The sequence below is a fragment of the Pseudomonas sp. AF32 genome, assembly GCF_022342325.2.
Classification (GTDB): Bacteria; Pseudomonadota; Gammaproteobacteria; order Pseudomonadales; family Pseudomonadaceae; genus Aquipseudomonas; species Aquipseudomonas uvaldensis.
Genome location: NZ_RQJK02000009.1, coordinates 57,672 through 115,342, shown reverse-complemented (window position 1 = coordinate 115,342; position 57,671 = coordinate 57,672). Strand labels below are relative to the sequence as shown.

General features: G+C 61.8%; 36 protein-coding genes and 2 pseudogenes (2 of these 38 cut by a window edge). 9 read left to right on the top strand and 29 right to left on the bottom strand.

Annotated elements, in window-relative coordinates; translation table 11 throughout:
• The 6 genes and pseudogenes from EGM97_RS10875 to EGM97_RS10850 form a co-directional block, all read right to left on the bottom strand.
• Positions 1-258, bottom strand: partial view of a MetQ/NlpA family ABC transporter substrate-binding protein gene (locus EGM97_RS10875; protein WP_238962452.1) — the 5' portion only. It extends 525 nt beyond the left edge of the window; 258 of the gene's 783 nt are visible here — the first part of the coding sequence; it begins with the start codon at positions 256-258; the stop codon falls past the left edge of the window.
• A 175-nt stretch (positions 259-433) separates the two neighbouring features.
• A complete protein-coding gene (locus EGM97_RS10870; protein WP_238962451.1) occupies positions 434-5,179 on the bottom strand; it encodes an RHS repeat domain-containing protein in 4,746 nt (1,581 codons plus the stop codon).
• A 25-nt stretch (positions 5,180-5,204) separates the two neighbouring features.
• Positions 5,205-6,158, bottom strand: a complete 954-nt coding sequence (locus tag EGM97_RS10865; protein ID WP_238962450.1) for a hypothetical protein — start codon at positions 6,156-6,158, stop codon at positions 5,205-5,207.
• 289 nt (positions 6,159-6,447) lie between these two features.
• Positions 6,448-7,263 (bottom strand): annotated as a pseudogene (locus tag EGM97_RS10860) (sigma 54-interacting transcriptional regulator); the annotation flags it as partial.
• Between the two features lie 59 nt (positions 7,264-7,322).
• Positions 7,323-7,904: an alpha/beta hydrolase gene (locus EGM97_RS10855; protein WP_238962449.1), complete on the bottom strand. Its 582-nt coding sequence runs from the start codon at positions 7,902-7,904 to the stop codon at positions 7,323-7,325.
• Positions 7,905-8,020: 116 nt separating this feature from the next.
• Positions 8,021-8,266, bottom strand: a complete 246-nt coding sequence (locus EGM97_RS10850) for a DUF2789 domain-containing protein (RefSeq protein ID WP_238962448.1) — start codon at positions 8,264-8,266, stop codon at positions 8,021-8,023.
• A 150-nt stretch (positions 8,267-8,416) separates the two neighbouring features.
• Between EGM97_RS10850 and EGM97_RS10845 the strand changes: the two genes are divergently transcribed.
• Positions 8,417-8,941, top strand: a complete 525-nt coding sequence (locus EGM97_RS10845; protein ID WP_238962447.1) for an NfeD family protein — start codon at positions 8,417-8,419, stop codon at positions 8,939-8,941.
• A 1-nt stretch (position 8,942) separates the two neighbouring features.
• Positions 8,943-9,704 (top strand): slipin family protein, encoded by a 762-nt coding sequence (locus EGM97_RS10840; protein ID WP_238962446.1) that lies wholly within the window; start codon positions 8,943-8,945, stop codon positions 9,702-9,704.
• A gap of 21 nt (positions 9,705-9,725) precedes the next feature.
• On the opposite strand, the gene EGM97_RS10835 is transcribed toward EGM97_RS10840, so the two are convergent.
• Genes EGM97_RS10835 through EGM97_RS10815 form a run of 5 tightly spaced genes read right to left on the bottom strand, consistent with a single transcriptional unit; the run spans position 9,726 to position 20,230 of the window.
• On the bottom strand, positions 9,726-10,670 hold the full coding sequence (locus EGM97_RS10835) for a sulfotransferase family protein (protein ID WP_238962445.1): 945 nt from the start codon (positions 10,668-10,670) through the stop codon (positions 9,726-9,728).
• Complete coding sequence (locus EGM97_RS10830) at positions 10,658-11,443, bottom strand: aspartyl/asparaginyl beta-hydroxylase domain-containing protein (RefSeq protein ID WP_238962444.1); 786 nt, start codon at positions 11,441-11,443, stop codon at positions 10,658-10,660. Before EGM97_RS10830 ends, EGM97_RS10835 begins: the two co-directional genes overlap by 13 nt.
• A gap of 12 nt (positions 11,444-11,455) precedes the next feature.
• Positions 11,456-12,967: a TolC family protein gene (locus EGM97_RS10825; RefSeq protein ID WP_238962443.1), complete on the bottom strand. Its 1,512-nt coding sequence runs from the start codon at positions 12,965-12,967 to the stop codon at positions 11,456-11,458.
• A 44-nt stretch (positions 12,968-13,011) separates the two neighbouring features.
• Complete coding sequence (locus EGM97_RS10820; protein WP_238962442.1) at positions 13,012-19,332, bottom strand: Ig-like domain-containing protein; 6,321 nt, start codon at positions 19,330-19,332, stop codon at positions 13,012-13,014.
• Positions 19,333-19,384: 52 nt separating this feature from the next.
• Complete coding sequence (locus tag EGM97_RS10815) at positions 19,385-20,230, bottom strand: sulfotransferase family protein (protein ID WP_238962441.1); 846 nt, start codon at positions 20,228-20,230, stop codon at positions 19,385-19,387.
• A 303-nt stretch (positions 20,231-20,533) separates the two neighbouring features.
• Here EGM97_RS10815 and EGM97_RS10810 point away from each other — a divergent pair, with 303 nt between their 5' ends.
• From EGM97_RS10810 to EGM97_RS10800, 3 genes are all read left to right on the top strand, one after another.
• On the top strand, positions 20,534-21,121 hold the full coding sequence (locus EGM97_RS10810; RefSeq protein WP_238962440.1) for a phage tail protein: 588 nt from the start codon (positions 20,534-20,536) through the stop codon (positions 21,119-21,121).
• A 44-nt stretch (positions 21,122-21,165) separates the two neighbouring features.
• Complete coding sequence (locus EGM97_RS10805; protein ID WP_238962439.1) at positions 21,166-21,477, top strand: DUF6916 family protein; 312 nt, start codon at positions 21,166-21,168, stop codon at positions 21,475-21,477.
• A gap of 257 nt (positions 21,478-21,734) precedes the next feature.
• Entirely contained in the window at positions 21,735-22,322 is a 588-nt protein-coding gene (locus tag EGM97_RS10800) for a phage tail protein (protein ID WP_238962438.1), read from the top strand.
• Positions 22,323-22,373: 51 nt separating this feature from the next.
• On the opposite strand, the gene EGM97_RS10795 is transcribed toward EGM97_RS10800, so the two are convergent.
• From EGM97_RS10795 to EGM97_RS10780, 4 genes are read right to left on the bottom strand one after another with little or no spacing between them, the layout of a single operon-like run.
• A complete protein-coding gene (locus tag EGM97_RS10795; protein WP_238962437.1) occupies positions 22,374-22,865 on the bottom strand; it encodes a GNAT family N-acetyltransferase in 492 nt (163 codons plus the stop codon).
• A 10-nt stretch (positions 22,866-22,875) separates the two neighbouring features.
• A complete protein-coding gene (locus EGM97_RS10790; RefSeq protein ID WP_477788800.1) occupies positions 22,876-24,972 on the bottom strand; it encodes a site-2 protease family protein in 2,097 nt (698 codons plus the stop codon).
• A gap of 1 nt (position 24,973) precedes the next feature.
• Positions 24,974-26,293, bottom strand: a complete 1,320-nt coding sequence (locus tag EGM97_RS10785) for an efflux RND transporter periplasmic adaptor subunit (protein WP_238962436.1) — start codon at positions 26,291-26,293, stop codon at positions 24,974-24,976.
• On the bottom strand, positions 26,290-27,069 hold the full coding sequence (locus EGM97_RS10780; RefSeq protein ID WP_238962435.1) for an efflux RND transporter periplasmic adaptor subunit: 780 nt from the start codon (positions 27,067-27,069) through the stop codon (positions 26,290-26,292). Before EGM97_RS10780 ends, EGM97_RS10785 begins: the two co-directional genes overlap by 4 nt.
• Positions 27,070-27,546: 477 nt before the next feature.
• Between EGM97_RS10780 and EGM97_RS10775 the strand changes: the two genes are divergently transcribed.
• Complete coding sequence (locus EGM97_RS10775) at positions 27,547-28,236, top strand: NYN domain-containing protein (protein WP_238962434.1); 690 nt, start codon at positions 27,547-27,549, stop codon at positions 28,234-28,236.
• Here the strand turns inward: EGM97_RS10775 and EGM97_RS10770 are convergent.
• The 7 genes from EGM97_RS10770 to EGM97_RS10740 form a co-directional block, all read right to left on the bottom strand.
• Positions 28,217-29,803: an efflux transporter outer membrane subunit gene (locus EGM97_RS10770; protein WP_238962433.1), complete on the bottom strand. Its 1,587-nt coding sequence runs from the start codon at positions 29,801-29,803 to the stop codon at positions 28,217-28,219. The two genes, EGM97_RS10775 and EGM97_RS10770, sit on opposite strands and share 20 nt — an antisense overlap.
• Positions 29,800-30,858, bottom strand: a complete 1,059-nt coding sequence (locus EGM97_RS10765) for an HlyD family secretion protein (protein ID WP_238962432.1) — start codon at positions 30,856-30,858, stop codon at positions 29,800-29,802. The genes EGM97_RS10770 and EGM97_RS10765 overlap by 4 nt, the downstream gene beginning before the upstream one ends.
• Before the next feature lie 14 nt (positions 30,859-30,872).
• The gene (locus tag EGM97_RS10760) at positions 30,873-32,396 is read right to left on the bottom strand and encodes an MFS transporter (protein WP_238962431.1); all 1,524 of its coding nucleotides are present in this window, start codon (positions 32,394-32,396) and stop codon (positions 30,873-30,875) included.
• Positions 32,397-32,601: 205 nt separating this feature from the next.
• A complete protein-coding gene (locus tag EGM97_RS10755) occupies positions 32,602-33,537 on the bottom strand; it encodes a LysR family transcriptional regulator (RefSeq protein ID WP_238962430.1) in 936 nt (311 codons plus the stop codon).
• 67 nt (positions 33,538-33,604) lie between these two features.
• Complete coding sequence (locus EGM97_RS10750) at positions 33,605-36,040, bottom strand: PEP-utilizing enzyme (protein ID WP_238962429.1); 2,436 nt, start codon at positions 36,038-36,040, stop codon at positions 33,605-33,607.
• Between the two features lie 9 nt (positions 36,041-36,049).
• Entirely contained in the window at positions 36,050-37,492 is a 1,443-nt protein-coding gene (locus EGM97_RS10745) for a TIGR01777 family oxidoreductase (RefSeq protein WP_238962428.1), read from the bottom strand.
• Positions 37,485-37,985, bottom strand: a complete 501-nt coding sequence (locus EGM97_RS10740; protein WP_238962427.1) for a cell division protein — start codon at positions 37,983-37,985, stop codon at positions 37,485-37,487. Before EGM97_RS10740 ends, EGM97_RS10745 begins: the two co-directional genes overlap by 8 nt.
• Before the next feature lie 398 nt (positions 37,986-38,383).
• Here EGM97_RS10740 and EGM97_RS10735 point away from each other — a divergent pair, with 398 nt between their 5' ends.
• Positions 38,384-38,749, top strand: a complete 366-nt coding sequence (locus tag EGM97_RS10735; protein WP_238962426.1) for a DUF6124 family protein — start codon at positions 38,384-38,386, stop codon at positions 38,747-38,749.
• Positions 38,750-38,903: 154 nt separating this feature from the next.
• Here EGM97_RS10735 and EGM97_RS10730 read toward each other — a convergent pair whose 3' ends face one another.
• The 7 genes from EGM97_RS10730 to EGM97_RS10700 all read right to left on the bottom strand — a co-directional run bounded on the left by EGM97_RS10730 (position 38,904) and on the right by EGM97_RS10700 (position 47,738).
• A complete protein-coding gene (locus EGM97_RS10730; RefSeq protein ID WP_238962425.1) occupies positions 38,904-39,770 on the bottom strand; it encodes an ABC transporter permease in 867 nt (288 codons plus the stop codon).
• A gap of 11 nt (positions 39,771-39,781) precedes the next feature.
• Entirely contained in the window at positions 39,782-40,642 is an 861-nt protein-coding gene (locus EGM97_RS10725) for an ABC transporter ATP-binding protein (protein ID WP_238962424.1), read from the bottom strand.
• Positions 40,643-40,647: 5 nt separating this feature from the next.
• The gene (locus tag EGM97_RS10720; RefSeq protein ID WP_238962423.1) at positions 40,648-41,673 is read right to left on the bottom strand and encodes an ABC transporter substrate-binding protein; all 1,026 of its coding nucleotides are present in this window, start codon (positions 41,671-41,673) and stop codon (positions 40,648-40,650) included.
• 37 nt (positions 41,674-41,710) lie between these two features.
• Positions 41,711-42,613 (bottom strand): TauD/TfdA dioxygenase family protein, encoded by a 903-nt coding sequence (locus EGM97_RS10715; RefSeq protein ID WP_238962422.1) that lies wholly within the window; start codon positions 42,611-42,613, stop codon positions 41,711-41,713.
• 224 nt (positions 42,614-42,837) lie between these two features.
• The gene (locus EGM97_RS10710) at positions 42,838-44,205 is read right to left on the bottom strand and encodes an HlyD family type I secretion periplasmic adaptor subunit (RefSeq protein ID WP_238962421.1); all 1,368 of its coding nucleotides are present in this window, start codon (positions 44,203-44,205) and stop codon (positions 42,838-42,840) included.
• The gene (locus EGM97_RS10705; protein WP_238962420.1) at positions 44,195-46,351 is read right to left on the bottom strand and encodes a type I secretion system permease/ATPase; all 2,157 of its coding nucleotides are present in this window, start codon (positions 46,349-46,351) and stop codon (positions 44,195-44,197) included. The genes EGM97_RS10710 and EGM97_RS10705 overlap by 11 nt, the downstream gene beginning before the upstream one ends.
• A 37-nt stretch (positions 46,352-46,388) precedes the next feature.
• A complete protein-coding gene (locus EGM97_RS10700) occupies positions 46,389-47,738 on the bottom strand; it encodes a TolC family outer membrane protein (RefSeq protein ID WP_238962419.1) in 1,350 nt (449 codons plus the stop codon).
• A gap of 361 nt (positions 47,739-48,099) precedes the next feature.
• Between EGM97_RS10700 and EGM97_RS10695 the strand changes: the two are divergent.
• Both EGM97_RS10695 and EGM97_RS10690 read left to right on the top strand, forming a co-directional pair.
• Positions 48,100-57,438: pseudogene (locus tag EGM97_RS10695) on the top strand (retention module-containing protein); the annotation flags it as partial.
• Between the two features lie 121 nt (positions 57,439-57,559).
• Positions 57,560-57,671, top strand: the start of a protein-coding gene (locus EGM97_RS10690) for a hypothetical protein (protein WP_053151984.1). Its footprint extends 227 nt past the window's final position; only the first 112 of its 339 coding nucleotides appear in the window; it begins with the start codon at positions 57,560-57,562; its stop codon lies beyond the right edge, outside the window.

The following is a 57,671-nucleotide window of genomic DNA, read 5'->3' as shown; positions in this document are numbered from 1 at the left end:
GAAGTTCTTCAGGTACGGCAGGGTCTGGAAGTAGTTGGCGTCCAGGCGCTTCTGGTCTACCTGTACGTTGGGCTGGACGTAGTCGGTGAAAACCTTGACCTGCAGGTCGACGCCTTCCTTGGCCAGAGCCGGCTTGATCAGTTCGAGGATTTCAGCGTGTGGCACCGGTGTTGCCGCTACCACCAATTTATCCGCCGCCTGGGTCAGGCCCGAGGTCAGGGCTGCCGCCAATGCGGTGAACAACAGAACCTTTTTCATGCAGTGTCCTTATCGAATATCACTGTCGTCATCGACGACGGCCTATGTGAGGTGCCAGCGAAGTGCTATCGCTGGCGTGGTACGGAAGATACCGACATTTTTTATGCCTTAACAATATCTTTTATCGATTCACATATATCAATAATTTATATACGACGCACGTTGCGCGGTATCTTCATGGGAATCGGATATCCGAGCTTCGCTCTCTGATGTCACCGTAGATATCGTGAGGGGCCTCGCCACGCTGAGGGTTACTGGAACCTTCCTCGGTCAGCCCCAGAAACCCTCGGGCTTTTTCAATGTACTTGTCCCTGTCGATTGTGTAGGTGACCCCCTTGATCGGGTAGTGGGCATAACTGACCACATCCTTGGCGGTCAGCACATCTTTGAGATCGTTTTGCACAGCCATGAGGTTGCGCCGTCCCCCACCCCGGATCAAAGGACTCGTCGCCTTGGCATAGCCACCGATGCGCGTCCCGCGCAAGGCATTGCGACGGCCCAATGTCACGGTGTCACCCAGCGAATCGACCGTATTGCGCAAGGCAACCGATGTCCCCCTGCCCAGCAACTTCCCCGTCAGGGACGCGCCGCCGGAGACAGCGCCCAAGGCAAGGCTGGCGTAGCTCAGGACCTGAGTGGCAACGGCATCCGGAGCCGCCTCTTCCAGCACGATCGAGGCTATCGACGCCGCCCCCGACACCACCTCCAGCGTCAAGGCCGCTGCGGCGGAAAACGACATCCCTATCAAGGGTGCGGAAGCACCCAGGGTAACGAGGGTGAACGCAACGGACGCAATCGCGAAAGCCGCGGTCATACCGATCTTGATCCAGCCCCAGGTGGAAATATGGCCGGTCGGATCCCTCAGATTGATCGGGTCCCCAAGACAATAAGCATAGGCATTGAGACCACCGCCATCGAAAGGGCTCCAGCTATCTGGCCGGTGAAATCGCATCAGCATCGGATCGTAGGCCCGATAGCCGTTGCCAAGCAGATAACAGCCGGTCACCGGATCCAGCGGTTCGCCGCCGAGACCGAACAGACGGCCCAACCCATTTGACGCCGAGCGTTGTCCATAGGGCGGATAGGCATGCCGGGTGGTATCGCCATCGGCGAGCACTTGCAGGACGTTACCGCAACCATCGGTCCCGAAGAGCACCGTCTCCCGACCCTCGGACAACGCCAGCAACTGCTGCTCCTCGTGCAGGATGCTTCGGCTGACCTCGCCCGTGACTTCGCTGCTTAACCGCTCCTCATGGTAGAAACGCCGACACGGTTTTTGCCCCGCCCAGTCAACGGCATGCAGTCGGTCTGAGGCGTCGTACCGATAGCGTGCCAATGTCACCCCCGAGTCAGCCGCCCTCACAGTCTCCAGGCGACCCAATTCGTCATAGGCCAACTGGCGTCCCTGGGAATCGTTGAGCAGGTTGCCGTCATCGTCGTACCGGAACGTCGAGTTGGCAGAGGCATAGTCAGGATGGCTGTGGGTTACACCGCTGAGCTGCGTCTTATCCGTCTGCTCATATCGATACGTTGCGGTGTTCTCGCCACCAGGGAAATGCGTGACCACCTGGCGGATGTTATCGAGAAAGTCGTAGGTGTAATCCTGCGCAACGATGACGTTGCCTTGGGCATCCACCGGTGCTTGCTGGCCTTGGCAGGCGTAGCGCGTCAACCGGCCCCGCGGGTCATAGGCAAACGTTTCGACACGCAAGACTGCGCTGGACGTGAGCGTACGCTGGCTGAGCTTGTCGCCCGGACCGAACGACTGGGCCAGTTCGACGACGTCATTTCCCTGGGACGAGGATCGTCGAAGGATTTCCCGGCCAAATTCGTCGTGTACCAGGTCAGCCACCATCGTAAGCCCCGATCGCGGATCGGTGACGGTCATGCATTTGACCTGCTCTTGAGCGTCGTACGCGTACGTGGCGGTGACGCGCTCCTGAGCCGGGACATCGGCGGGGCCCTGGGTGACGCTCGTCAGGCGCCCCGTCCGATCATATAGCCAGGCGCGGACCGTACCGTTGACGTCCGTGTGGAGAATCGGCTTGCCCATCAACGAATAGATTTGTCCGCTTTCGAACCGGTCGAGCGCCGTAACCCACGATTCCTGGCTGAGCCGGCCGGAGGGCCAATACTCCACCCGTCGCTGCACCAGCGCATTGGCCGACTCCTGAAGCAAGCCCGTACGCGGGTCGAACCGATGCCTTGCCGCAACGGGCGCCTGGCTGCCGGAGCGGCTGATGACGCCATCCTCGAGCAAGGGATCGAGGGTGAAGCACAACGTTTTTCCAGCCGCAGTGATCTTCTGCGAAGCGTTCCTGCCGGACCCTTCATAGATCATCCGTTCGGTACGACCGCCACACTGATTGCTGATAATGCGCATCAGCCCGTCATAGGTACGGTTCCCCACCACATAGCCGTTTGCGCTGATCTGGGTGGGATAGTCTCCCTGGCTCTGTGGGGCGTATGTTTTCTGGATCACGGTACCGTCGGGCAGTGTCGTGTCCAGCACACGACCGGCCAAGTCGTAGCTGTAGAGGGTGACCCCACCATCGGACGCCGTTTGCTTGATGCACCGTCCCAGACCATCGTATTCGTAGATGCTCACCTCTTGCACAACGCCCTTCAGGTCCACGCGTTCGACCCGCGATGGTTTCTTCAGCGAGTTGATGACGGTACGGGTCTTGCCGCCGCCCTCCCTCCACTCGGTACGCGTGCGTGCTACCGGGTCGATCTCATCGTGAACGATCACATCCCCACGTCGGCTGGTGCGGTTCCGATGCCCCCACTCGTCGTAACCGTAATGGGTCTGCAGGGTTTTCGGCTCACCGTTGAACCAGTCGGTTTCCTTATCTGATTGCAGACGCCCGAGGCCATCGTATGTCGCCTCATAGATCACGCGCATTGGCGCGCCGGGCATATCGACGTCTTGTTTCTCGACCCTGACGGTGCGACCCAGTCCATCGCAGTGGGTGACCGTCAAGGCGCCGCGGGCATCCTTGACGGCAACGCTGCCCAAACCCTCATCGGACGTGGCGTCCGCCCGATAGAAGAACTGACGGGACGCCGAGCGATCCGTGTCAGGCATTACCGTTTCACGGATCAGTTGCCCCAGCGAGTCATATTCCATGCTGACGGTGTTACCACCGGTTTCACAGGTCTTGATCAACCAGCCACACACGTCATGCCAGTCTTGTCTGCGATGACTCAAGCCTTGTGCGCTAAAGGTCAGGTCGGTGCGAACGTTATCGTTTTCATGCCGATACGCATAACGGTGCTCGCTGCGCACGCCGCCTACGGTTTCGATCTTGCTTTGCAACCGACCATGGAAAACGTCACGAACGTTGTTGATGTATCCCAATCTGCAAGCCACACGCGGCTCGCTGACACCTTCCTCGTACAGGGTTTCGCTGGCGAGCCGGACACAACGGCGGCCAGCCAGTAGCGAGGGCAGTGCACTGTAGGTGTAACGCACCACAGTGGTCGGCGCGGCGGCAAAATCGGCCGAGGCGATAATTGACTTCTGCTTGAGAAAACAGGGAACGCCCAGAGGGCTGGCAGGACACTCCGCACTGCCCTGTGCCGGAAAATACTCATAGACTTCCCGTACCCCGCCCGGACTGGTTTTTTCCAGCAGATTCCCATGTTCGTCATAGGCCGTCAGGGTGACCTCGCTTCGGGTACGGCTGCGGCCCGCGTCTTCGGCCACGCGGGTGTCTACGAAGCTATCGCGCACGACACGCTGCAGCTGGAACTGTGGGGGCTGATCCCTGAACGCTCGATTGGGCACATCGTAGTATTCGATTTCCCGCAGTTGCACCTTGCTGCCGCTGATGGTTCGTTGCGAAATCATCGAGTGGAAGCGATTGTAGGTACGTATGACCCGGGAAGCCTCACGCAGGCCACTTGAACCCGGCTCCATCTGAATCTGCGTGCAGGCGTATTCATAATTGCCGCTGACGTCATAAAGCACATCACGCTCAGCGGACCAACGCATCCCCGAACCATGCCCGAGAAAATTCCTCGTGGAGTATTCGTATCTGTCGATCATCATCGGCTGTCCCCCGCCAGGAATCATGATCGACTCAGTCACAACGGGCAGATAAGGCACCGGCGCCCCGTCCGGCAGCCTATGGCCCTCAGCCTTGTACCTGAGCGCTTGCCGAGCCCCGCCTGGCTGGCGGATTTCAGTCATCAGCAAAAAACCATGGCTGCGCGAATAGTCGAAGGACCAGGTCAACGGGACATTTTCAGCGGTGATCAACCTGATCTGTTCGAGCCTTCCGTTACGCAGTGCAAACAGGTACTGGAGTTTTCTCGTAGGGATATCTGGCCACACGGTAATCGTCGTCGACCTGGACTGGCCATAGTCGACCTGCAGCATCCTCCGATGCTGCCGGTAGACCGCTACCAGCTGCCGTCGACCCACGACGAGACGGTACTCATAACGGGTTTCCTTGCCCTCGGGACTGTATTCCCGGGCGAGCAGCCATTCGTCGTGTGCGCTACCGGGACGGGAAAGCATCTGGATCCGCCCATCGATGTGCTCAATGACCAGCTCACTGCCTTGCACAGTGACGCTCAGGTTATCGAGTTTCTTGTCCTGGAAAGCCGTCTGATTTCCATCGATAAAAAGTTGGTAGGTTTCTCCGTTGGTCAGGGTCAACTTTCGCCTGCGCTGGTCATAGCTGCAGGTGCGCAGCGCCCAACCGGCGCCAAACCCCAGGTCCTGGTCATTGAAGGAATCGTACGCCAGGGTCGCTGATACTTTCGGGCCGACGGCCGCGTCAGCCGGTGCCGCGTCCAGCGCCACGCTGCAACTGCAACTGCCGGTGCGTGGATCGACGCCCGAGCGGACAAAACTGTCGAATTTGAAGGCCGCCGAAGTCAACTGGCCTAGCAGGGATGGAGAAGTACTCATCGGTTCTTCCTTGAACGAATGGTTTTTATAGCCTGGTCACGCGGACCGTCAGCGGATCGTCAGACAGCTCCACGCGCAGCTCATGGAGATTTCCATACATGTCGATCATCTCCAGTGCAGTACTCGTCATAGGGTCTCTCACCCAGACCGGCCCTACTTTCCCGTAGGCCAAAATCAATACAACTCGCCCGTTTTCGCTCCGATGCCTGCCCAGTACATCCGGCCGCTCCCAACGCACCGGACTGCCCGTTCGCATAGATTGACCATTCCCGTATCCAACCAGGTAGTAACCCGAATAACGTTTGTCTGAACTACCGATCCTCAGATGAGCGCCCATGCTGAAATCCGCTACGAATCCCATTCGCTGCTGGTCGACCAGCAGATCCAGCATAAAAAGCTCGACCTTTTCGATATCACCCGTTGAACTGGAGTAGGGAGCCGAAGTGCGATTTAACGAATATTGCTCAGACCGGTAAATTGCCGGCGGAAGAGAGACAAGGGTGAGTGAGCCAAATTCATTCTGACTATCCGATGAAAACGTTTCGCCGCCTGCCCGTGTGATGCGTAACTGCAATTCGATCGGCTTATCGGAGCTGGAGGTTACATAAAAATCCTTGCTATAGACGAACTCCCCCGAGGGCACTGATCCCCGGGCAGGCAGATTTGGAGGGAGTTGACGAAAACGAGTATCTTGTACATCAGTGTATTTCCATACACCGACATCACCGCGATTCCTGTCTTTAATGAGCTCTGCACCCGTATGACCATCGATCAGAACAATGGAATCGATTTCAGCCTGGGTCAGAGGGAGACTACTTCCCATCCAGCTCTGCACCTGGACAAATACCCTTACCATCAACTGCTGGTTGCCGTTGCTGTATAACTGATTACCTCCCGTCACGGAAAAAACCCCAAAATCCTTCAGGCTGTACCACCCCGATGGTTGCAGTGCAACGGAGCTATTATTTTCATAGTTCATTGAAAGTTCTCGACAAGCTGTTAATTGAATCCGGATCAGTTTTTATTCGATCCGCGCATTTGCTTTCGCCATTCAATTAACAACTTCACAGCCCCCACAATCAAGCTCCAAAACCACACAAATTATTTGCAGAACAACTAAAAATCATGCAAACAAAAAGCACTTGCCGAACCAAAACATTAATCCTCACATAATAAAAAACCCTGACAACCTAAAAACCGTCAGGGTTAAATACTCGAAAACCTCAATACACCAATTATTTGCCCGCTGCCGAGAACTCCGTTAAACGCGGCAAATTAAGATGCTCCGGCAATATGTAATCCCCAACGCTCACCAACAACGCAAAATGAATGACGTTCTCCAACTCACGGGTATTGCCGGGCCAACTATGCCGTTCCAGCGCACGTTGCGCCGCTTCGCTGATCAGCGGCACGGCCAGGCCAAGGCGCTGGCTGTAGATGCCCAAAAAATACTCGGCCAGGGACAGGATATCGCCGACCCGTTCGCGCAGGGGCGGCAACTCGAGCCGGCCTTCGCTCAGGTAGTGATACAGCCGGTCATGAAATTTCCCGGCGGCCACTGCTTGCGCCAGGTCGATGCTGGTGGCGGCGACCAGCCGCACATCCACGGGGCTGGGTTGGTGGGCGCCGACGCGGGTGACTTCGTGATTTTCCAGGGCGGCCAGCAATTTGACCTGAATCGGCAGTGGCAGATCGCCGATCTCATCCAGGTACAGCGTGCCGCCATTGGCCGAGCCGAACCACCCGGCCCGGCTGCTGGCTGAGCCGCTATGGCTGCCGGCGGCATAACCGAACAATTCGGCGTCGGCATAGGTCGGGCTGATGGCGCCGCAATTGACTGACACAAACAACCCACCGCGATTGCTCTCGCGATGGATGTGACGGGCCAGCAATTCCTTGCCGGTACCGGTTTCACCGCGGATCAATACCGAGACCGAGCGCGGTGCCAATGTTTCCAGTTCCTGGCGCAACTGCCGCGAACGCGGGTCGACAAACACCAGCGCCTTGGCGCGGATGCTCAGCGGGCTTTTTTCCGAATCGGGAAAGGTCAGCAATGACTGACCGAAATGTTCATGCGAACTCATGGCAGACTCCCGCCCTGCACCGTCGGCGAGACGGGAGGGCATTCACATTCAAGGGCAATTCACGCGCGACGCAGGGCGTGATGCTCCAGGCGGTTTTGCAGACGATAGAGATACGCGAAACCCTGCTCCCAACGCTGGTGACCAGACTTCACATTGATGTGTCCCGCCCCTGACAGAATCCCGGCCTCGGCTCCCCAGTGGCGCGCCAGTTCCAGCGCACGGGGGGCGCTGATGGCAGGGTCGTTGTCGGAACTGACCACTTGGCTTGGGAATGGCAACAGGTCGCAGGGAATCGGCGCGAAATTGCGCAACGCCGGAGCGCAGGCCGGGCGCTCGACATCGGCGGGCGCCACCAGCAACGCCCCACGCACCTGCCCAAGCAGTTGCAACGGCGCAGTGGCGGCCCAGTGGGCAACCGTGATGCAACCCAGGCTATGGGCAATGAGGATCACCGGTGTGCTGTCGGCAGCGATGGCTTCGGCCAGTGCGGCGACCCAGTCTTCGCGCCGGGGCGTCAACCAATCGGCCTGCTCGACCCGGGCGCTGTTGGGCAGGCTGTTCTGCCAGTGGGTTTGCCAATGATTTTCCGGCGATCCTTGCCAGCCCGGCACAATCAGGTAGCGAATCGATTCGTTGCGCATGGGTGCTCTCCTGCGTGTCAGTTCAGGCACGAGTATAGGCAGGAGAGTTATATTCTTTAAGGAATAAGAAGCTATTTATTAATAACCAAAGCCTTAATTGACCCACACCAGGCTGATTATCCGTCACGCCCCTTCCTCAGCAACACATCCAACTGATCCACCACCATCGCCCAATCCGCATCTTCGAGGATTTCATCTTGAAGCAACTGCCGCTGACCCTCGCTCCAGAAAAAGGCATCGGCCAGGTGCAGCCCAGGCTTGAGGGGCGAATGACTGGCGATAAATTGATCGATGCTCTGGGCGTCGTCGGGCAAACCCAATTGTTTGAACAGCGCGGGCAGGCTGTGGACCGGCGTTTCCATGGGGACTCCTGAACTTCAAGGATGGCTGGACGCGTTTCTCTCTTGGCAGTCTAGCCCTTGAATGACCGCCAGACTGTTCGAAATTCGATCAATCCGTGACTCGACTAGACTGTAAGTGAAGTCACCCGCGCAGGTGCTGTGGAGGGTCCGGTGAACATTCGCTGCGTCTTGGTTGCCTTGCTGGTCTTGAGCACACCTGCGTTCGCCACCGACGGCCTCGGGCTGGCGGCCGCCAACCCGGTGGGCTTTTGGTTGATTGCCCTGGGCGCGGCACTGCTGGTGGTTGAAGTGGCCTTGCCCAATTACGGCGTAGCCGGGCTGGGAGGCATTGTCTCGTGTGTCATCGGCGCGATCATCCTGACCAACGCCGACGTGCCTGTGCCCTTGATGATCGGGTTGGGGCTGGTCAGCGCCTTGTTGCTGATCGTCCTGTTGGGTCGTGCATTGAAGACCCGCCCGCGCCAACCTGTCAGCGGCGATGCCGCCCTGTTGGGCAGCGTCGCCACCGTGACCGAGCTGCAGGCCGGTAATCACCACCATGGCTGGGTCCGGTTGGAAGGCGAGCGCTGGCAGGTGGCTTGTGCGACGTCGCTGCGAACCGGGCAAGCGGTACGCGTCATCGCTCGAAAGGGGCTGTTGCTGGAAGTGGCCCCCGCCGATTCACAAGGAGCATGAGATGGGTATGCAAATCGGTTTTACGCTGCTGCTGATACTGTTGATCGCGCTGGCGGCGTCCACCTTCCGGATTCTGCGCGAATACGAACGCGCGGTGGTGTTTCAATTGGGACGGTTCTGGCAGGTCAAGGGGCCAGGGCTGATCCTGCTGATTCCGGTGGTCCAGCAAATGATCCGGGTCGATCTGCGCACCATTGTGCTCGACGTACCGCCCCAGGACGTGATCACCCGCGACAACGTCTCGGTGAAGGTCAACGCGGTGCTGTATTTCCGGGTGCTCGACCCGCAGAAGGCAATCATTCAGGTGGAAAATTTCCTCATGGCCACCAGCCAACTGGCCCAGACCACCCTGCGCGCCGTCCTCGGCAAACACGACCTGGATCAATTACTGGCCGAACGCGAGCAATTGAACGGCGACATCCAGCAGGTACTGGACGCCCAAACCGATGCCTGGGGTATCAAGGTGGCGAACGTCGAAATCAAACATGTGGACCTCAACGAATCGATGATCCGCGCCATCGCCCGGCAAGCCGAAGCCGAACGGGAGCGACGGGCCAAAGTGATCCACGCCGAAGGCGAGCTGCAAGCCTCGGAAAAACTCATGCAGGCCGCGGAAATGCTCGGGCGCCAACCGGGTGCCATGCAACTGCGCTACATGCAGACGCTGGGGTCCATTGCCGGGGACAAGAGCTCTACCATCGTGTTTCCACTGCCGATCGAGTTGCTCAAGGGCATGGCAGAGTTGTCGCCGAACAAGTCGTGAAGGACGCCCATCCCTGTGGCCTCAGGATTTTCTCAGGCACTCAAGCGCTTCGTAGGGCTCCTTGGCCCAATGCATCACCCGTTCGCGCAGTAAAGGCGAAGCCTCCCGACGCTTGTCTTCGCTATCACCGGCAAACGCCTGCAACGGTTGTTTGGCGTGTTGTCCGACTGCCGTGAAAGCCTGTTTGAGTTGTGCATCATCCAGCCGGAAAAAATCCGCCAGCCGCCCCGCCATCGCCCCGGGTAATTCGCCGTAATTGACCGCCATTCCGGCAAATGCCCGGCAGTGCTCCACGCCTGTTTGCAGCAGACGCCCCAGTCGTCGCGGGATGAAATCCTCCTGCCCGGAGAATGGCAATTCATCGTCCAGCACACTTGCTCCGATCATACCGGGCACCATGTGCATGCCGGGACGGCGCACGTGAGAAACGGCGATCTCCACGGGGTCGCGATAGACAAACAGCCAGGGCGTATCGGGAAAGCACTCGCGCAACAGTGGCAGTTCACCGATATTCCAGGCGTCGAGTTTGACTACCAGCCGCTGCTCGATACCTCGTCGGCGTTGCCCGTAGGCCGACAACAACCCCTTGAGCGCCAGGCACCGCTCAGCGTGCGACAAGTCGCAACGCAGCAGGGTATCCAGCGGCGCGGGCTCGGAGATGACGATGTGGTCTTCCAGTTGTGCAAGCATCTGGCTGACCAATGTCGAACCGCATCGGGAGGCGTGGAAAATGAACCCATCGGGCTCAAGGCCAGGACTTTGCCGCTGCCATTGCTCCAGGCTGCTCAAAGGCGTCTGGCGACGAAACACCTGGTTGAACGGCAAGCGCAGGGCCGCTTCCACCGCGTCGCCGAAAAACGGCTGCGACAATCGTCGATCCCCGAACCAGCACCAATCGACCTGCCACTGCCCGCTCTCCTGCCATACGCGGATCGGCAGCCAGCCGTCCAGGTTCAGGCCTTCCATGGCTCACGCCCCTGCCGACGGCCGTTGCCCATGGCCGCGCGCAGTTCTTCGCGAGTGACATGCAGCCCGTACCGGGCAGCCGACTCGATAACGCGTTCGGCGAAAGCCTCTACGTCATGCAACGCCTGCAGGGTCCGGGCAAGTTGGGGATCGGTTTGCACCTGCTGCTGAAAACGCATCAAGTCGCTCTGACCGGCACCAGCGGCCGGTGTGGCAGGCCGCCCTTGGACGATCTGCTGTTCCAGCCATGGGTCAGGACGGCAATCGAGTACCAGGTGGACCCTTGGCAACGTATCCCGATTGTCCACGCGATGGGGTCGCGACAAGTCGAGAAACCAGCACTCGCCGGCCTTCATCGGAATGCGCTGTCCATCCAGCCAGAAATCCACTTCAGGCGGACTGAGCAAGGGGATGTGCAGGCGCAGGTCACCGTCCGGCCCGCCCAAGTCATAGTCACGGTGCTCGTGAATCCGTCCGCCGGGCCCAAGTCGCAGCAATCGGGCCGAGATGATATCCAGAGGCCAATCACGCAACGCTTCCTGCCAACGACCGTCAGCTGTCCAGGGCGCCCGGAACAAGGGCTGTCCGCGTCCGGGTGACAATTCGGTCAACGCATCGGCTGCCGAAACCAGCGCCACGCCACTCCAGTCGCCGGTGTGGTAGGCATGGTTGAAATGCCCCCGCCAGCTCTCGTCTTCAATGGCCGCCAGCGCTTGCAACAGCAAGGGCAGGTTCACCGTCACCGGCAGCCGTGAGAACGCAGGACGCGTCATGGCAGTGCCCTGTCAGGGCGTCACCGCTGCCTTGGGTATCGTGATGTCGCCCTGTGCCCAGGCGGCTTCACGATTGGCCAGTGCCGTGGCAATCGACTGCACCTCGGTGGATTTCACTTCGTCGGGCAACGGGTCGAGGCCGGCGCTGGCGAAGATCTGGCCATAGGCGTTGCGCAGATCCGCATAGGACAGGTCCCGTCGCAGATCGGCCTGCAGGGTATTGAGCTCGCCCTGGATCAGGTCCAGTTCGCCGATGCCGGCGGCCTGATGACGGCTGCGCAATTGACCGACGATTTGCCCGTCGATGTCCGACAGTTGCTGGTTGGTCTTGAACTGGCGCAGCGCATCACGGTAATTGGCATTGGCGACATACAGTTGCGCCAGCACCGCAATCGACATCGCCTGGCGACGCGCCGCCGCCACTTCTTCACCGGCCTTGGCCACGTCGATGGCCGCCGGCGCGGAGATCACATTGAACAGGTTCCAGGTGACTTTCACGCCATAGTCGGCCCAGCCCTGCTCCACCAGGAACGAGTTGCTGTCGTAATGCCCGCCGGCAGAAAACTCCAGCCCCGGCAACAGGCGCAGCATGGCCTTGCGGGTCTCGGCGGCAGTGATACGTGTCTGGTAGTCCTGCTCGCGCAGTTCAGGGCGGCTGGTCAGGGCCTCCTGTTCCAGACGAGCCATGTCGACCTTCAGTTCCGGGATCTCGTATTCATCCGGCGTCGCCAAGGTCAATTCGGTGCCCAGCGGCAAGTTGATCAGGGTCGCCAGTTCGGTCTTGGCCAGGGACAACGCGCGCCGTTGCTCTTCGAGCTGGCGGGTCGCCTGGATCAGCGAACGCTGATAACCCAAGGCTTGCACCGGGTCACCGATGCGCTGCTCGCTCATGCTCTGGCTGTTGTTGCGCGCCGCCTCGACACGGGCCATCAGGCTGTCGATCTGCTTGAGCAACCGCTCGGCGGCCATGGCTCGCCAGTAGGCCGAGCGCACGTCCTGGACAATGGTGTTGATCACCTTGCGCCGGCGCTCCTGAACGATCAGGCGCTGGTCGCCGGCCTGCTTGGCGCTGATGTAGCTGACGCCGAAGTCGAGCACGTTCCAGACCATGGTCAGGTCCGCCACTTCACGGTCGCGGTCCTGGGAGGTCGACGGTTCCAGGGACTGGGTACCGGTCTCGACGCTCTGGCTACTGGAGGCGTTGACGTTGTTACGACCGACATAACCCGCGTCCAGCGCCATGCGCGGCAGCATGTCGAAACTGGCCAGGTCCAGTTGTCGCTTGGCCAGGGCCTCCTCCATGACCTTCAGGCGGCCTTCCAGGTTGTACTTCACTGCCCGGGCCATGGCCTGGTGCAGGGTCAGCGGACCACTGAGGGGTTCCTGATCCTTGTACATGTTCTGCAAGTCGGTCCTGGCGCGTTGTTCACTGGCGCTGCGATCGATCGGCTCACTGGTAACTGCACAGCCGCTGACCACCAACGCCAGCAGACTCATACCGAATAACTTCTGACTTCTATTCATTCCCTGGATTGCCCCTGGCTGCCGCACAATTTTTTTTGAATTCTTCAGGCCAGTACCCGACTGATACCCACCTGTTGTAGAGCCGTTGCCAGGCTGTCGACCTGACGCTGTTCAGTGTCCTTGAGGTACTGCAATTGCTGGCCCAGAGTCGGTGCTCCGAACATTCCCCGCACCCCCTGGGACACATCCCCGCCCTGCATCGACGGGTTGTCGAAGGCGTCCAACGACTCGCTTTCGGAACCGGAATCCTGGTTGAACAGGCTCGAGATCGTGCTGATGCCAAACACACCGCCATCGCCGCCCCCAAAGCCCAGGAACCCATGCCCCGAGCCATCGCCGCCGGCGTCGTTGCTGAAGACCTGGGCGATATAGCTCGGTGCCAGTTCGCCACGGTTGATGAAGATGTCGCCTATCGGCCGCAGGCCGCCGCCCACATCCCGCTGCTCAAACAACGGAGGGAAGCCCAACGGCGATCCCAGGTCGCCTGTCGGCGGGTTAAAGATGATCGGCTGCAACGGCACGTCGGACGGCGGAACGACCGTCACCGGGTCCGTTGTCAAAAACTCCGGTGGTGGCTTCACGTCGTTAGGCACCACGGTGTCGATCGCATAATTGTTGGACACCGCCACACTGGCCCCGGCATTGCCCGACAGATCGCTGACATTACTGGTGTCCAAGGCGATGAAGTTGCTCGGGTCGGTGAGATTCACCGTCGGCGTGAACGTCGCGGTCCAGGTCCTGCCGCCATCGCTGGTGGTCAGGTTGGTCAGTTCACCGTTGGTGACGCTGAGGTCCGACAGGTCGAAATCAGTCACCGCCTCGCTGAAGGTGAACGTCACCTGGGTCGTCTGGCCGACGCCCAGGTTCGGATTGGCGACGACAATGGTCGCAGTCGGCCGGGTGGCGTCGAGCGCATAGTTGCCGGAGATGGCGATGCCCACACCGGCATTGCCGGCGACGTCCTGCACCGTACTGGCATCGAGCAGGATCAGGTTGGTGGTGTCGCTGACGCCTGCTGTCGGCGTCAGGGTCGCGGTCCAGGTCAGGCCGCCGTCACTGCTGGACAGATTGGACAACACGCCATTGGCAACGCTGAGGTCCGACAGGTCGAACCCGGTCACCGCTTCGGTGAAGCTGATGGTCACGGTAGTGGTCTGGCCGATGCCCAGGGTGCTGTCGCCCACCACGATGGTGGCGCCTGGACGTACTGTGTCGACTACGTAGTTGTTGGAATCCACCACGCCGATACCGCTGTTGCCCGACACGTTGGTCACGCCGCTGGTGTCCAGGCTGATCAGGTTGCTGGTGTCGCTGACACTGGTTGCCGGCGTGAAGGTGGCGGTCCAGGTCACTCCGCCATCGGACGACGAAACGTTGCTCAACGTGCCGTTGGCAACGCTCAGGTCCGAATTGTCGAAACCGCTGACCGCTTCCGAGAAGGTGATAGTCACCAGGGAGGTTTCGCCCACTGTGAGCGAGCTGTCCGCAACCACGACAGTGGCCGTCGGCACTCGGGTCTCGACCGCGTAGTTGGCCGAATTGGTAGTACCGGTCCCGGCATTGCCGGCCGCGTCGCTCACGCCGGTATTGTCCAGCGTGATGAGGTTGGTGGCGTCACTCACGCCCACGGTCGGCGTGAAGGTGGCGGTCCAGGTGATGCCACCGTCACTGCTGCTGACCGCACTCAGGGTGCCGTTGGCGACACTGAGGTCATCGTTGGTAAAACCGGTCACCGCTTCGCTGAAGGTGATGGTCACCTGTGCGGTTTCACCCGGCCTCAACGTCGAATCGCTCACCACAATCGTGGCAACCGGCCGTTGGCTGTCGAGGCTGTAATTATTGGAAGTGGTCGTGCCGCTACCCACGTTGCCCGCCAGGTCGGCGACACCGCCATTGGCGAGGGTGATGACGTTGCTGGTGTCTGTGATACCAGCGGTCGGCGTGAAAGTGGCCGTCCACGTGATGCCGCCATCGCTGCTGCTCAGTCCGGAGATCGAACCGTTGGCGACCGTCAGGTCGGCGCTGGTGAAACCGGTCACCGCCTCGCTGAAGGTAATGGTCACCAGCGAGGTTTCGCCAGCGGCAATGGCCGTGTCGGCGACGACGATAGTCGCGGTAGGACGCACGGTATCGACGGCGTAATTGTTGGAGTCGGTCGTGCCGACGCCGGCGTTGTTCGCACCGTTGCGCACCCCGGTATTGTCCAGGGTAATCACGTTGCTGGTATCGGAAATACCGACGCTCGGGGTGAAGGTCGCCGTCCAGGTGACGCCGCCATCGGAAGACGAAACGTTGCTCAGCGTCCCGTTGCTGATCGTCAGGTCACTGTTATCGAAACCGTTCACCGCTTCGTTGAAGGTGATGGTCACCAGCGACGTCTCGCCAATACGCAACGACGAGTCGCTCACCACGATGGTCGCCGTCGGCACGTTGGTGTCGACCTGGTAGTTGTTGGAGCTGGTCGTGCCGGTACCGGTGTTGCCCGCCGCGTCGTTGATGCCGGCGTTGTTCAGCACGATGACGTTGGTGGTGTCGACGACGCCCAGGGCGGGGGTAAAGGTAGCGGTCCAGGTGATGCCGCCATCGCTGCTGCTGACTGCACTCAGCGTGCCGTTGGCGACGGTCAGGTCAGAATTGTCGAAACCGCTGACCGCCTCACTGAAGGTGATGGTCACCAACGAAGTTTCACCGACACTCAACGCCGTATCGGCGACGACGATGGTGGCGGTCGGACGCTGGGTATCGACCGCGTAATTGTTGGAGTCCGTGGTGCCGCTTCCGGCGTTGCCCGCCCCGTCCGTGACGCCTGTGTTGTCCAGTGTGATCAGGTTAGTGGTATCGGAGACGCCGACCGATGGGGTGAACGTCGCGGTGTAGGTGATGTTGTCGCTGGTGCTCAACCCGCTCAGCACGCCGTTGGCAGCGGTCAGGTCGGCCAGGGAGAAACCGGTGACGGCTTCGCTGAAGGTAATGGTGACCACCGACGTTTCGCCCAAGCTCAGCGTGCTGTCGGCGACCACGATGGTGGCGGTCGGACGCACGTTGTCGATGGCGTAGTTGTTGGAATCGGTGGTCCCGCTGCCGGCGTTGCCCGCGGCGTCAGTCACCCCGGTGTTGTCCAGGGTGATCAGGTTCGTGGTGTCGCTGATGCCAGCCGTCGGCGTTAAGGTTCCCGTCCAGGTAATGCCGCCGTCGGCGCTGCTCAGACCGGTGACCGTGCCGTTGGCGACCGTCAGGTCGGCGGTGGTCAGGCCCGTTACGGCTTCGTTGAACGTGATGGTCACCAGTGAAGTTTCACCCACGCTCAGCGCCGCATCGGCGACCACGATGGTTGCAGTCGGGCGCTGGGTGTCGATCGCGTAATTGTTCGAGTTGGTGGTGCCGGTGCCGGCGTTGCCGGCCGCGTCCACCACACCGGTATTGGCCAGGATGATCAGATTGGTCGCATCAGTGACGCTGGCGCTCGGCGTCAGGGTCGCGGTCCAGGTGATGCCGCCGTCGCTGCTGCTCAATCCGCTCAAGGAGCCATTGGCCACGATCAGGTCGGCCAGCGTAAAGCCTGTTACGGCTTCGCTGAAGGTGATCGTCACCAAGGAGGTTTCACCGGCATTCAGCGCAGTATCGGCCACCACGATGGTGGCGGTGGGGCGCAGGGTGTCGATGGCGTAGTTGTTCGAATCGGTGGTGCCGGTGCCGGCGTTGCCCGACAGATCGGCGATGCCGCTGTTGGTCAGTGTGATCAGGTTGGTGGTGTCGCTGATGCTGGCGGTCGGGGTCAGTGTCCCGGTCCAGGTAATACCGCCGTCGGCACTGCTCAACCCGGTGATCGTGCCGTTGGCGACCGCCAGGTCGGCGGTGGTAAAACCGCTGATCGCCTCGCTGAAGGTGATGGTCACCAGCGAGGTTTCGCCCACGCTCAGCGCCGTATCGGCGACCACGATGGTGGCCGTTGGACGTGCGGTGTCGATGGCATAGTTGTTCGAGTTGGTCGTACCCACACCGGCATTGCCCGACAGGTCGGCGACACCGGCGATGTTCAAGACCACCAGATTGGTCGTGTCGGTGACGCTGGCGTCCGGCGTCAGGGTCGCCGTCCAGGTAATACCGCCGTCGGCGCTGCTCAGGCCGCTGAGGGTACCGTTGGCAACCGTCAGGTCGGCCGTGGTGAAGCCAGTCACCGCCTCGCTGAAGGTAATGGTCACCAGGGACGTTTCGCCCGCGCTCAGCGCCGTATCGGCGACTACGATGGTGGCGGTAGGCGCCACGGTGTCGTTGACCACGTAATTGTTCGAGTCGGTGGTGCCCACGCCGGCGTTGCCGGCCAGGTCCGCGACACCGGTGTTGTTCAAGGTGATGATGTTGGTGGTGTCGGCGATGTTGCTGGCGGCGGTCAGCGTACCGGTCCAGGTGACGCCGCCATCGCTGCTGGTCAAGACGCCGACGGTACCGTTCTGCACCGTCAGGTCGGACGCGGTGAGACCCGTCACGGCCTCGGAGAAGGTGATGGTCACCAACGAGGTGCCGCCGGAATTCAGGTTGGTGTTGGCCACCACGACGGTCGCGGTGGGCGGGGTCTCGTCCGGTACATAGTTGGTGTTGATGGTGCCACCGTCTCCGTAGACATTGGCCACCGACGCCGGAGAAGTGCCTGCAGTGCCGGCGCTGGTGCCACCGACGCCACTGCCGCCGACGTTGCCGGACAGCGCCGCGAAGTTGGCGGCCGTGATCAGGATCGCGCCTTTGTTCCAGATGGCGCCGACACCGACACCGCCGGCGCCGCCCGTGTGGGTATAGCCACCACCGGCACCACCGCCACCGCCGCCGCCACCGGCACCGACGTTGTTGGAAATCACCGAGTTGCCGATAATCCGCAAGGTCGCACCGGTGTCATTGTAGATACCACCCACGGCGCCACCACCGGCGCCGCCGATATTGTTATAACCGTCACCGCCACCACCGCCACCGATGGACAAACCGGCGCTGGCCGCCGTCCCGCCGGCCGAGCCGGTGCTGTAGCCCGGATACGCGGCACCGCCCGCGCCGCCGGTGGAGGAGCCGCCACGCCCGCCCATATTGAAGAATCCGCCACCGGCACCGCCCTGGCCGGTCGATCCCACCGATCCCGTGGCATTGAGCGTATCGCCGCCCCGCCCTCCCGTACCGCTACCGATCGCGCCACCGCCACCGCCGCCGCCACCGGCGTATTGCGGCGTCACACCGCCGCCGCCACCGCCACCCGACGCGGCGTTCGCGGTTACCGTGACGTTCCTGAGGGTCAAGGTACCCGCGTTGTAGATACCACCGCCCTTGGCGACTGCCGCATCGACGCCGCCATTGCCACCGTCGCCCGCCACCAGGCCGCGGGTGATCACCAGGCCATCGAGGGTCGCGGTCGTACCGGACGTCACACTGAGCACCTGGGTGCGAAATTGCCCATCGAGGGTGACATCGGCCACGTTGTCGTTATTGAGGTCGCCATCGATGGTCACGTTCCTGTTGACCACCAGCACCTGGGTCAGCGCGACGGTCATGCCGCTGCTGAAGGTGACAATGTCACCGTTCTGCGCCGAAGCCAGGGCCGCACGCAGGGAGCCGACACCGGTATTGGCGTTGTTGGTGGCGGTCCAGGTAGCGAGACCCCATTGGTAATCGCCCATCGCATCGGCCGAGAGCGTATTGGCGCTTTCGATGTTGCCGGTGGCGATTTCCAGGTCCCAGTCGCCGCCCAGACCAGTACGGTCGTTGGATGCCGCCACGTCACGTCCGGTCAGCTGCGCCAATGAATCCACGAAGCTCAACCCACGGTCGCCCTCGGCGGTGTAGCAGCCGTAGATCAGGATATCGCCCCCAGCGTTCATGTCCTGGCCGATTTGCGCCAGTACTTCGCTGCGGGCCTGGACATTGTCAGCCGACAGGTAGCTGTTGCCCAACCACAAGTCCCCGGCATTGCCGTGGGCGATGATCTGCACCGAGCTCACACCCTGGTGAGTATCCAGGTAGTCGGCGATCTGCTGCAGGCCGTCCTTGGTGGCATCCAGTTGCACCACCTCGGTACCGGGCGCCACGCCTTCGAGCAGGTTGGCGGCGTCCTTGACCCGGGAATCGACAAACACCACGGACTTGCCGGGCACGGCAGTCTGGGTGGCGTCGACCTGCCCCTGGGGTGCGTGGCTGTCGGCCGGCTGGTCGGCGGTGGGTGTCTTGGCTGCGTCGGCGGTGGGAGTGGCGTCCGGCTGCGCGGCATCGGCCACGGTAGCGGCCACCGCCCCGTCGAACAGCATCCGCGGTTCCAGGGACATGATCATTGGCGATGCCAGGGCCTGAGTGCCCTCGGTTACCCGCGATTTGCCTTTGCTCCACCACATGACGATCACCTGGACTCGAACTTTTTGAACACGCAAATGAAAAAAACCGCGATCAGCTGACCGCGGCGTCGGTTTTCATACGAATGACGTTGGCGGCGCTGGCAGACCCATCGCGCCAGAACGACAACTCGGCATACTTTTCAAACAGATCCGGCGGCAACAGGGTCCGCCGGGCCTGCGGCGCGACCCTGGGCTTGACCTTGTGCAGGCCGGCAACGCCCAGTGCCTGGTCGAAGGCCGGCGCGTCGTAGGTCAAATGATTGAAATCATGTTCGAACCAGGGTTCGCCGATGAACTCATAGACCAGACGCATCACCCGCTCGGGCGCCTGACTCAACAGGTCGTAATCGACGATCAACAGCGACTCGGCGTTTTCCCCGTAATAGGCTTCCTTGAGCGCCGTCCAGGCAAACCCCACCAGGCGATTGCGCTGGGCCAGGGTCTCGCAGCGGCTGTAGACGGTGTTGCGCTCGTCATCGTCGTTGAACAGCTTGGTGTTCTCGAACGGGTTGGCACGGTAGAGCCGCTCCAGGCTGTCGAGGACCCAGGCGACGTTGCGCACGCAGGCGATGGTCTTGGCCTTGGGAAACAGATCCTGCAGGGCAGGCAGGCGGGCGCACCATTGGCGGTTGGTATCGAAGATGACGGGTTTGTCGGCCTTGTCGGCATAGTAGGAATCGAACAGCCCACGCAGCAGACGACGACGCAGGTCGGTATCGATCACCGAACCGAACTCACTGCCGGCGCTGCACTGTTGCAAGACGCTGCTGAACAGCGTCCCGACGGGACTGGTCATGCCGGCATGGAAGCGCGGATTCTGCAGCAGAATCGCGGAGAGAAGGGTAGACCCTGAGCGCGGCAAGCCGGAGATAAAGTGAAACTGCGACAATCCCTTCACCGTATGTAGTCCATTTGTAGCGCAAAGCGTAGCCGAGGAAACAAACCTCGCCTAGTAGTACTTTGATATCAAATACGCTTCGGCGTGTAAAAAAGATGGACGGTACGGGTTGCCGGAACAAGTGAATCGATTAAGCGCGACAGCAATCATTTTCAGCCACTCGCGCCCGGCAAATTGAAACATCCTTGTCTACGCTCAGCCGTGCGTGACCAGGCCAGGGAATGATGGAGTCGGGCTGATCGCACCGTTGCTCGTTGTATCCGCCAGGTACGCCATACCAATAACCTGAGGGATGAGGATTTTATGGAAGTATTCATCGGGACTATTCAACCGTTCGCCTTTAACTTCGCCCCCAGGGACTGGGCGCTGTGTAACGGGCAGACGCTCAGTATTTCCCAATACCAGACCCTGTTCGTCCTGATCGGCGTGATCTATGGAGGCGACGGCCAGACCACCTTCCTGCTGCCCAACCTGCAAGGGCGCATGCCCTTGGGCATGGGCAACGGGCTGGGCCTGACGCCGAGGACCATCGGCACCGTCTCCGGTGCCGAAAACGTCACGCCCACTATCAACAACCTCCCCACCCACACCCACACCCTCGCAGGCGTTACCGCTTCGACGACCCTGCAACTGGCGAATCCGGCCAGCAACCCGGCGAATACGCCTACCGCCACCAACTCGTTTATTGGCACCTCGGGCACCGGACCAGGCGCGGCGAATATCTATTCAGACCAGCTCGGTGCCTCGCCTGTACCGCTCAAAGGTGTAAGCACCACGGTCAGTGGCACGATTTCGCCGGCGGGCAATGGTCTGCCGCTGGCAATCATGAACCCGTTCCTGGCGATCAACTTCAGCATCGCCCTGCAAGGCTACTTCCCGTCCCGTAACTGAGGCCGCCGGAGGGCACCGGTCCTCCGGCCTTTTGGAGTATCAACATGTTGCACGAGGTCCATAGCCACCATTTCCAACCGCTGCTGGGCAAGACCAGCAACCTGACCCTGCCCGACGGCAGCCGCCTGCCCGTGCGGATCGAGACCCTTGAAGAAACCCCACGGGCGAAGATGCCGAACGCGCAACGCATGCCGTTCAGCGTGGAATTCAACAGCCTGGAAACCACGGAGTTCGTGGACGGACTCTGCACGCTGGACGTGCCTGAACTGGGGCGACTCGAAGGCGTGTTCGTGTCGCGCGTACCGCCCATGGGCCGGGATCCGACAGTGGGGTATTTCTACATTGCGTTTAACTGAGGGCGGGCAGGTGCCTTGTGGGGGCGGGCTTGCACGGTTTTATCGCAGTACAACCGCCAGAAATGGAACGACTGCCAGGCCGTCTTGCGAGCAAGCTTTGCCACAGGATGAACAGCCCTTTCGAGCCTCTCACCCGGCAAAAGGCCATAACCGCGTCTACGCTCAGCCATGCGTAATCAGGCCGGGGAAAAGGCGTTCGATGGAACGCCATTTTCTCCAGGCAGCACCAGACCAATAACCCGAAGGACGAGGAATCTATGGAAGTATTCATGGGCACTATCCAACCGTTTGCCTTTAACTTCGCACCCAGCGGTTGGGCGCAGTGTTACGGGCAGACGCTCGGCATCGCGCAATACCAGGCACTGTTCTCACTGCTTGGTACCTACTACGGAGGCAACGGCCAGACCAACTTCATGCTCCCTAACCTGCAAGGCCGACTGCCCTTGGGCATAGGCAACGGCCTGGGCCTGACCCCACGTGTCATCGGCGAAATCTCCGGCACCGAAAACGTCACGGCGACCCTCAACAACCTTCCCACCCACACCCACACCCTCGCGGGCATTACCGCGTCGACCACCCTGCAATTGGCGAACCCGGCCAGCAACCCGGTGAACACGCCAACGGCCACCAATTCGTTTATCGGCACCTCCGGAACCGGGCCGGGCGCCGCGAATATCTATTCCGACCAGATCGGCGCCTCGCCGGTGCAGTTGCAAGGCGTGAGTACGAGCATCAGTGGCACCATCTCCCCTGCGGGTAACGGTCTGCCGATGTCGATCATGAACCCGTTCCTGGCGATCAACTTCAGCATCGCCCTCAATGGCCTCTTCCCGTCCCGGAACTGAATCGCGGGGTCTGTGGGAGCGAGCCTGCTCCCACAGAGGCACGTGCGTTGGTCAGTTGCCTTTCGGATACCAGACCAATCGCTCCGCCGCCGGGCTGCTCTCCTGGACTTCGAAGCCCAGCGCCAGGTAATGCCGGCGTGCGTGGGGGTTGCTGGCCCAGACCACAGTCGCCACCGGACAGCGGACCTGTTGCGCGGCCTTCTGCACCCCTTGCAGCACCGCACGGCCGTAACCCTTCCCGCGTGCCTGAGGGATGAACGCCAGGTACAGCACCCGGATTTCGTTCGGGCCGAAATCGGTGCTCAGGGCGCCGATCGCAGTGCCAAGTTTTTCCACGACGTAATGCAAGGCATTGGGAAAGTTCTCCCCCAGGCCCTGTTCCTGCACCTGGAATTGCTGGGCAATCACCTGCTGAACCTGCTCGTGTTCGCCATCGATCCATTGCAGGTCCGGTCGCGCCGCCTGGTAAAGACTTTGCAAAAATGGCCCATCGCTGACTCGCGATGGCCGCACCACCAGTCCCTCTGCCGCGACTGACTCCATGGGCTGCTCCTTAAAATCCGCTTTCCCTGACCCCCAGCGCCGCCAACCGGCGCCAGGTCGCTCCCAGCACCGACTCGCCTTGCCCCTGCAACACCGCCACTCCGCGCAAGGGTTGTACCGGTGCGCTCGTATCCTCGATGGCACTCATGCGTACGCCGTATTGCGCCTGCACCGGCTCGGCCCGCTGTTGCGAGTCCCGGCGCACGGCGATCGGTCCGTGATGATCGGACGTCAATGCCTGCTGTTCGACCCAAGCCGCACCGTTGGTGTCGATTTCATCCAGGCGCACGGCAATCGACCCATGCATTGGATCGTCGGCGATGAACCGCCCCGTGGCGCCACTCTCAACCCGCCAGAGCTCGGCTTCGGTCAGGTATCCGCGCAATCGCGAATCGGTCTGCACCACTCGCGCCAGCGCCTGGGTGGGCGCCAGCCAGCGGCCCACCGTCAATTGCGGCAGTAGATCGCGGACCTGTCCGGCATGGGGCGCCCGCAACGACAGGCGCTCACGCTGAGCGACCAGGCCCCGGTATTCGGCCACCGCCTCGGCCAGTTGCTGTTCGACGATGCCGGCATCGGCGGCGGTTTCGCTGCGCCCGGCCTGGCGGCGCATCTGCAACTGCTGGATCTCGATTTCCCGACGCACGATGGTCAGGCGCGAGGCCATGTCCGGCGACTCCAGCTCAATCAATACATCGCCTTGGGCAACGGTCTGGCCGTCGTGCACATTCACTTGCTTGACCCGCGCCGCCACCGGGGCATGCAAGGCACTGGTGCGACCGGCCTCCAGCATGGCCGGCACTTCCACGGCGCTGCGCCACGGCAGCAGCAGGGCCAGGACCAATGCCAGCAAGACCAGGCCACTGAGCAGCACCCGAGGACCGTGGGCCTGTTCACGGCGGCTCCACCATTGCCGCCATTCATTGACGATGGGCATAAAAATGAACCACACCAGCTCCACCAACATCAGGAAAATGCCCAGCACCTTGAAGAACAAGTGATAGACCGCCAGGGCAATACCGAAAAACAACGCCGCGCGCCACAACCAGGCACCGTACCCCCACACCAGCAAGCGGCGGCGCATCCTGGGTGACCAGGGTTCCGGCGCCGCCGCCCCATAACCGAACAAGGCTTCGCGCAGGCGCCAGCGACACAGGGCGAACGCACGGCCCTGAAGGTTATCCACCGCCCAGAAATCACTGAGCAGGAAATAACCGTCGAAACGCATGAACGGGTTCAGGTTGATGATCAGCGTCGTGATCCAGGTGGCGCTGGCCAGCATGAAGGCCGCCGTGCGCGCCGGTCCGTCGCCCAGCAACGACCAGACCAGCAACGCGATGCATGCCAGTAGCAACTCTGCCAGGACCCCGCCGGCACCGATCAACAAACGGGCCCGGCGGTCGTTGATTCGCCAGGCATCGCTGACGTCGGTATAGAACATCGGCAACAGCACCATGAACGCCACGCCCATGCTTTGCACACGACACCCGGCCCGCTTGGCCATGAAGGCATGGCCGAACTCGTGGCACAACTTGGCGAACAACAACGCCACGCCGAACGCCAGCGCGCCGCCGAGGCTGAACAAATGCGGAAACGTCGCAATGAACCGCTGCCAATCCCGCGATACCAGGAATATGCCCAGGCCCAGGGTCAGTGGCAGGCCGTAGCGCAGGATGCCGGGGCCGAATCGAGCGAGCCAGGGCCAGGCCCGATTGAGGAACGCATCCGGACGCCACAGGGGAATGCGAAAAAAAAGGTATTGATGCAGCAGGATCTGCCAGAAGCTCTGGCGCTGGGCGGCCATTTTGAATAGATAGCTGTCGCGTTGTTGCGGATCCATCGCGCTGATCAGGTCATGCCCACGCAGAAACCCCAGCAACTGCTCCAACGAATCCGACGTCAGCGGCAAACCCGGCTCACGATTTGCCGCTTGCAGCACCTGCTCCGGGTCGCCCAGGGACCAGTGCCGCAGCATACGCATCGCGGCGGCACCGAGCTTGAAATAACGTCCGCGCACCGGGTCGGCCAGTGTCCACTGGGGGGAACCGTCCGGGTCCGGAGCCGCCGAAGACAATTGCAGGTCCGGTCGCAGGCTCGGCAGGCTCATGCTACAGGCCTACGCTCTGGCGCAGGCCGGCCAATGGCCGCCGCAACAGATACAGCGCCAGCGGAGCGCGGTCACCGAAGATCTTCGCCGTGCCCCGCAAGCCGATACGCGGTGCCGTCGCATCGAAACGCGCATCCAGCCGATACGCCAGTTGCCCGGCGGCGGTGGGCTGCGCTTCGTAGGCCGAGCGTTCCAGCCAGGCCAGGTGTCGCTGCAACGGATCGCTGTCGAGAAACAGCGCCACTTGTGCGCCGGGGGTCAGGGCAATCGCATCGCCTACCGCCAGCTCAATACGTAGCTCGGCCTGGTTCGGGTCGGCAATTTCCATCAAACGTTCGCCGGTCTGCACGGGCTTGCCGAGCCAGCGTTCGGCATCGGGAAAGACCGCGATGCCGTCTCGCTCGGCACGCACTTCGCTACGCTTGAGCAGCTCGATGGCATAGTTGCGTTCAGCGCGTTTCTGTTCGACGCGAGCGGCCAGCAGATCGATCTTCGAACTCGACTCCGCATCGGCGAACGAACGCTGGGAGTTGGCCTTGAGCTCCGCCTCGGCCACGCCTAGCGCACGCTCGGCCACATCGGCCTGAGCCTTGAGGCTGGTACTTTCAAAGCGCAACAGCAGTTCGCCGTTCCTTACGGTCTGGTTGGGCTTGACCAGGAATTCGGCGATCACCCCGTCCAAGGGCGCCGCCACCACTTGTCCGCCCAACGGCACCACCTCGGCCGGGGCCAATACCGACTGGCGTACGGGAATCAGCAACCCCAACAGCAGCACCGCCAGCACGACGGCCTGGCGTTTGCGTGTCCAGCGCAGGCGCCAGGGCTTGCGCGGTTGCAATGCCAGCCAGGCATGGCTGTAGGTGTCGCCCAGTTGCGACAGCAAAACTTGCTCGGGCGCCGTCCATGGCAGGTCGCGGGCCAGCCACAAACCGCCAAACACCTGGCCCTGGTGGTCGATCAACGGCAACCAGAAGACCTGCCCTGCCGACAGGCTCGCCCAGTCCGCCCGAACCGCTTCACTCACGCCATCGGCAGTGATCACCCGAGCCTGATCCAACAGTCGCTGCTTGAACAGCTGCGCCACTGCCTGTTCGACAAACGCCACGAACGGCGCATTGGGCTCCACGGCGCTAACGCCCGTCACGGCCTGCACCTTGCCAGCGATCAATAACGCAGCGTGGCGAAACCCGAACAATGCCTGCCCATCATTGACCAGGCTGTAGCTCAGTTGCGCCGGGGTACGCGCGGCGCGCGTCTGGCGTTCCAGGTCGAGGAAGCGGGCGAAGACCTGTTCGGCGCTGCCCGTCAGCGGCGCGTTCACTTGGGCTCCGCGAAACGTGCCGTGCCGCTCATGCCGGACAACAGACCACCGGCGTCGGGCAGGCTGGCCACCAACAGCAGGGTCTGGCTGCCCTCGTCAATACGTGCGCCCAGCCGCTTGACCGTCGCTTGCAGCGGCTTGCCGGTTTCATCGGGAATGAACGTAAAAGATTGACCCGGCTTGAGCCTGCCCATCCAGCGGGACGGCACCAGCAGATGGATTTCCAGGGTGCGGTTATCGACCACATCCAGCAACGGCGCGCCGGCCGCCACGCTTTCATAACGCTGGACCTTGCGCGATACGACCTGCCCGTCGAACGGTGCAACGACACTGCAGCGCTTGACCTGGACCTGGTAAACCTGGGATTGCGCCTGCGCCTCGCTGACCCGGGCCTCGGCCCGCGACACTTCAAAACGCCCGACCGATTTCAACGCCGCCAACTGGCGGTTATGGGCCAACTCTTCACCGGCTCCCCGGGCCGCCGCCTGGGCCGCATTGAGCTGGGCCTGATAGGCCGAACAATCGAAGCGTGCCAGCGTATCGCCCTTTTTGAACGACTCGCCTTCACTGAACGGCAACTCGACGATCCGCCCGGCCAATTCGCTGGCCAGCACCGCCTGGTCTCTTGCTCGAAGCACTCCTCGCGCCTCATTGCCGCCCGACGCGCTGGCCGTGCCGCTGCTCTCCAATAACGGATCGTCCGCCACAGGCGTTTGCGCCTGGGCTGCACACGTTACAAAGGTTAATCCCACCACCCAACTGCAAAAACGCCGCATGACCGTTTACTCCCTGACGGATGGGCGGAGTCTACGACAGCGGTGGGGGGCGTCAAGGGAGTCGGGAAAAGGGAGTGGAAAACTCTTGTTTCAAAAAGCCAAGAGTGGACTCAAACACCGCTTGGTTTTTTCTGACAGAGGCTGGGATCAAATCCCACAAATATTTCGGTAGATCCGCTCGTCTTGATCAACCATGGACGATGGACAATCCAAGCCCCTCAGCAACCACCAACGCTATGGAAGGCCATCGAAATACGTTCTCACACATTGGTTCCAGAACAGCTTGACCATCAGTTGTGAAGACGCACAAAACTCGTCTTGCCGGTGCCAGAGCCAGATCGTCCACGGTTGACGCGAAATCTTTCCAGGATTAGGATTCTCTCACTGCTCAACCTCGTACGCAGAGATTCAGTTCTCTGGCCGTTGGGGTGAAAACACCGGCTTCGGCCGGTTTTTTCGTTTCTGGGGATTGAGTTTGTGCGCACTGCTTTTTTCGTTGACGGGTATAACGTTTTTTATGGACTGCTCGCCGGCACACCCTACAAGTGGCTCAACCTGACGCAGTTATTGACGCACATCGCCCGGGTCGAGAATCCCAAGAGTTCGCTCGTGTCCGTCGATTACTTCACGTCCTCCGTCAAGCCGGAGCTGGCAACGCGAGGAGTCGCATCCAAGGAAGCCCAAGACGCCTACGTCCGCGCATTGAAGGCCAACAAGGTCAACGTTCACTATGGACGTCATCAGCTCGAACGCGCAAACGCCCCCCGTTTTGTAAGCAGAAAGGTCGGCGCTTCACGTCAGGATACGGTTCCTATCTGGAAGCTCGAAGAAAAGGAAACCGACGTCCACATTGCAATCAGCATGTATCGAACTGCTTCCAGACAAGAAGCAAGGTCGCGGGAAGAACGTATCGAGCAGCTCGTGCTAGTCTCCGGCGACACCGATATGGCTCCAGCATTGAGGGCGATTCGAGAGGATTTTCCTCATTTGAAAATCGGCGTAGTACTCCCTTATCGAACCGACTCCAGACGACTGGCGCCAGGCTCTTTAAAAGAGTGCGCCCACTGGATGCGCCGCGTCGTCACCTGCGACGAACTGCAATCCCACCAGTTCCCAAATCGAGTCCCCACCCACAAGGCCCCTGCCATCAAGCCGGATTATTGGTAGCCACTGCCGCCACCGGATACACCGACGCCCAACCGCCACCCAACGCCTTGTACAACCCGACCATGGCCAACGACACGCCGGTAGAGCTTTCGACCAGTTGCTCCTGGGTTGCCAGTAAAGCGCTCTGCACGGTGAGGACGGTGACGAAGTCCACCACACCTTCCACGTATTGCTGCTGTGCGGTGCGCAAGGCGATCTGGTTCTGGCGCACGGCTTCGGCGAGGCTGTCGCGGCGCAGTTGGCTCGCGTTGTAGGCGCTCAATTGATCGTCGATTTCATGCCACGCCTTGAGCACGGTCTGCCGATAGGCAATCGCCGCTTCCTGTTGCTGGGCCTCGCGCAGGTGCAGTACCCCCCGCAGACGCCCGCCATCGAACAGCGGCAGGCTGAACTGCGGGCCGATACCGAACGTCCGCGAACCCCAAGAACCAAAATTACCGAGCTGCAAGGCCTGGGAGCCGACGTTACCCGACAAGGTGATGCGCGGGTAAAAATCCCCCTTGGCCACGCCGATGCTGGCGGTGGCGGCGTGCAGCCGGGCCTCGGCCTGACGAATGTCCGGTCGGCGCTCGGCCAATTGTGACGGTAGGCCGATGGCGACCTGTCGAGGGGCCTGTGGGACGGGAGCATCACCTGACAGTTCGGTTTGCAACGCCTGCGGTGGCTGGCCCAGCAACAAGCTCAGCGCGTTGATCAGCTGCGACTGGCGCTGTTGCAAAGCCGGCAATCGGGCTTCGATGGCCGCAACCTGCGCAGCCGCTTCGGCCACGTCCAGGTCCGTGGCGACACCATCGGCCAGACGCAGTTGCGTAAGCTTCAGACTGTGACGCGCCACGTCCAGGTTCTGCTCGGTGACGGCACGGGTGCTTTGTACACCGCGCAGTTGCAGATAGTCCTGGGCGGTTTCGGCGAGCACCGCCACCAGCACACCGCGACGGTCGTTGCGGGCGACTTCCAGATTGGCATCCGCGGCTTCGGCTTCGCGCCGCACCCGTCCCCACATGTCCAGTTCCCACGACGCGGAAATGCCTGCCTCCCACAAGTTGTAAGCCGCGTCCCCACTGTTCCCAGAAGGGTCATTCAGCCCCTCGCCGCTGTTGCGCTTGCGGCCATAACCACCGGTGGCAGTGCTGTTCGGATACTGCGCCGAGGTGATGACCTGCCGAGCGGCACGGCTTTGTTGCAGGCGGCTGCCGGCGAGCTTCAGGTCGAGATTATCGGCCACGGCGCGACGGGTCAGGGCGGTCAAGGTCGGATCATTGAAAACCTCCCACCAGCGGTCGCTCATGTCGGCGGGGATCACCTGGCTGGCGGCCGCGTTGGCGGGCTTGGACCATCGGGTCACTTGCAGCGGCTCGGGCCGCTGGAAGTCCGGGCCGAGGGTGCAGGCTGACAGGGTGGTCATGAGCAAGGCGCCGATAGCGAGGCAAGGCCACTGGCCTCTTCGCGAGCAAGCCCGCTCCCACACACGCCCTGCGTCACGCAGGAAGTCCCGAGCCAAGTCCAGATCCCCTGTGGGAGCGGGCTTGCTCGCGAAAGCGTCAGTCGGATCAACGCAAGTGCTCATCGCTGCGTCACCTCACTACCGCCCCCCCTGATGCCCGTGTCGATCCGCGCCTCCACCGACATCCCCACCCGCAACCGCTCGGCCAAGGGCTGGCCCGGATCCAGGACAATCTTCACCGGTATGCGCTGCACGACCTTGGTGAAGTTGCCCGTGGCGTTGTCCGGCTTGACCGAGGCGAAGGTCACGCCCGTCGCCGGGGCGATGCTCTGCACGCGACCGTGCAGCGTTTCACCGCCGAACGTGTCGACGCGTACATCCACCCGCTGGCCCGGTTGCACGTCGGTGAGTTGGGTTTCCTGGAAATTGCCGACCACATAGGCCTGGGCCAACGGCACCACCGCCAGCAACTTGCTGCCCGGCGTCACGTAGGCGCCGACCCGCACCGCCCGCTCGCCGACCATGCCATCCTGGGGCGCGACGATGCGGGTGTACGACAGTTCGTAACTGGCGATTTCCAGCGCGGCCTGAGCCTTCTTCAATCCGCCTTCGGCAGCGTCACGCTGGGCCGTCAGGATCTCCACTTGCTTACGTTCGGCGGCCAACACCGCCGTGGCGTTGGCCAGCCGCGCAGTGGCCTGGTCGATCCGGGTCTGGGCTTGCTGGGCGTTCTGCACCGTCCCGGCACCCACGCCAGCCAGGTGCTGATAGCGATTGCGCTCATGCTCGGCAAAAGCCATCTCCGCCTTGGCGGCGACCACCGTGGCCTGGGCCTGGGCGATCACCGAAGCCTGGCGCTCCAGGGTTGCCCGGGCGTTTTCCAGCTGGGCACGCGCCACCAGGGTCTGGGCATCGGCGGCCTGGGCCGCGGCGCGCAGGTCTCGGTCGTCGATCAGCGCGAGCAATTGCCCGGCCTTCACCTGCTGGTGATCCTCCACCAGCACCTCCTTGATGAAACCCGCCACACGCGGTACCACCAGGGTGAAGTCGGCTGAAACGAACGCATCATTGGTGCTCTGCTGCACACGTTTACCAGGGGCCAGCAGGTAAACCAACGCACCGAGCGCGATCACCGCGGCAACGGCGAGCACAACAGGTTTTTTCACTTGAGTCTTCATGGGAGCTCCCGGATTCAACGTGGCGCGCCAGGCGGGTAGATCCGCGTCGGCAGCCAGAAAATGAGCAGGATCAGGACGAGCGCAACGCCTGCCATGCACAGGTAAAGATCGGAGGACGTCAGCACCACGGCCTGCTCGTGGAGGCGGTGGGCGAGCGCGGCGGAGTCGGAGTCGACCAACGGCGAGTTACCGACGCTGTCCACCAGCATCGTGGAGTGGAAATGCAGGCGCGATGTGGTCAGCGCATCCAGCACACCGGTAGCGATCACGGCGGCAAGACCCTTAACCGTGTTGAACCAGGCCGAAGCGAACGGGCCGTCCATCGGCGAGATGCTGCCGGTGGAAAGCATCAGCAACGGCAGCACCGCCATTGGCTGGCCAAAGATCTGCAGCAGTTGCCAACCGTAGAAATCATCGCGAATCCACGCCGAGGTCAACTGCGAACTGCCGATGCAAGACAATGCCAGCATGCCCAGGCCGATCCCCAGCACCCAGCGACAATCGACCCAACGCAGGTTGCACAACGCCGCCACCAGCGGCAGTGCAATCACCTGCGGCAAAGCCATCAGCAGCATCACCGGCGCGGTCTGCACCGGTCGATAGCCCTGGACCTGGGCCAGGTAACTGGACGGAATGATGATCACCGCCAGCAGTACCACCAACACACCGGCCAGCGTCACCAGTGCAAACGTCAGGTTGCGTATGCCTAACATCTGCAAGTTGAAGAAAGGCACCGGCTGCGACCATTCGTTGATCATGAACAGCACCAGCAGCACCACGCCGCCACCCAGTAAGGCACAGATCAGGCTCGACTCGAACCAATCCAGCCGGTTGCCTTGCAGCACGCCGATTACCAGCATGCAGATCGCCGGGAAACCCAGCAGCAGGCCACGCCAGTTGAACTGTTTGAGGCGTTCCAGGCGCAGCGGGTCCTGGGGCAGGCCGTAAGCCACTGCAGCCATGGCGATCAGGCAGGGCACGATGATTTGCCAGAAGGTCCATTGCCAACCGACGTATTCAGTCCACAAGCCTGCCAGGGGCGTACCCAGGCCAGGGCCGAACGTGGCGGTCAGGGCATAACCGGCCAGGCCATAGAGTTTTACGCCGGGCGGCAAGAAACGCAGGGCGACGGTCATCAGCATCGGCGGCAACGCGCCGCCGGCCAACCCTTGCAAGGTCCGCATCAGCAGCAGGCTTTGGTCATTCGGCGCCAACGGACACAGCACGCCCAAGAGGGCGAACAAGCCGATGGCCCACAGCGTGAAGCGGCGCAGCGAAAAGGTCACCGAGCACCAGGGCGCGAAGGCCATGGCAGCCACCGAAGTAGCGGTATAACACGCTACCAACCAAGTGCCTTCGTCATACCCGATGGCCATAGCGCCACGAATATCCGCCAGGGCGACCTTGGTCACCATCTCGTTCAACCCCGAAACGAGCACCGCCAGCAACACACCTATCAAGCCGATGACGATTCTCGGACCGAACGCCGACGGCGCGGCGGTTGCCGCGGGGAGTGCCGTGGTCGTGAGGGAGGTCATGGATTGGAAAACTCCGGAGGAAATACCGGAGCAGTTTAAAAAGCGGGAGGACTGACAAAAAGTGACTTATTGGCAGCTTATAAATGCGTTCCGCGCAGCAATGAATCCCCCTGTGGGAGCGGGCTTGCTCGCGAATGCGGTGTGTCAGACGCCATTGTTGTTATCTGACACACCGCATTCGCGAGCAAGCCCGCTCCCACAGGATTCACTGGGCTGCGTTTGATTCAGGCTGCGCCGCCAGCCAGGTCTCCTCGCAACAGGCCTTGAGGGTTTCCCGGAGCCAGCGGTGGGCGGGGTCGTTGTCGTAGCGCGGGTGCCAGGCCTGGGTCAGCATCAGCGTTGGCAGCGGGATCGGCAGGGTAAACGAACGCAGGCGCAACCCCAGGCGCTTGACGCTCAGCAAGGCTTCCTTGGGCACCGGCAGGATCAAATCCGAGTCGGGCAAGGCGAACATCGCCGCATGGAAACTCGGCGCAATGACCGCCACCCGCCGCTCCAGGCCCAGGGCATTGAGCGCAGTGTCTATGGGACCGCGGGCGATACCACGCCGGGACATGCTGATATGGGAAAAACCGGCGAACCGCTCGGCCGTGATTTCGCCGTCGAGCAATGGATGGTCTTCGCGCACCAGGCCAACGAAATGCGTGGAAAACAGGTTCTGCACCTTCACCTCCGGCATCACCGGCCGGGTGTTGCTGATGTTCAGGTCGATACGACCCTCGCGCAACGCCTCGTCGTCACCGTCGCCCTCCGGAACATAACGCAACTCGCAATGGGGGGCCTGGCGCTCCAGGGTGTCGAACAGCTTGCCGCCATACACGCCGACAAAAAAATCGTTGGCGCGAATGCTGAAGCGTCGCCGCAAAGTGCTCAGGTCCACGGCATCGGCCGAGCGAAACACCAGCGCTGCCTGTTCCACTACGTCGCGCACCTGCTCGCGCAAGGCCAACGCCTTGGGCGTGGGCACCAGCCCGCGACCGGCGCGCACCAGGATCGGGTCGCCGATGGCCTCGCGGATTCGCGTCAGGGTGCGGCTCATGGCGGCGGGGCTGAGGTTCATCCTCCGCGCGGCACCGACCACGCTGCCCTCATCGAGCAGGGCGTCGAGGGCGACCAACAGGTTCATGTCCGGGAGTTGCATGGCAAGCACTCGTATTCAATCAGCATTGATCCAGGCGCAATCCTAGCAGATCAAATTTCGAGCACGTCTACTCCACCAGCGTCAGTTCACCATCGCGATACACCACTTCCCGTCCCAGCCAGCCCACGTTCACCTGAGGCAATACCGCCGAAGGCTTGCGCAACTCACGCAGCAAGGTCGAGCCGTGGGACAGGCGTCCGCCCATACGCGCAATCACCGCCCGAGCTTGCTGATAATGGGCATGACGACCGGGGTCGAGGGTGTCTTCCAAAAGAATGTCGTCACCGAGAATGCCTTGGGCCTGACCCGGATAGATCAGGAACCCACTGGCCTGTTCGGTGCCCTCGCGACCGTCCTGCCAGAAGCTGCCTTCACGCGTGCGGATGTCCGGGTGCGGGGCGAACCAATGGGCACGGTCGTCCATCGGCATGGCGTGATGCAAGCGAAAGAACATTCGCATCAGGTTGTCGCGATACCATTCGCGCACTTGCAGATAGTAACCGCGCAGACCCGGCAGCCCGGCGCAATGGGCGAGGCGAACCGCCAGGGGCCAACGCGGAAAAGCCTGCAAAGGCAGTTCGGTCGGCGCCGGGCGCGGCGTCGCCGGGTCGGTTTCCCAGGGCAGGCGATGGGGAGCGGCTTCCAGGTTGTCGTAAGCGGTCGGAGGCCGCCCCAACCCGTCACCGCCACTGCTCGCCAGCGCAGTGGCGATGCACAGGTTGCCCTGCACTACGAACACGTAGAACCGGGTGAACCAGTCGGCCAATTGTTGTCCGTCAGAGCCCTGCCCGATCAACTCAGCCAGCTCCCGGTCGAAACGTCGCAAGCCTTTTTCGAGCGTCGACAGATGCCTGCGCGCAACGCGTTGCATGCGCAGGAATAACGGCAGCGAACGAATCAGGCGCAGCGCTCGCCAAGGCAAATGCGGCGTGGCGCCGCCGACCTCGCCCGCGTAGCTGCTGGCGCTGATGCCCCAGTCTGCCAGTCGGGCAAGGAACAGGTCATTGTTGATGTACGAAGCCCCGCCGAACACCGCCGTGAAGGGTTCGTTGTCTTGCAACACCCGGCGGTCCCAACGGGCCATGACCGCCGGAATGCTCGCCGCCGCCCGCCGCTGGGCGTATTCCACCAACACGCTGGGTTGCGGCGGCAGGATTTCGGCGATGTTGGCGGCGGTCAGGTGTCGACGCCAGCCGTAATCGCTGATCGGCCGGTACTGCAACAACCAGAGCCGGGTACCGTCCCAGGCCCATTCGACGTCGCCCGGCACGTAGTGGAAAACCCGCAACACACCTTGCAGAAATCGCCACAGCACGTCGGCAGTCAGGCCATGGAGCGGCCTGAAGATACCGCTGCTCCAGGAATCGCCAAGGCGGGAAATGATCGCGCGTTCCGGAGTCACCTGACCATCGGCCAAGGACTCGAGATGGCCTTCGACCCACTCCAACTCCACTGACACGTGACGCACAAAAGCGATCCCGGACAGCACCGGTGTGATGAAGCGCTGCACCACCACTTCCTCGACACCCGCCGCCGTCAACTCGGCGATGCGCGCCGGCACGTTGCCAGTCGGTTCTCGCAGGAACGTGGTGCTCAAGCCGGCATTCGCCGCGTCGGCCTGATCCTCGCCATAACTGGAAGAGCGCACCGCCCAGCTCGCGTCCGGTTGACTGTCGAGAAACGCCGGCAGGCGCGGATCGTCAGCCTTGTCGAGCGTCAGCGCAGGGGGCACCGCCTGTCCGGCCAATGCGGCCAGCTGCAAGCGACCACCTTTGGTATGAGCGACGAACCCACGCTCGCCCGACTTCAGCCACGCGGCGAACTCGGCCGGCGCGTCGATCCAGGGGTAGTGACCCCAGCCGGGTTTCAGGCGGATGGTCAGGTCGGCCCGGGCGAGAATGGCGGACCAGGCGGCCGCCTGCTCGATGCCCAGCAGGTTGTCCTGATCACCCCAGACCAGCTCGACCGGATCAGTGATCCATTCCAGCAACGGCAACGCGGTATCGGCACGCAGCAGATCCCAAAGCGGCACGAAGGCGCGACAGCGGGCATAGCCGGCGCCCATGCGCCGGTATTGCTCAGGCGTCCAGGTCCGGTTGGAAAACTTGTGGGCAAACAGCGTCGGCGAGTTCGCCAGCAACCAATGAATGCTCTTGCGAACCGGCAGCGGCGACATCAATGCCGGCAGCCGTCGCTGCCACAGGAAGGCGCCCACCGGCGCCAGCAACACACTGCGGCAAAAGTGCCCCGGTCGACGTTGCAAGGCATGCAGCACCAGCAACGCGCTCACCCCGACTGCGACGATCGCACTGCCCTTGACCGTCATCGCCAGCAGCGCCTGAGCGTAGGCGGCGAGATCTTCGCAGGGTGCGTCCGGATGATTGCCGAAGCCGGGCAGCTCCAGCGGCACTACTTCGTGGTCTTCGAAGTGCGGCAACACGTCGTCCCACCAATCGGCAGCGCTGCCATTGCCGGCCAAAAGGTACATCAGCGGCTTGCTCATGGACGCTCCTCAGGCCAGGTCGCGCAGGGCAGCGTCGAGCGCCGGATAACGGAACACATAGCCGGCCTCGATCAGACGGTTCGGCACCACCCGCTGGCCATCGAAAAACAACTGGGCCATCTCGCCCGCCAGGGCGCGTACCGGCGCGGCAGGAATGTGGAACCACACCGGGCGCTTGAGGACCTTGCCGACGCGCTCGGCGAACACGGCCTGGCTGACGGTCTCCGGTGCCACGAGATTGTAGGTTCCACTGAGGTTGTCGTCGTCGAAGGCCCGTGCGATGACGGCAATCACATCGTCGCGGTGCACCCAGCTCATGATCTGCCGGCCATCGCCCATCCGCCCGCCGAACCCCAAGCGAAACGGAATCAGCAACGGCAACAGTGCGCCGCCCGGACCGAACACCACGCCCAGGCGCATCACCACCTGACGTACGCCCAGCTCAGTGGCCGGCAGCGCCGAGGCTTCCCAACGCGCGCACAGTTCGGCCATGAAGCCCTCGCCCCGGGTGGCATTCTCATCCAGGCTTTCGCTGCCGTCACGCACGCCGTAGAAGCCGATGGCCGAGGCCTGGATCCACAATGCCGGCTTGTTCCGAGCGTTCTTCAACCAGGTCATCAGCGCTTCGGTGGTGTTGACCCGGCTGGCCAGCAGTTGGGCCTGGCGCTTTGGACTCCAGCGCGGGCCGGCCACCGGCGCGCCTGCCAGGTTGATCACGATATCGAAGGTTTCGTTGTGGCCCAGCTTGCTCAGCGAACGCAGGCAACGGGCGCGACCGTCGAACAGGTAGGCCGCTCTCAACGGATCGCGGGCCAGCACGCTGACGGTATGCCCGGCGTCCAGCATCTGGTTGACCAAGGCTTCACCGATGAACCCGGTCCCACCCGTCACCAGCACGCGTTTATAGGCACCACCGGCAAACGGATTGGCCGGCATGCCTTTGCGTTGCATGCGCAGCGCCGCCAACCCGTCGCGAATGCCCGATGCGCTGACGCCGATGGCGAACAGCGTCAGCAGCCAACCGCGCCAGCCCAGGTCGATCGAACCCAGGCCGGTCGGCAAACTCGCCCACTGCGCCAGTTGCACCCCGTACAACGCGAAGAAGGCCCCGCCGTTGACCGCCAGCACTGTGTGCATGATCCGCTCGATGGCCGGCAGTTTGCGGCTGCGATCCTCCACCACGAAATCCCACAGCGTCAGGCCGATCTCCAGCGCGAACAACAACGCAATCACAATGGCCCAGGTGCCCTGGAACGCCAGGTGCGCGATGCCCAGGAAGAGGATCCCGTAGAAGCACGAACGCAGCGCATGGATCGACAGCTCCAGACGGGCACTGTGGCGATAAGGCAGCGCGACGGTGAGTTCATGGTGATACAGGGTGTCCAGGGCACCCAGGGTGGCTTGGGCAATCAACAGGGTAATGGCCCAGTCGAGAAGAGAAATCTCAGGCATGGTTCGATGGACTCAAGGCGTTATCAGGGGAGTGGCGACGATCATGGCAATAGAGCCAGAACAGCGGGGGCAGCAACGTCAACAGGGCGAAGGCGTCGAAGGCCAGATGCGACCAGACCCGCATCTGCGCCGAGATCAGCATGTCCTGGGGCGCCCAGAGCACGAGGCCGGCGATCAACCAGCCCCACGGCATGGCACGCCTCAGCCGGTGACCGATATGCACGAGGGCCAGCATGTACAGCGCATAACTTTGCAACGTGGCCCCGAACAAGGCCAGCCACCAGACCTGTTGCGCACGGGCGGCTGCGGGTGCCCCATCGACGCCCCAGAAAACCTGTTCGAGGGTTTGCAGATAACCATCGAGCAATCCCGCATCGAGCAATCCCGACTGGCCTGCCCAGCTCAACGTGACACCAACGAGCAGATGCATCAGGGCGGCGACATAGAGCCAAACGACCAGGGCTTTGCGCAGGGGGTTGGGAGGGGTTGGCATTCCGTGTCCTGGAGACGTGCTTGAGGGCTGCAAGTCTAATGGAAAAGGAAGCGGTTTTACCGGGCTAATTGCGGTCAGCAGCGTCCTAGGAGATTTCCTTCAAGTTGTAGCGGTTTTGGTGAACTTGTCCGGCTTCGGGCCCACCGCTAGTCTGGGCTTGTCACTGAAAAAACGGTGACACGGACGTGCAAGTCCGAACAAACTGTTTAGGTTGCGACGCTACATTGATCAGGGGCCCTCTGCTGCCCACTGGCTTTATGGCGGCTGCGCGCAGGAGATCCCTGGATCTGCTGGGTGTCCTAAACAGGCCCGGTCTTGCACACCTGCGTACGGCCGCCACCCCTATTCGCGTGCAAGCGAACGGTGACGGTTTCCACTGACTGTTTAGGAAATGTCTCATGTTCAAAGTAACTCCGAATCCACCAGAAAGCCCTGGCAACGTCTCCGACAAATCCGCGAAAGCCAAAAAACTCGACGAGGCCGCCGAGCGCGCCATCGATTACTACCTCAACCCCAAGCCCGCCAATGAAAAAGCCGCGGACAAATCCCACCTCTTCATGGTCGCCCCGGACATCGACCTCGAAACCCTGCTGGCCAATGCCTCCGAAGACTTGCGCTCCATCAGCGCCATCGCCGCCGACCTGGCCGACGATGTCGACGGCACGCGCCGCAGCGTGATCCTGGCGATCAGTCGAATGGCCGATGGCGGGCATTTGCTGGTGGAACGGGCGATGGATCGGCTTGAGGCTCAAGCGTCGGGCTGATGTTCCTGCGGTGGATTGAAGATCGCCTTCGCGAGCAAGCCCGCTCCCACACCGGACCTGCGTCGAACTGAATATCGAGACCAACGCCTATCGAATGTGGGAGCGGGCTTGCTCGCGAAGGCGTCCGCCCTGACAACCGTAAACCCCGACTGGATCACCGCTGCATCCCCCACCGCTTCACCGTCACCCGCTCCAAACTGTCGAACACCAGGTTCTCCACCAGCAACCCGATCAAAATCACCACCGCCAACCCGGCGAACACCTTGTCGGTGTACAGCTCGTTGCGGTTCTGGAAGATGTACCAGCCCAGGCCACCCTTGCCACTGGTCGCGCCGAACACCAGTTCGGCGGCGATCAACGTGCGCCAGGCAAAGGCCCAGCCAATCTTCAAACCGGCGAGTATCGACGGCAGCGCCGCCGGGATCAGGATAAACGACACGAAGCGCAGGCCCCTGAGCCCATAATTGCGCCCGGCCATGCGCAGCGTGTCGGAGACGCCGAGAAAGCCCGCATACATGTTCAACGCCAGCGCCCACAGCACCGAATGCACCAGCACGAAAATCAGGCTGTTCTGCCCCAGGCCAAACCACAGCAATGCCAGTGGCAACAGGGCAATGGCCGGCAACGGATTGAACATCGAGGTCAGGGTGCTGAGCAGGTCGCGGCCCAACTGCGTCGACACGGCAAGCGTGGTCAGGCCGAACGCCAGAACAATCCCCAGCAGATAACCCTTGAGCAGCACCACCAGGGAAAGCCAGACCTTGCCCAGTAATTCACCGCTGAGCAAACCGTCGTACAACGCAGTGGTCGTTTGCAGGAACCCCGGCAGCAGCAGGTCGTTGTTCTGATAACGCGCCACCGCTTCCCACAAGAGCGCCAGCAGTAACAGGATCAGGCTTTTGCGCAGCCAGCCTTGTTGCCAGAGGCGCTGCCTCAGGGGCAGTGCCCGCTCCAGCGGCACGTGGGCCAGGGGTTGCAGGTCGACTTCGTATTCTTCGCGCGCGGGCGATAACTGACTCATGAAAAGCTCCCTTAGTACGCGATACGAATGTCGGTGAAATCCAGCTCAGGCTCGGTTTGCGCCGTCTGGCCGTCATCGAACAGCAGCCCATGGATGCGCCGTGCCGTGTGCTGGAACGCCTCGCCTCCGAGGCTGTGCAAACCGTATTGATGGCTGTGGACTTCCGCCCGCACACGTCCGGGATGGGGTGACAGCAAGAGGATGCGATTGCCCACCACCAATGCCTCTTCGATGGAATGGGTGACGAACAACAGCGTGAAGCGCACCTCCTCCCATAGCAGCAGCAATTCTTCCTGCATCTTGCGCCGGGTCAGGGCATCGAGGGCGGCGAAGGGTTCGTCCATCAGCAGGATTTTCGGTTGCATCGCCAATGCCCGGGCAATCGCGACTCGGGCCTTCATGCCCCCGGACAAGGTGTGCGGGTAAGCATCGGCAAACGCCGCCAGACCGACCTTGTCCAGATAGTGCAGCGCACGTTCCTCGGCTTCCTGACGCTTGAGGGTGCGGGAAGCCAGCAGCGCGAACATCACGTTCTGCTTGACGGTTTTCCAGGGCGGTAGCTGGTCGAACTCCTGGAACACCACGACCCGGTCTGGCCCCGGTGCGTTGACGGTTTGCCCTTGCAGGCGAATCTCACCCTCGCAAGGGCTGATAAAACCGCCAACGGCCTTGAGCAAGGTGGACTTGCCGCAACCGGATGGACCGAGCAACACGAAACGGTCCGCCGGATCGACCTCGAAACTCACCTGGTGAGTGGCCCGCACCACACGCTGTGGAGTGCGGTATTCCAGGCTGACGTTATCCACCGACAACAGCGCCGTATCGACGCTGGCGAAGCTGCTGGCCGCGTGGCCTTGCACTGTCGCGTTCATGGCGATCAGCTCCCCTGCAACGGCTTGGCGTCCTGGAAGAAATAGTCTTCCCAGGTTGCCGGCTTGTTCTTGATCGCGCCGACGCGGTACAGGAATTCGGCCAGCGGGTAGGTGTTTTTCGGCGTGACGGTGAATTCGATCTGCGGATTGTCGACGATCTTCAGCAAAGTGGCCCGGTCGATCTTGGCCTTGGTCACTCGCAGGTAAGTATCCACCGCCGCGCCCTTGTCCTTCTGGGCGATCTCGGCCGCTTCGGTCAGCGCCCCGACGAACGCCTTGTAGGTTTTCGGGTTTTCGTTGCGGAATTTTTCGGTGGCGAACAGCACCGTGGGCGAATTCGGCCCCAGCACATCATAGGAATTGAGTACCACATGGACGCTCGGGTTTTGCAGGGCCTGGTCCTGGAACGGCGGGTTGGAGAAGTGACCGGTCAACTCCGTGCCACCGGCAATCAAGGCGGCCGTGGCGTCCGGGTGAGGAACGGCGAGGGTGTACTTGTCCAGGCGGTTGAATTCCTTGTCGCCCCATTGCTTCGCGGCGGCGTATTGCAGGAAGCGCGACTGCACCGAAACGCCTACCGCCGGCACCGCGATACGGTCCTGCTCGGTGAAATCGGCGATGGTCTTGACCTTGGGGTTGTTGCTCAACAGGTAGTAGGGGAAGTTACCCAGGGAAGCCACTCCCTTGACGTTCTGCTTGCCACGGGTGCGATCCCAGATCGTCAGCAACGGCCCGACCCCAGCCCCGGCAATGTCGATGGACCCCGAGAGCAGCGCGTCGTTGACCGCCGCACCGCCGGACAACTGGGTCCAGTCGACCTTGATGTCGATCCCTTCCTGTTTGCCATGTTTCTCGATCAACTGCTGGTCGCGCACGACATTGAGCAGCAGGTAAACGATCCCGAACTGCTCGGCGATGCGAATCTCGCCTTCGGCGTGGGCGCTGGCGGGGGCAACGAGGCTGCCGGCCAGCAGGCTGAATCCCAGGCCGATGGCGGCAGCCAATGGTGCAAAGGCAATGCGTTTGGACATGATGATTCTCCGGGTTCTTTGCGCGAGGCGCAGCCGATCAGAAAGGGGCGTCGCCCTGGATGGTGGTGCGGTACAGCTTGCGGCGCAGATGACTCGGGCAACCGGCGGCCAGGTGAATCAGCGAGCGGTTGTCCCAGAACACCAGATCGTGAGGCTGCCATTGGTGGCGATAAATGTTCTGGGGAAGCTCGCTATGGGCATACAACTCGGCCAGCAGCGCCTGGCTCTCGTCCTCCGGCAGACCGAGGATGCGGGTGGTGAAGCCTTCACTGACGAACAACGCCTTGCGCCCGGTTTCCGGATGGGTGCGCACGATCGGGTGCACGACCTCAGCGACCTGGGCCAACTGCTCCGGGGTCAGCGTCGGTCGCCAGTTGCCTTCGAATTTGCTTTCGCTGTAGCGCGCCGTATAGGAATGTGCCGCCAATCGACCTTCGACCGCTTTGCGCAGCGCCTCGGGCAGGCCATCCCAGGCTTTGTGCATGTCGGCGAACAACGTGTCACCGCCTTCGCTCGGCAGTTCCTGGGCATGCAGCATCGAACCCAGGCTGGGCAGTGGCTTGTAGGAGAGATCGGAATGCCAGAACTTGCCGGCATCGCCCAAGCCGATGGATTGACCGTTCTCGATGATGTTCGAAACGATGAGGATTTCCGGATGCCCGGCCAGCAGGAATTGCTTGAGCACATGAATCTGCAACTCGCCAAAGCGGCGGCTGAAGGCGATATGTTGTTCGGGGGTGATGCGCTGGTCCCGGAACACCAGCACATGGTGGTCCAGATGGGCGCGATGGATGCGGGCGAAATCCTGGTCGTTGACTGGCCGGGACAGGTCCAGGCCGACGATCTCGGCGCCCACGGCGCCGTTGAACGGACGGATGTCGAAGGATTGCGGCGCGATATTGGCGGCGCTGGGATCTGGAGAATAAGAGACGGCTGGCATACATCACTCCACGCACGACACGCCGCACTGGCGCGCCTCGATCAAAAACTCACGGCTGGACCGTGTTGGTTTGTGTCGTGCGGCGCGCCGATTGGTCGGCAGGTACGCAGGGGAATGACTTTATCGATATAAGAAAATTAAATTAAATACCGATGAGGAATAACCATATGATTTTCAGCCTGATCATACTGAACCCGCTCCCACACACAGGATGAGGCGCAGCCTTACCGCTCATGCAACGCCTCGGCCCGAGCCTTGATGATTGGCTTGAGCAAGTAGCTGAGCACGGTTTTCTTGCCGGTGATGATGTCCACCGAGGCCACCATGCCCGGAATGATCAGCAGCGGTTTTTCATCGGTGCCCAAGTGGCTACGCTCGGTGCGCAGCTTGATGATGTAATAGGTGGTTTTCTTGTCTTCGTCGGTGATGGTGTCGGCACCGATCTGTTCCAGCTTGGCCTTCAGCCCACCGTAGATGGTGTAGTCATACGCGGTGAATTTCACCGTGGCGTCCTGGCCGGGGTGCAGGAAGGCGATGTCCTGCGGGCGGATTTTCGCTTCCACCAGAATCGTGTCGTCCAGCGGCACGATTTCCACCAGGTCGCTGCCGGGCTGGATCACCCCGCCGATGGTGTTCACCAGCATCTTGTTGACGATACCCCGCACCGGCGAGGTGACCAGTGTACGGCTCACCCGATCTTCGAGGGCCTTGCCGGTAGCCTGGGCCTTGTTCAGGTCGGTGCGCGCCTCGTTGAGCTGGGTCAGGGCTTCGCTGCGGAATTTACCGCGGGTTTCGTCGATCTTGCGTTGCACTTCCTTGATCGCCGATTCGGCACGGGGGATCGCCAGCGTCGTGGCGTCCAGTTGCCCACGGGTTTCGACTTCAGCGCGCTTGAGTCGCAGCACTTCCACCGGCGAAACCGCGCCCTGGGCCACCAGCGGTTCGGACATGTTGATTTCCTGGCGTTGCAACGCCAGGCCGGAACGGTATTGCGCCTGTTTGGAAACGAACTCGCGCAGCTCCTGCTGGCGCTGGACCAACTGTTCCTGCAATCCGCCGATTTCATCGTGCAGTTGCTGGCGACGACTGATGTACAGCGACTCTTCGCTGGCCGCCTGGCCCGGCACGGCCTTGAGCACATCGGCCGGGAAATTCAGTGGCCGGTCCTCGACCTCGGCGCTCAGGCGCTCGACCCGCAACAGCATGGACAGGCGATCGGCCTCGGTTTCCCCGACGTTGGAGACAAACCGCGTGTCGTCCAGGCGAATCAACGGCGCACCGGCCTCGACGATCTGCCCTTCCTTGACGAACAGCTCGGCGACGATACCGCCTTCCAGGTTCTGGATCTTCTGGATCTTGGACGAGGGAATCGCCTTGCCGTCGCCCTTGGTCACTTCGTCGACCACTGCGAAGTTGGCCCACAGCACCATGAACACGAAGAACCCGATGATGCCCCAGATCGTCAAACGCACCACGCGGGGAGCATCCTCGATCAAGGCTTTGTTCACCTCGGGCAGCGGCTGGCCGTGCAGCGAGTCGGAGCCTTTGAAGTAACGGCCTACGGCCCCCTTGAAACCCGACTTAAGCAACACTGATCTGCCCCTTCTTCAACGCTTCCATCACGGCAGCTTTCGGGCCGTCGGCCAGGATCTGCCCACGGTCGACCACCAGGAGACGGTCCACCAGCGACAGCAGGGATGCCCGGTGCGTCACCAGCAGCACCGTCTTGTTTTCCACCACGGCAGCCAGGCGCTGCTTCAAACGCTCTTCGCCCGTGTTGTCCATGGCGCTGGTGGGTTCATCCAGCAACAGGATGGGTGGGTTGAGCAACAGCGCACGAGCCAGGGCGACGTTCTGACGCTGGCCGCCAGACAGATTCTGTCCGCGCTCACCCACTTGCAGTTCATAGCCCTGCGGATGCAGGCGTGCGAATTCATGCACACCCGCCAACTCCGCCGCCTGGAGCACCAGCTCATCCTCGACGTAACGGGCACCGGAGGTCAGGTTGTCCCGCAGGGTACCGGCCAGCAGCTGGATATCCTGGGGCACATAGCCGACGTTGTAGCGCAACTCGCTGACATCGATCTGGCGGATATCCACGCCGTCCACCAGCAGGGCGCCGTCGTCCGGCTGGTAAAGGCCCACGAGCAACTTGGCCAGCGAGCTCTTGCCCGAGCCGCTGCGGCCGATAATGCCGATCTTCTCGCCGGGCTTGATCACCAGGTTGATGTTCTTCAGCGCGGCGTTCTGCTGGTTCGGGTAGGTGAAACTCAACTGGCGGCATTCGATGGCGCCCTGCAGGACGTTGCGGCTCAACGGACGCTCGTCGAAATTGCGCTCCTGAGGCAGCTCCATCATCTGGTCGACGGAAGTCATGGTCACCCGCGCCTGCTGGTAGCGGGTCAGCAAGCCCGACAGCGAAGCCAATGGGCTGAGGGCGCGGCCGCTGAGCATGTAGCAGGCCACCAGCCCACCCATGCTCAGGTTACCGGCGATGATCAGGTAGACGCCGAAGACGATCATGACCACACCGGCCAACTGCTGGATCAGCAACGTGATGTTCATCGCCAGCCCGGACAGCATCTTCACCCGCAGTTCGAGGCGGCTGAGGGTGCCGATGGTCTGCTCCCACTGATACTGGCGCTCGCTCTCGGCGTTGTTGACCTTTACCGCATCCAGACCGGCCAGGGTCTCGATCAGGCTGGACTGACGCTCGGCGCCCAGGGCCATGGTCCGCTCCATGGTTGCCACCAGGGGCTTCTGCAAGGCGTAGCCGATCAACAGGGCCAGCGGGAACGCCACGACCGGAATCCACACCAGGTGTCCGCCGATGATCGCAATGACCATCAGGATCAACAGGGTGAACGGCAGGTCGATCAGGCTGGTGAGGGTCAGCGACGCGAGGAAATCCCGCAGGCTCTGGAATTCATGGATGTTCTGCGCAAAGCTGCCGACCCGCGCCGGTCGGTATTTCATGGCCATGCCGACAATCCGCTCGAACAGCGTCGCCGAAATGATCAGGTCGGTTTTCTTGCCGGCCAGATCCAGGCACAGGCTGCGCAACATTTTCAGAATCAGGTCGAACACGTAGGCGCCGGTGATGCCGATGGCCAGCACCCACAGGGTCGCCTCGGCCTGGTTCGGCACCACGCGGTCGTAGACGTTCATCACGAACAGCGGCGCGGCCATGGCGATGATGTTGATGAGCAGGCTGGCGGCGATGGCATCGGCGTACAGCCAGCGGGAGCGCTTGAGGGTGTCACGGAACCAGGAGCGCGCCCGGGGAATGAGCGTGCCGTGGTTCACGTCAAATTTATGTTGCGGCTGAGCGAAGAAAACCTTGCCGCTGTAGTCATCCGCCAGCAGCTCACGGCTGACCGTCACTTCGCCGCCGTCGCTTTCGCTGAGCAGCAACCGCGCTCGTTCATCCTCAGTCCAGCCCAGCAGCACGGCGCTGCGGCCTTCCTTGAGGAGCAAAAGCGCAGGCATCGCGATGGCCGGAATCTGCTCGAGCCGGCGTTGCAATACCCGCCCCTGCAAACCAGCCCGGGCCGCCGCGCGCGACAATAATTCGACGCTCAGCCGCTGCTTGGGCAGCGGCAGGCCGGTGGTGAGCATCGCCGCGCTGGCAGGCTTCTGATGCAGCATGCAGAGCGCCAGCAACCCGTCCAGCAACGGGTCGTCGTGCAGCGTGCGCGGGTCATGGACTAGTTCGACTCGACTGACTTCTGATTCCACGCTCTGCACTCTTTACTGATCAAACTGGATGGATGACTCAATTCATCCCAGGCAACTGGACCTTGGGTTTCACGTCAGTCTGCACAACGGATGCCAACGGCGCGACTACCCCCTGGCTTTTGAGCAACTGGCCCATGGTTGCCTTGATCCGGTATTGGGTGAACAGCTGCACGTTCTTGATTTCCGCCAGGCGACGGGAAGCGCTGAACAGCTCGTTTTCGCTGTCGAGCAGATCGAGCAGGGTCCGCTCGCCAAGACTGAACTGCTTCTGGTAAGCGTTGCGCACGCTGGCGCTGCGGTCCACATACTGCTGGGCAATCGGTATCTGGGCGTTGGCGTTGTTCAAGGCGTTCCAGGCCAGGCCGAGTTCTTCATTCAGTTGGCGCAGGGCATTGTTGCGGATGTCCAGGGCCTGGTTGGACAGGTAGGACTTGGACTCCAGGTCCGCCTTGTTGCTGCCGCCGGCATACAGGTTGAAACGCATGCGCAGCATGGCTTGCCATTCGTTGTTGTGGCCGTTCTGGCCGTCCAGGTCGTTGTCGGCAGTGCGGCCCAGTTCGGCGTCGAAGCGAGGGTAGAAGCTCGACTTGGCGGCTTCATATTGCTGCTCTGCGGCGGCGATATCCGCCTCGGCCGAACGCAACACCGGGCTGTTCTCCAACATTTGCGCACGGGCTTCGTTCAGGTTGGCCGGCAACAGCGCCATGGAATCGGCGGGACGCTCCAGTTGGTCGGGCAGTTGGCCCACGGCGCTGAGGTAGTTGGTCTCGGCGTCGGCCAGGTTGGTTTGCTCGGTGATCAGGTTGTTGCGTGCCTGGGCTACGCGTGCTTCGGCCTGGTCATGGTCGGCGCGATTGCCCACGCCACGCTCGGTGCGCAGCTTGATCTGGTCGAAGATACGCTCGTGGCTCTTGAGGTTTTCTTCGGCCAGACGCACGAATTCACGACGGGTCAGCACATCCAGGTAGACCTGGGCCACGGTCAGCCCGGTACGCTCGGAAGCGTCCAGCAGCGAATAGGCACGGGCATTGACGGTGGCTTGTTGACGCCCCACTTCGCTGGACGTCGCAAAACCGTCAAAAACCATCTGTGTCAGGCGCAGGCTCGACTCGCTGCGGTTCAGGGTTTCCCAATGGTTATTGCTGCCTGAGCGGGTGGTGACGCTGTCGGTACCTTCCCGGCCATATCCGGCTGCAAGGTCCACTCTAGGCAGGTAGCCGCCCTTGGCTGCCTTCAATTGATAGTCGGCTGCCAATCGGCTGTTCACGCCGGCCTGGATTTCAGGATGGACATCGAGTGCCTGTTGCATGGCCTGCGGCAAGGTTTGTGCTTGTACGAAACTGGCGGCGAGGGCGAAGGGTAAAGCCATGAACAAATGCGAACGCATGGTGTTTTTTCTTCCTGAAAACTTTGTCGTGGATCACAGCGAAACGTGGCGCTGCATCAGATGATGGCAACCGGGATGACCGTATGTCGGAAAGTTCGAAACAGGGGCTGAATCATGCACCGAAAGAACGGGTCGCCGCTTAAATATCAATGTGACATTACGCTGCTGATTGTTTAGGATGGCCGGCATAAGGTCAATAGTTTGGCAGAAACAAAATAGCTGGAAGAAACAGCCAAAATATTGACGATTTGCTGGCGTCAAATTAACCCCTATTAGCGAAACAAAGAACGTCCAGACCGCTGCCGTACTTGGCTACCGGGTCCATGGAAGTTTACTGAACGTTGTACCCGGAGAGTCTTCAATGAGCAGTGTTATTGCCGTCGTCAAAAGCATTGTTGGTCAGGTTTTCGCCGTTTCCCCCGAGGGCATCCGGCGCGTACTCATTGAAGGCGACCGCCTGTACACGGGCGACCAGTTGGACACCGGCCCTGCCGGCTCCGTCACATTGGACCTGGCCGATGGCCGCACCCTGGACCTGGGTCGCGACACCCAGTGGAGCGCCAACGCCCCCGACTCCTCGACCGATCTTGCGCAGGCCACTGCCCAGGCCGCGCCGTCCGTAGAAGAATTGCAGCAGGCCATCGCGGCGGGCGTCGACCCGACGACAGCCCTCGAAGCGACCGCCGCCGGCGCTGGCGAAGCGAGCGCAGGCGGGACCGCCGGGGGCGGCCACAGCGTTGTAGTGCTGGATGCCACGGCTGGAAGCGTCGATCCGACTGTCGGTTTCCCGACGGAAGGTCTCGCGGCGGCTGCCGCTGCCGATGACAACACCTTGGGTGGCGATACCACCGCCGACACGACCGCCAACGCCGTGGTCAATGCGACGATGACCCTGAGCGCCACGCCGACCCTGACCGAAGCCGGCGGCGTGCTGGTTTACACCGCGACCGTGACCCAAGCGCCGCTGACCGACCTGACCGTGACGCTGTCCAATGGCTCGGTGATCGTGATTCCCGCCGGACAAACCACCGGCAGCGTCAACGTCCCACTGGCACCGAACAACACCGTCTACAACGATCCAAGCCAGATCAGCGTAACCGTTACCGGCACCACCGGCGGCAGTGGCATTGCCGTGACCCTGCCTACCGCACCGGCGGTGACCCAGATCACCGATACGGTCGACACCACCACCGTCACGTTGACCGCAGGCAATACGGTTACCGAAGGTGGCCAGATCACTTACACCGCCACGCTGACCAATCCAGCGCAGACGCCAGTCACCGTGACCTTGAGCAATGGCTCGGTCATTACCATCGCTGCTGGGCAAACTACGGGGTCCGTCGCCGTCGACACTCCGGCCAATGACGTTTACAACAACGGCAGCACCGTCAGCACCACGATCACCGGCGCAACCGGTGGTAACTTCGAAAACCTGGTGCCGAGCACTACGCCTGCGGTCACCACAATTACCGATTCGGCTGACACCACCGGCCTGACCCTGTCTGCCTCTAATGAAGTGACAGAAGGCGGTCAGATCACCTACACCGCCACGCTGACCAATCCAGCGCAAACACCGGTCACCGTCACCTTGAGCAATGGCGCGGTCATCACCATCGCGGCCGGCCAAACTACTGGCACTGTCGCGGTCGACACCCCGGCCAACGACGTCTACAACAACGGCAGCACCGTCAGCACCACCATCACCGGCGCAACCGGCGGTAACTTCGAAAACCTGGTACCAAGCACCACGCCTGCGGTCACCACGATCACCGATTCGGCGGACACCACCGGCCTGACCCTGTCTGCTTCCACTGAAGTGACAGAGGGCGGTCAGATCACCTACACCGCTACGCTGACCAACCCAGCGCAAACACCGGTGACCGTGACCTTGAGCAATGGTGCGGTCATCACCATCGCGGCTGGGCAAACTACGGGTTCCGTCGCCGTCGACACTCCGGCCAATGACGTTTACAACAACGGCAGCACCGTCAGCACCACCATCACTGGTGCAACCGGCGGTAACTTCGAAAACCTGGTACCAAGCACTACACCTGCGGTCACCACAATTACCGATTCGGCGGACACCACTGGCTTGACCCTGTCTGCGTCCAATGAAGTGACAGAGGGCGGTCAGATCACCTACACCGCTACGCTGACCAACCCAGCGCAGACGCCAGTCACCGTGACCTTGAGCAATGGTGCGGTCATCACCATCGCAGCCGGCCAAACTACGGGCACTGTCGCGGTCGATACCCCAGCCAATGACGTCTACAACAACGGCAGCACCGTCAGCACCACGATCACTGGGGCGACCGGTGGTAATTTCGAAAACCTGGTGCCGAGCACCACACCTGCGGTCACCACGATCACCGATTCGGCGGACACCACCGGCCTGACCCTGTCTGCCTCTAATGAAGTGACAGAAGGCGGTCAGATCACCTACACCGCTACGCTGACCAACCCGGCGCAGACGCCAGTGACCGTCACCTTGAGCAACGGCGCGGTTATCACTATCGCGGCTGGGCAAACTACGGGCACTGTCGCCGTCGATACCCCAGCGAACAACGTCTACAACAACGGCAGCACCGTCAGCACCACGATCACCGGCGCAACCGGCGGTAACTTCGAAAACCTGGTGCCGAGCACTACGCCTGCGGTCACCACCATTACCGATTCGGCTGACACCACCGGCCTGACGCTCAGCGCCAGCGAAACCATCACCGAAGGCGGTCAGATCACCTACACCGCCACGCTGACCAATCCAGCGCAAACACCGGTCACCGTCACCTTGAGCAATGGCGCGGTCATCACCATCGCGGCTGGGCAAACCACCGGCACTGTCGCCGTCGATACCCCAGCGAACGACGTCTACAACAACGGCAGCACCGTCAGCACCACCATCACCGGCGCAACCGGCGGTAATTTCGAAAATCTGGTACCAAGCACCACACCTGCGGTCACCACAATCACCGATTCGACTGACACCACCGGCCTGACGCTCAGCGCCAGCGAAACCATCACCGAAGGCGGCCAGATTACTTACACCGCTACGCTGACCAACCCAGCGCAGACGCCAGTGACCGTCACCTTGAGCAACGGCGCCGTCATCACTATCGCGGCCGGCCAAACTACGGGCACTGTGGCCGTCGATACCCCGGCCAACGATGTCTACAACAACGGCAGTACCGTCAGCACCACGATCACTGGCGCAACCGGTGGTAATTTCGAGAATCTGGTACCAAGCACTACACCTGCGGTCACCACAATCACCGACTCGGCGGACACTACTGGCCTGACGCTCAGCGCCAGCGAAACCATCACCGAAGGCGGTCAGATCACCTACACCGCTACGCTGACCAATCCAGCCCAGACGCCAGTAACCGTCACCTTGAGCAACGGCGCCGTCATCACCATTGCGGCCGGGCAAACTACGGGTTCCGTCGCCGTCGACACTCCGGCCAATGACGTTTACAACAACGGCAGCACCGTCAGCACCACGATCACCGGTGCAACCGGCGGTAACTTCGAAAACCTGGTGCCGAGCACTACGCCTGCGGTCACCACCATTACCGATTCGGCGGACACCACCGGCCTGACCCTGTCTGCCTCTAATGAAGTGACTGAAGGCGGTCAGATCACCTACACCGCCACGCTGACCAATCCAGCGCAAACACCGGTTACCGTCACCTTGAGCAACGGCGCGGTCATCACCATCGCGGCCGGGCAAACCACAGGCTCCGTCGCCGTCGACACTCCTGCGAACGACGTCTACAACAACGGCAGCACCGTCAGCACCACGATCACTGGTGCAACCGGCGGTAACTTCGAAAACCTGGTACCGAGCACCACGCCTGCGGTCACGACGATCACCGATTCGGCGGATATCACTGGCCTGACCCTGTCTGCTTCCACCGAAGTGACTGAAGGCGGTCAGATCACCTATACGGCTACGCTGACTAACCCGGCGCAAACACCGGTTACCGTGACGTTGAGCAACGGCGCGGTCATCACCATCGCGGCCGGCCAAACCACGGGCACTGTCGCGGTCGACACCCCGGCCAATGACGTCTACAACAACGGCAGCACCGTCAGCACCACCATCACCGGCGCGACCGGTGGTAACTTCGAAAACCTGGTGCCGAGCACTACGCCTGCGGTCACCACGATCACCGACTCGGCGGACACTACTGGCCTGACGCTCAGCGCCAGCGAGACCATCACCGAAGGCGGTCAGATCACCTATACGGCTACGCTGACCAACCCAGCGCAAACACCGGTCACCGTCACCTTGAGCAATGGCGCGGTCATCACCATTGCTGCTGGGCAGACCACGGGCTCCGTCGCCGTCGATACGCCGGCCAATGACGTCTACAACAACGGCAGCACCGTCAGCACCACCATCACCGGCGCAACCGGCGGTAACTTCGAAAACCTGGTGCCGAGCACCACGCCTGCGGTCACCACAATCACCGATTCGGCGGACACCACCGGCCTGACCCTGTCGGCAACCGAGACCGTCGCTGAAGGCGGCTCGATTGTTTACACCGCGACCCTGACCAACGCAGCCGGTTCGCCAGTGACCGTGACCCTGAGCAATGGCGCAGTGATCACCATCGATGCCGGTAAAACCACCGGCACCGTCACTGTCGACGCACCGAAGGACGACGTCTACAAAGACGCCGGCAAAGTCGAGGTCACCATCGACAACGCCACGGGCGGTAACTTCGAGCACTTGGTGCCGAGCACCACACCGGCTGTCACCGATGTCACCGACACCGTCGATACTTCGACCGTGAGCCTGACCGCTACGTCGAACGTCGCTGAAGGCGGCACCATCGTCTACACCGCTTCGGTGGACGCACCGGTTACCGGCGCTCCATTGGTAGTCACCCTGTCGAACGGCCAGACCATCACCATCCCGGTGGGTGCAAGCTCCAGCACCGTAAACTTCACCGCGCCAAACGACGCCCTCGCGGGCGGCGACAACCTGAGCGTCAAGATCGACGACGCGAAAGGCGGTAATTACGAGCATCTCGCCATTGACGGCAAAACGGCTGACACCACCGTCACCGATACCCAGGACACCACCGGCCTGAGCCTGAACGCCACCGGTTCGGTTGCCGAGGGCGGTCAGATCACCTACACCGCGACCCTGACCAACGCAGCCGGTTCGCCAGTGACCGTGACCCTGAGCAACGGCGCAGTGATCACCATCGACGCCGGTAAAACCACCGGCACCGTCACTGTCGACGCACCGAAGGACGACGTCTACAAAGACGCCGGCAAAGTCGAGGTCACCATCGACAACGCCACGGGCGGTAACTTCGAGCACTTGGTGCCGAGCACCACACCGGCTGTCACCGATGTCACCGACACCGTCGATACTTCGACCGTGAGCCTGACCGCTACGTCGAACGTCGCTGAAGGCGGCACCGTCGTCTACACCGCTTCGGTGGACGCACCGGTTACCGGCGCTCCATTGGTAGTCACCCTGTCGAACGGCCAGATCATCACCATCCCGGTGGGCGCAAGCTCCGGCACCGTAAACTTCACCGCGCCAAACGACGCCCTCGCGGGCGGCGACAACCTGAGCGTCAAGATCGACGACGCGAAAGGCGGTAATTACGAGCATCTCGCCATTGACGGCAAAACGGCTGACACCACCGTCACCGATACCCAGGACACCACCGGCCTGAGCCTGAGCGCCACCGGTTCGGTTGCCGAGGGCGGTCAGATCACCTACACCGCGACCCTGACCAACGCAGCCGGTTCGCCAGTGACCGTGACCCTGAGCAACGGCGCAGTCATCACCATTGATGCCGGTAAAACCACCGGCACCGTCACCGTTGATGCGCCGAAGGACGACGTCTACAAAGACGCCGGCAGTGTCCAGGCGACGATCCAGAATGCTACGGGCGGCAACTTCGAGCACCTGGTGCCAAACACTGCCCCAGCGGTTACCACCGTTACCGATACCGTCGACAGCACCACCGTCAGCATCAGCGGCAGCACATCGGTCACCGAAGGCCAGACCGCCACCTATACCGTCAACCTGACGAACCCGGCGCAGACCGAGGTGACGGTCAAGATTGTCTACAGCGGCACTGCCGCCGACGGCACGGACTTCACTGGCGTCTATACCGTGAAGATCCCGGCCAACGCCACCAGCGCCACCTTCAACGTGGCGACGCTGGACGACAAGATTACCGAAGGTACGGAAAACTTCGTGGTCAAGATCGACTCGGCCACCGGCGGCAACTTCGAGCACTTGGCCGTCAGCGGCACCAATGGCAGCGTCAGCACCTCGATCATCGACAACGACGCGGCCCCGGTGCTCGACCTGGACGCCAACAACTCCAGCGGCAAGACCGGCGCCGATTACCAGGTGACCTTCACCGAAGGCACCCCTGGCCCTGGTGTGTCGATCGCCGACACCGACCTGAAAATCACCGACCCGGACAGCACCATGCTGACCGGCGCCACCATCGTGCTGACCAACCGTCAGCCTGGCGATGCGCTGAACCTGGGCAACAGCGTCAATGGCATCAGCATCAATGCCAACAGCACCAATGGCACGGTCACCCTGACGCTGTCGGGTAATGCGACGCTGGCTGACTACATGCAGCAGATCAAGAACATCACCTTCATCAACAACAGCGATGATCCGAGCACCGTGCCGCGCATCATCACCGTGACGGTGACCGACGGCTCCAGCTACTCCAACACCGCCACCACCACCGTAAACGTGGTCGGCGTCAACGACGCGCCGGTGGCTACCGGTGGTTCGGTGACCGGCACCGAAGACACTTCGCTGGTCCTCGGCTGGTCGAACTTCGGCGTCAGCGACGTGGACAGCGCCAGTGCAAACCTGGGTGTGAAAATCACCGGCCTGCCCAGCGACGGCAAGCTGCAGTACCTGGACGGCACGACCTGGAAAGACGTGACCAACAACCAGACCTTCACCAAGGCCGACATCGACGGCGGCAAACTGCGCTTCACGCCGGATGCCAACGAATCCGGTGCCAATGGCAACCCGAGCGGCGTGGGCGATCAGAAATCCGACTACGCACAGATCCAGTTCCAGCCAACCGATGGCCAGGCGCTGGGCAGCACCGGCACCGTGAAGATCGACATCACGCCCGTGGCCGATGCGCCGACGCTGAACGTGGCCGGCAACAATGTGACCTCCACCGGCCTGGTCAAGGAAGTCTGGACCAACCTCTCAGGCCTGGGCACCGATGGCAGCGGCGCGCCGTCCGGCACGCTCAAGTCGGTGATCGACGCTGCCGGCACGCCGAACAGCAGCACCACCGTGACCAACGTGCAGTCCGACAGCAACGTGAACGTTGGCACGGCTTCGAAAACCTCCGGCCTGATTTTCCTCGAAGCCGGCAAGACCTATACCTTCAGCGGGACCGCCGATGACAGCCTGCTGGTCACCATTGGCGGCAAGGACGTGGCATCGGCCACCTGGGGCGCTGGCGGCAAGCTGAACGGCTCGTTCACGCCGACCACCAGCGGCTATTACACCCTGGACATCTACCACCACAACCAGAACGGCCCAGGCAGCTATGACGTGAACCTGTCGGTCAACGGCAGCACCCCCGTCGACCTGAGCAGCGCTGGCGTACCGCTGTACACCGGCGTGACAGACCTGGTGAATGCCGGCGTGACCGTTTCCGATCTGCACGGCACCAATGGCGAAGGCTACTACGACGGCTTCAAGCTCAACGAAGGCGCCGAAGGTGGCAGCGTAAACCTGTCGAAAATCACCACCGCCCTGACCGATACCGACGGCTCCGAAACCCTGAGCGTGAAGATCGGTGGCATGCCCGAAGGCAGCGTATTGAGCGACGGCGCGGGCCACACCGCGACCGTAGGCGCCAATGGTGAAGCCTCAGTCACGGGCTGGAACCTGGGCAGCCTCAACCTGACACCGCCGACCTACTACAACGGCCAGATCAACCTGACCGTGACGTCGACCTCCACCGAAGCCCTTGGCGGATCGGCAGTCACCACCGCGCAGATTCCGGTGACGGTGCATCCGGCGGTCTACAACGCCGCCACCGCCACCTCCGGCAGCGACGACTTCACGGGCACCGACGGCAACGACGTCATTGTCGCGGACATTGGTGGGCTGACCGTGGTACCGGGCGTCAACTACAACATTGCCTTCATGGTGGACAGCTCCGGCAGCATGAGCGAGTCGTCTCTGACGGCCGCCAAGAACTCGCTGACCTCGGTGTTCAACACCCTCAAGCAGAGCATGGGCAACAACTCGGGCACGGTGAACATCTTCCTGGCGGACTTCGATCGCCAGGTGAACAAAACCGTTTCGGTCAACCTCAAGGACCCGAATGCACTGACCCTGCTCAAGAACGTCCTGGACTCCATGGTGTCCGGCGGCGGTACCAACTACGAAGACGTGTTCAAGACCACGGCCAACTGGTTCAAGAGTACCGAGGCGACAAGCAACACCGGTGCGAAGAACCTGACGTACTTCATCACCGATGGCCAGCCGACGTTCTACCAGGCCGGCGAGCAGACGAACCCCGACCTCTATAACGGCGTGAAGCTCGACAGTCTGATCACCACGACCAATTACAAGTTGGGCCAGACGTTCAGCGCCGACCTGGACAGCACTCACCGGGTGCAAGTCGACGAGTCCGGCAACGTATCGCTGCTGACCTGGAAAAAATCCTGGGGCGGCTACTGGAGCGAGGAATCCCTGGGCACGCTGCACGCTCAGGGCGACGGTACCTATGAGCTGTCGTACCGCGACGGCACCGGCAGCAGCACCGACTCGGCCACCAGCAACAACTCCCTCAGCGCCTTCGCGCTGTTGAGTTCGGTGTCGGGCGTGGAAGCTATCGGCCTGAACAAGGACGTCACCCTGAACGACCTCAAGCCGTACGACTCCGATGGCAAGCCGCAGACCAACATCGACCCCAAAGACCTGGCCAACTCGATCGTCGGTCATACCGAAGCGACCCTACCGGGTGCGGACACGGTCAATGGCGCCGACGGCAACGACATTCTGTTTGGCGACCTGGTGAGCTTCAACGGCGTGACCGGTGAGGGTTACCAGGCCATCCAGGCGTTCGTGGCCCAACAGAGCGGCGTGGACGTCAGCAAAGTCACCACCAGTAACGTGCACCAGTACATTACCGAGCACTACACCGCGTTCGATGTATCCGGTGCCCACGACGGCAACGACACCCTGTTGGGCGGCGCCGGCAATGACATTATCTTCGGCCAGGGCGGTAACGATTTGCTCGACGGTGGCAAGGGCAATGACATCCTGCTCGGTGGCAGCGGCAACGACATCCTGATCGGCGGCAAAGGCAACGACACCTTGATCGGTGGCCTGGGCGGCGACACGTTTGTCTGGAAAGCCGGCGATACCGGCACCGACGTGATCAAGGACTTCAAGGCCGCCGATGGCGACCGGATCGACCTGCGGGATCTGTTGCAGGGTGAAACCGGCAGCACGATCGATCACTTCCTGAAGATCACCACGGTCGACGGTGTGTCGTCATTGCAGGTCAGCACCACCGGCCAGTTCAATGCCGCCAACGGTGCACCGGCCACGCCGGACGTGACGATCAAGCTCGAAGGCAACAACTGGTCGAACGTCAATCTGAACACGTTGATCGCCGGTAGCGACCCGACCATCAAGGTCGATCACAACAACAGCTGACGCTGTCACCGAACCATGGCGGGGGAGCTGGCTCCCTCGCCATGGGATAAGTGTTCATACTTCCCCCACAGTTGGCCTATGCTGCCCAGCATGATGCCGCTTCATACATGAGGGATGCCCGATGTTCTATGTGCAACGCGATGCGCAAGGCCTGCTGGTGCGCGTTGAAGCCAACGCTTATGCCGAGGCCACCGAAACCCTGCCGGCCGACAACCACGAGATCCAGGACTGGT

Bases quoted from the DNA above. Each gene is read 5' to 3' on its own strand.
- EGM97_RS10745 (WP_238962428.1), bottom strand. From the start codon at position 37,492: ATGCCTGAGATTTCTCTTCTCGACTGGGCCATTACCCTGTTGATTGCC.
- EGM97_RS10855 (WP_238962449.1), bottom strand. From the start codon at position 7,904: ATGCGCAACGAATCGATTCGCTACCTGATTGTGCCGGGCTGGCAAGGA.
- EGM97_RS10820 (WP_238962442.1), bottom strand. From the start codon at position 19,332: ATGTGGTGGAGCAAAGGCAAATCGCGGGTAACCGAGGGCACTCAGGCC.
- EGM97_RS10780 (WP_238962435.1), bottom strand. From the start codon at position 27,069: ATGCGGCGTTTTTGCAGTTGGGTGGTGGGATTAACCTTTGTAACGTGT.
- EGM97_RS10870 (WP_238962451.1), bottom strand. From the start codon at position 5,179: ATGAGTACTTCTCCATCCCTGCTAGGCCAGTTGACTTCGGCGGCCTTC.
- EGM97_RS10850 (WP_238962448.1), bottom strand. From the start codon at position 8,266: ATGGAAACGCCGGTCCACAGCCTGCCCGCGCTGTTCAAACAATTGGGT.
- EGM97_RS10840 (WP_238962446.1), top strand. From the start codon at position 8,943: ATGGGTATGCAAATCGGTTTTACGCTGCTGCTGATACTGTTGATCGCG.
- EGM97_RS10740 (WP_238962427.1), bottom strand. From the start codon at position 37,985: ATGCCAACCCCTCCCAACCCCCTGCGCAAAGCCCTGGTCGTTTGGCTC.
- EGM97_RS10795 (WP_238962437.1), bottom strand. From the start codon at position 22,865: ATGGAGTCAGTCGCGGCAGAGGGACTGGTGGTGCGGCCATCGCGAGTC.
- EGM97_RS10760 (WP_238962431.1), bottom strand. From the start codon at position 32,396: ATGACCTCCCTCACGACCACGGCACTCCCCGCGGCAACCGCCGCGCCG.
- EGM97_RS10730 (WP_238962425.1), bottom strand. From the start codon at position 39,770: ATGAGTCAGTTATCGCCCGCGCGCGAAGAATACGAAGTCGACCTGCAA.
- EGM97_RS10805 (WP_238962439.1), top strand. From the start codon at position 21,166: ATGTTGCACGAGGTCCATAGCCACCATTTCCAACCGCTGCTGGGCAAG.
- EGM97_RS10800 (WP_238962438.1), top strand. From the start codon at position 21,735: ATGGAAGTATTCATGGGCACTATCCAACCGTTTGCCTTTAACTTCGCA.
- EGM97_RS10825 (WP_238962443.1), bottom strand. From the start codon at position 12,967: ATGAATAGAAGTCAGAAGTTATTCGGTATGAGTCTGCTGGCGTTGGTG.
- EGM97_RS10720 (WP_238962423.1), bottom strand. From the start codon at position 41,673: ATGTCCAAACGCATTGCCTTTGCACCATTGGCTGCCGCCATCGGCCTG.
- EGM97_RS10830 (WP_238962444.1), bottom strand. From the start codon at position 11,443: ATGACGCGTCCTGCGTTCTCACGGCTGCCGGTGACGGTGAACCTGCCC.
- EGM97_RS10865 (WP_238962450.1), bottom strand. From the start codon at position 6,158: ATGAACTATGAAAATAATAGCTCCGTTGCACTGCAACCATCGGGGTGG.
- EGM97_RS10735 (WP_238962426.1), top strand. From the start codon at position 38,384: ATGTTCAAAGTAACTCCGAATCCACCAGAAAGCCCTGGCAACGTCTCC.
- EGM97_RS10835 (WP_238962445.1), bottom strand. From the start codon at position 10,670: ATGGAAGGCCTGAACCTGGACGGCTGGCTGCCGATCCGCGTATGGCAG.
- EGM97_RS10765 (WP_238962432.1), bottom strand. From the start codon at position 30,858: ATGAAGACTCAAGTGAAAAAACCTGTTGTGCTCGCCGTTGCCGCGGTG.
- EGM97_RS10810 (WP_238962440.1), top strand. From the start codon at position 20,534: ATGGAAGTATTCATCGGGACTATTCAACCGTTCGCCTTTAACTTCGCC.
- EGM97_RS10755 (WP_238962430.1), bottom strand. From the start codon at position 33,537: ATGCAACTCCCGGACATGAACCTGTTGGTCGCCCTCGACGCCCTGCTC.
- EGM97_RS10715 (WP_238962422.1), bottom strand. From the start codon at position 42,613: ATGCCAGCCGTCTCTTATTCTCCAGATCCCAGCGCCGCCAATATCGCG.
- EGM97_RS10750 (WP_238962429.1), bottom strand. From the start codon at position 36,040: ATGAGCAAGCCGCTGATGTACCTTTTGGCCGGCAATGGCAGCGCTGCC.
- EGM97_RS10790 (WP_477788800.1), bottom strand. From the start codon at position 24,972: ATGAGCCTGCCGAGCCTGCGACCGGACCTGCAATTGTCTTCGGCGGCT.
- EGM97_RS10700 (WP_238962419.1), bottom strand. From the start codon at position 47,738: ATGCGTTCGCATTTGTTCATGGCTTTACCCTTCGCCCTCGCCGCCAGT.
- EGM97_RS10725 (WP_238962424.1), bottom strand. From the start codon at position 40,642: ATGAACGCGACAGTGCAAGGCCACGCGGCCAGCAGCTTCGCCAGCGTC.
- EGM97_RS10770 (WP_238962433.1), bottom strand. From the start codon at position 29,803: ATGAGCACTTGCGTTGATCCGACTGACGCTTTCGCGAGCAAGCCCGCT.